The organism is Chloroflexus sp. (assembly GCF_056331925.1).
On sequence record NZ_JBWGQH010000028.1, the window covers coordinates 1 to 41900 of the forward strand.

Here is a 41900-nt window from a genome sequence, read left to right on the forward strand (position 1 = left end):
CCAACTCACCCACGACTCGCCGCTGGTTGCGATTGTTGATGAGCTACGCCCGCAAGCCGGTGAACTGGTGATCGAAAAGAAATATGCCAGTGCCTTCTTCGGTACCCACCTTGCCGCTACGCTGACCGCCCTACGGATCGACACAGTGATCATGGTGGGTTGCTCAACCAGCGGCTGTATCCGCGCCAGCGCAGTCGATGGGATGCAACACGGCTTTCGGGTCATTGTCCCACATGAATGTGTCGGTGATCGAGCGCCTGAACCACACCTCGCCAACCTCTTTGATATTGACGGAAAATACGGCGACGTCGTAAGCGTCAACGACGTATTAGCGTATCTGCACCGACGCTCAATGAATGCGCCGTCCTCACCAATCAATACCGATGCGGTCGAATAGCGCCAACCACCGCCAGACCGTCCGGTTGATAGCATATTTCCTTCCCCTCCCTGGATTTGGGGAAGGAAATTCACATCTTGACTCTTCTGATGCAGAGCAGTAAAATGAAATATGAGTCACTAAATATGGTATCCTAATTTTTAGATAGTATAGTATAGATTGGTCAGCAGCGATGCGCCACCAATATCGCTGGATCCTTCTGGCAGGTGTGGTCGTCGCACTCAGCGGTTGTCTGTCAACACTACCTACAACTGTAGATGTGAACGGGCCATTGCCGGCTACACTCCCACCACTTGCGCAAACTCTGCGCGCCACTATTGTGCCGACAGACTTTCCGTCAGCACAAAGCATTTCTATACCTTCGACAAGCAGCCCAACGAGTGCTGCAATTATTGTTGCTACTCCCGTACCTGAACCACCAACACCAACGCTTGTACCGATACCAACCATCACGTTACCTACACTACCATCGCTTTCAAATGAAGAACGATGGCGTCGCCAACAACTTGACCGTCAAATCTTTTCCGAGCTTCGTTCGTATACCACAAAACGCAGTGAACTATACTGGTACGATCCGGTTAATGAGCAAAAAGTTCTTATTGGTATTATCAATGGTGAGTTTATGGCGCAGGCACGCTTTATATTCCGAAAAGAAAATAGATTAGCATTGGAGGTACCATACCAGATTAATCAATCGTATGGTCTTTCCGCCCTCTCACCTGCCCTGGTCGAACGGATACACGCCGCCGGATACTCCGATTGGATTGAAACATTTGTCTATATTACACCGGATATCCAACCGCAATCGTAAGGCTGTCGTTATGTCGTTGCAGTACAGTTACAGGTTGGTTGTATAATTGTTCTCGCTTTTTGTATCTTCATTGTTGGCTACACGCTCGCTTAGGAAAGGAACCGCCGTGAGTAGTCGATATCTCGAAATGGTGCGTGGACAACGCCGCCGGAGTGGATGGCAATTTACTTCAAAGTCACTCCTCGCCATTCTTGCTTTCATCGCCATGATCGGCTCGGCGGTTTACTGGTGGGGAGTCCAGAGTCAACTGACCGGTAATTGGATTATTGCTGCAGCGTATACCGCCATTCTCGTCTTAGCGCCACCAAGTTTAATGTCATTCCTCATCCCGTGGTCACCGGGTGGTATGCTCTTACAACGGATCAATGCCCGCACATGGGGATACGTTGCGGTCATGATCGCTGCCCTCTACCTCGTCTACTATTCCTTTGAAATCCAATGGACATGGTGGGCATCTCAACCGGTCGTACAAAGTACTGGGCTGGTGATCCAACAAGTCCTTATTGGTATCATCGGTTTTATCATTATTCCGGCACTCTTGTGGACACCGGTAACTTCCGAAGAACTCGTTGAGCAAATTCGCCAAGCCCATCTTGTTCGTCGCTACGAATTACAAACCCAGGCGGATATTGCCATCCTTCGGGCGACCTTGTTGCGCGCTCAAGAGAAAGCGTTGATCGGTTTTGCAAATCTGACGGTGCAAGAGCGAGAAGAATTGGCAGCCGTGATGCGCGGCTTGGTGAAGGGGATCGATGCAACCCTCCGCGACATCGGTGAAAGTGTGAAAACGGTGAGTGGGGCTACTATTCCATTTAATAGTCTCGAAGATAATGAAGATATTCGCCAATATCTTGATTTTGTTGCTGAAACATTAACTGAGAACTCGCTCATTCCCCGCCGCTCATCGGCCAATGGTCAACACGAAACTACTAGTCGCCATCTCGCTCAATCCGAAGGAGAAGAATACTACGAGGATGATCGACGCACACGTGCTCTCCGTCAACGATAGGTAGGTGGACTGATGCGCGGCTATCGTTTTACCACCGATGATCGGCTACCCGAATCCGATCTCCAAGAGTTAGCCGATGAATTAGCCATCCAGTTGCATTATGCGCTAGGTGAACGAGTGTTCCTCTTGCCGCGGAGCGATGTCGCAGAGCTGATCTGGCCATATATCGATGACCTTCACCCCGACGACCAGAACGATGTGGTTTGGCTCGTTTGGCATCTGTTCCAAGAAGCGTATGAGCTGCAAGAGGCATGAGCCGCCTCACGTATGACTACCATTCGTCGGCTGGGCATCTATGGAGGGACATTCGATCCGATTCACTTTGGGCATTTGGCAATCGTCGAGGAGGCACGTTGGTATTGCAACCTCGATCGGGTTTTGATCGTTCCTGCCGCAGCCCAACCGCTCAAAGCCGGTCATCTCGCTGCTGCTCATCATCGGTTAGCGATGGTGCAGTTGGCCTGCGCCGATAATCCGGCACTGTCGCCTTCGACTATCGAACTCGACCGTCCACCGCCGTCGTATACGGTTGATACATTGCGCATTTGCCGAGAACAGTACGGCACAGATACCGAACTCTATCTGATTATCGGCGCCGATGCTGCGGCGGAACTGCCTGCCTGGCGTGAACCTCACCAGATTGCCCGGCTCGCTCAGCTCGTGGTGGTGAAGCGACCCGGCTATACCCTAGACCTACCGGCATTATTGGCCGCCGTTCCTCCGTTGCATAACCGTATCACCATGATCGATGGGCCACAACTCGCCATTTCGAGTACCGATTTACGCCAACGACTGGCAACCGGACGACCGGTCCGCTACCAGTTGCCCGACGCCGTCTATACGTACATTCAACACCATCATTTGTATCAAACCGAGGACAGCCATACATGACCGGCAACAGCGAACGGTTGCTAATTGAAACGACCACTGCGTGGGGTATTCCGCTCTCCGAACACCAATATGCTCAGTTTCAGCGCTATCTCGATGAGCTGATCATCTGGAATGACCGTTTCAACCTAACGGCAATACGTGACCGTTCGGCGATGATCCGACGGCACTTGCTCGACTCACTCTATTTAGCCCGCGATTGGCGAACAGCACCGGCAAATCTGATCGATATTGGCAGTGGCGCCGGATTTCCGGCCTTACCCCTTAAAATCGCCTATCCGACCCTGCCGGTCACCTTGGTTGAAGCTACCGGCAAGAAGGCCGCATTCCTGCGCCACGTGATTGAATGCCTTGAGCTAACCGACGTGCGGGTGCTAAATGAGCGGATCGAAATAGTCGGACGTAATCCGGCCGAACGTGAGCAGTACGAGGTAGTCACTGCCCGCGCAGTAGCCGAGTTGCGCGTATTGGTCGAATATGCGCTTCCATTGTTACGGATGGGTGGTCGCTTGCTGGCACCCAAAGGCCACGACCCGGCCGACGAAATTGCAGCAGCACAGCACGCCTTGCACGCACTTGGCGGTGAAGTGAGTGCATATGAGCCGGTGCATATCCCCGGCGAGGAGCCGCGTAGTCTCGTTATCATCACCAAAATTGCCCCCACACCATCACGCTTCCCACGCGCAATCGGCATCCCGGCCCGTCGACCATTGTAACCTTGTAAAGCAGGGTCAAAACGGCGCTGCAACGTTCGTGCAATCGGTATCCCGGCCTGTCGGCCATTATAACCCTCACGTACCCGAAAGAATCGGCACTACCTCCTGAAACTTCTTCCGCCGATGTTTCGTACAGATCAATGGTTGTGAAGGAAGAAGTGGCGTGTTACAATACAGCTATCATTTCATCGCCACCATTCCGCGACCATCAGTACCGGCCTAGGCATCTAAAGGAGGAGTGTCCATGTCCATTCTCGGCCGCATCAAAGATTTGATAGGTGCCAATATCAATGCCATGCTTGATAAGGCAGAGGATCCGGAGAAGATGGCAAACGAATATCTACGCCAACTGACCAACGAGCTCTACGAAGCGCGTACTGGAGTTGCCCAGGCGATGGCCGATGAAACTCGGCTCGAGCAGCGTCGGATAGCCGCCGAAGCCGAAGCCGAGCAGTGGCAGATCAAGGCCGAACGCGCGCTGCGAGCCGGCGACGAGAACTTAGCCAAAGCAGCTCTTGCCCGTAAAGTGCAAGCCCAAAAGTTGGCCGAGCAGTATCGCGCGCAAGAAAAGGCCCAGGAAGAGCAAGTGGAAGCTTTGCAACAAGCATTGATCGATCTCGAAACCCGTATTGCCGAGGTCAAGGCCCGCAAAGAGCTGATCATTGCCAAGAAGAACCGCGCCCAGACCCAAGAAGCATTGCAGCGCACAGCCGCTTCGATTGGTCGGGTCAGTGCCCTCGATAAGCTCGATCAGCTTGAAGAGAAGGTTGACGACCGCTTGGCCCGTGCTGAGGCAATGGCAAAACTCGAAGGCGATTCACTGGAGGCCCGTTTCCGTAATCTTGAGAAAGAGACTGAAGTGGATGCCGAACTGGCCGAGCTGAAGCGCAAGTTAGGGATGGCTTGATCTAAGTAAGCTGCCGTTACGCGCACGAGTACGGGCAGGTCGCCGACCTGCCCGTGTTGTTATCGTACCATTACAGCGCCGGTTCGTAGCAAGCCCGGCAACGCGCTTCGTACATATCGAGACCGCCGACAACGATAGTCGGTGCGTTAGCCGGCGCCGGCTTGCCGTCGATCAGTCGCTGTGAGCGGGTGGCGTATGCACCACACTTGACGCAGATGGCGTACAGTTTATCGACCTGTTCGGCAAGAGCCAAGAGGTGCATCATTGCCGGAAACGGTTCGGCGCGATAGTTGAGGTCAAGACCGGCTACAATCACCCGCGCGCCACGGTCGGCCAATACCTGACAACCACGCACCATCTCGGCCGGATCGTCATCGAACAGGTGCAGCTCGTCAATCGCTACGACCTGCACATCTTGGGCATAGGCCAGAATCTCGCGCATCGTCGCAACCGTGATCGCCTCAAGCCGACTACCGCTATGGCTTGCTACGTGTCCTTCGGCATACCGCGTATCCATTCGCGGCGTAAAGATCCGGTACGATTGACGTGCAATTCGTACCTGTCGCATGCGTCGGATCAACTCTTCGGTCTTGCCGCTGTACATACAGCCGCAAATCACCTCGATGCGGCCGCCATCACTTGGACGAGTCATTGTTTTTCCCTCAACTTGTAGTATGCTAGTGACGACATCGCACATTAACTTGCGGAGTATAGCATATATGCCGTACACATCACGCCAAACCGAAGATGAACGTCTGCTGCGTACCGATCCGTACCGCCAACCACACGATTTTATTCATACTGACACGTGGCGCGTGCTACGGATTATGGGCGAGTTTGTTGAAGGGTTCGAGAATATGGCCGGCCTGGGGCCAGCCGTCTCGATCTTCGGCTCGGCTCGGATTCCACCTGACTCACCGATCTACGCCGCAGCTACCGAAACTGCACGACTATTAGCAGAGGCCGGCTTCACGATTATTACCGGTGGTGGCCCCGGCCTGATGGAGGCGGCCAATAAAGGTGCGCGCGCCGGTGGTGGCCGATCGGTAGGCTGTACCATTGAATTACCGTTTGAAACCGGTGCAAATCCGTTTGTCGATCTTGAAGTCCGTTTTCGCTATTTCTTTGTGCGCAAGATTATGTTTGTCAAATACGCGCACGCATTTGTGATTTTTCCAGGCGGCTTCGGTACGTTAGATGAGCTATTTGAGGCATTAACTCTTATTCAAACCGGTAAGATTCACGATTTTCCCATTGTGTTGTACGGTTCTGAATTCTGGAAAGGAATGATCGATTGGGCACGTACTACGTTGTTGGCAAATGGCACCATCGATCAAGCCGATGTTAACCGCCTACAAGTCTGTGATGACCCACAACAGATTTGTACGTTGATTGTCGAATCGTACCGACAACATGTCGCACGGAAAGGCGGCGATCCGTGGACACGCTGATATGGCAAGCCGATCCGGAGCTATGTGCCTTGCTCCGCAGTTATTACCAAGGCGAGGCCGGTCTCTGGCCGACAATTATCGCTCGTGTTGAGCAAGAGTTACGCGCCCGTCAACTGCCACCGGCCCCGCGCTATGTCCGATTTCGCCGCACGAACGACGGGTATCTCGTTGAGATTCGCCCGGCACAATGAACCACAGACAGTACATAAAGCCAAATAGGAGAGAGGCGAGAGCATATCCAACTCGTAACGTGTGCCATTGCACACCTTTTCAGTTGGTCCTCCAAGTGGTAGGGATGGGCAGTAAACCCAACCCCTACCGAACAATTGATACACCCCCATCGCCGACGGCCCACTAACCAACACCTATTCTACACCACCGGATACCCACTGCGTTCAAAATACTGGCGACGGTAGTATTCCATATACTCACCTGACTTGATCGGGCGCCACCACGCTTCATTTTCAACAAACCAGCGTACCGTCTTTTCCAGCGCTTCATCGAAGGTATGGCGTGAACGCCACCCAAGCGCGCGCAGTTTCGAGCAATCGAGGGCATAGCGGCGATCATGACCGGCACGGTCGGCAACGTGCTGAATGAGAGTATGCGGCTTGCCGAGAATATCGAGAATCTTGCGCGCCATCTCGATATTTGGCGTCTCGACCTCAGTCCCAACGTTGTAGACCTCACCGATCTGGCCTTTGTGCAGTACGACATCGATGGCTTCACAATGATCGAGCACATACTGATAATCGCGCACCTGGAGACCATCACCGTAGATCGGCAAGGGTAGATTATCGATGGCGTTGGTGGTAAAGAGGGGGACCGCCTTTTCGGGATAATGATAAGGGCCGATGTTATTCGAGCCGCGAGTAATCGTGATTGGTACACCGTAGGTGATGTAGTAAGCGTAGACGAGATGTTCGGCTCCGGCCTTGCTGGCCGAATAGGGACTGCGTGGTTCGAGCGGATCACCCTCACGCGAACGGCGCGGGGCCGGAATAGCGCCGTACACTTCGTCGGTACTAATCTGGTGAAAACGTTCGAGTTTCAGTTCACGTGCCACTTCCAGTAATGCCCACGTACCGTTTACATTGGTGCGCACTACGGCATCGGGCGCCATAATTGAGCGATCGACGTGTGTCTCGGCGGCAAAATTGATGATGGTATCGATATCATACGTGCGCACTGTTTCCCGCACTGCATCGATATCACAGATATCGCCACACACAAAGATAAACCGCGGATCGTTAGCAACCGGTGCCAGATTAGCAAGATTACCGGCATACGTCAGCTTATCGTACACGACGATGCGATAATCGTCGTATTTGCCGAGCATATAATGCACGAAGTTGCTACCAATAAAGCCGGCTCCACCGGTCACGAGAAGATTTCGCATAGGTTGGTCGAATCCTTTCACGAAAACTTACAGGTTAGCTTTCTAGATACAAATGGGCAAGCAACAGTCTAACCTGTATCCTAACATACGAATATGATCGCTTGGGGAAAACAGGTGATTCGAGATAGTCGAATCCTAAAATCTCACGCTCCTGCCTGAGTAGACTCATCGGTGAAGATCCGATTCTTTGCCCGCGACTCGGCCGCCAAGCGCTCTTTGTAGACTTGCACACGGGCCAACAGTGTCGGATCGGCGCTGGCGAGAATTTGGACGGCCAACAAACCGGCGTTACGTCCATTCCCGATTGCGACGGTTGCGACCGGCACACCGGCCGGCATCTGTACAATCGAGAGCAGCGAGTCGAGACCGTTCAGTGCTTTACTCGGTACCGGTACACCGATCACCGGCAATGGTGAATGGGCAGCGATCATACCGGGTAAATGCGCTGCACCGCCGGCCCCGGCGATGATTACACGAATACCGCGTTGATGAGCGGTCATACCGTACTCGGCCATATCCAACGGCGTGCGATGAGCCGAGACAACGCGCGCTTCGTAAGGGATGGCAAATTCGCGACAGACATCAATCGCACCTTGCATGGTCGGCAGATCGCTATCACTACCCATAATAATACCGACGAGAGGATGCTCGGACATAGACATTCCTCATCTCACATACTTATACCGGCATCGCCACCAATCCGGCAGCACGGCGGGCAATCGCCTCTGCGTCACGTAATGTCGCGCCTAGGGCGGTAATATGGCCCATTTTGCGACCAACTCGTTCGTCGCGCTTGCCGTAAAAGTGCATATGCGCACCGGGCACATCCAGTGCTGCAACGATAGCATCGGTATTGATCGGACCATTCCGCTGCCCAAGTAGGTTGACCATCACTGCTGCCGGCGCGCGCATGGTTGTCGCACCCAGCGGCCAGCCGAGCACAGCGCGCAAATGCTGTTCAAATTGCGAGGTGACGCAGGCTTCAATCGTATAGTGGCCGGAATTGTGGGGCCGCGGGGCCAACTCATTAATCAGCACATGGCCGTCGGCGAGGGCAAATAATTCGACACCAAAAATGCCCACACCGTCAACTGCCTGTATGGCAGCGACTGCCAACTCAGTCGCAGTAATTGCGGTATCCGGCGCGATGGCTGCCGGGGCATAGACAACGTGGCAAATGTGGTTTTGCTGCACCGTCTCAACCACCGGGTAGACTGTCGTTGTACCATCACGGCGACGGGCCACCATAACCGCCAATTCACGGGTAAACGGTACCCACGCCTCAACCAGCAATGGGCTGCCGCTGCGAGTCAATCGTTCCCACGCCGGAACGACATCGGCCGGCCCGCGCAACGTGGCATTGCCATAGCCATCGTAACCGTTACGGCGCGTCTTGAGCACCAAAGGCCAGCCAAACGCCTGCGCAGCTGCAAGGACATCATCGGGTCCGTCTACGGCCCGAAACGGGGGCACCGCAAGCCCTGCCGCTACTAGGCGCTCCTTCTGTGACAACTTATCTTGTACTACAGCGACAGTTGCCGGCGACGGCCACACCGGTGTACCTAACTCCTCAACCCGCCTAAGTAACCGGGCATCGATAAACTCATTCTCGAGCGTGACGACATCACACTGACGAGCAAAGGCAGCCAGTACCGCTTCGTCTTCCCCTGGCCCGACCACCGTATACTGTGTATACCGTGCCGCCGGGCTATCCGGCACCCGCTCGCAGATGACAATCTCAATCCCCAGACTTATTGCGGCTTGCACAAGCATCTGGGCTAATTGTCCACCGCCAAAGATTCCTACCCGCATACTGCACCAATGCACGAACAACTGCCACGCTAGATATAGTACCGTCAGAATAAGGGATGTGCAAGCTGCGCTATAATACAGCAGATATGACCAACTAACGCAAGGAGCATTTCAATATGTCCACTTCATCACGTGCTACTCGTCGCCGACCAACCCAACGGCCTAACCCAGCTCGCCGTCCGGTAGCTCGTTCACTTGAACCACCAGATTACCGTCGCGAATATGCTGATGTCCGACAAGATCTGTTTTGGATTGCCGTCTGGGGTGGTCTCTTAACAGTTGTGATGATCGTTGCGTCATTTGTGATCTAGGTCATGGTCGTTAGCTACCGTTTACGCAGCAAAGCCGCACGGTTGCGGAACCTTGAACACAAGCTCTACAACGCGCCACCGCAAGGCTGGAGCGTTGTAGAGCTAGCCAAACAATGCGGTGTCAATCGCCGCACTATCTACCGCGACCTTGAGGCGCTCAGCGAAGCGGGAGTACCGATCTGGGAGCACAACGGTAAGTACGGTATTGACCGCAACACCTATCTCGCCACCGTTCGGCTCAACCTGCACGAAGCAGTCGCACTCTTTTTCGCGGCACGACTGCTCAGTCACCATAGCGACGAGCACAACCCGCATATTGTCACAGCGCTTGATCAACTCGCTGCCGGTCTTCCCGATCAAACCATTGCCGGTCATATGGCGCGGCTGGCAAGCATTGTTCGGGAACGACCACCCAATCCACACTACGTTCACACCCTCGAACTGCTTACCCGCGCATGGGCCGACCGGCAGATGGTGCGTATCCGCTACCGTTCCCCCAACCGACCACTCACCGAACGCGACATTGCCCCCTACTTTCTCGAAGTAGCACGGACAACACCGGGAGTTTACGTGATCGCGTATGACCGGCTACGCAACGATCTGCGCACCTTCAAACTTGAACGGATCGAGCACGCCCAACTCCTTGACGAACGGTTTGACATCCCGGCAGCATTCGACCCGTATGAGCGATTGGCACAGTCGTGGGAAGTCATGCACGAGACCGCAGTTACCATCCACTTACGCTTCAGCCCGGCTGTCGCCCCGCGTATCCGTGAGACACGCTGGCACCATAGTCAGCGCCTGATTGACAATGCCGATGGTAGCTGTGACCTGCATCTCACCGTTGCCGGCATCCGTGAAATTCTGAGCTGGGTGTTAAGCTGGGGACCTGATGTGAAAGTGTTGGCTCCACGCGAGTTGCAAGACACTGTGATCGACTACGCCCGCCGTCTCTTAGCACGGTACCAACAGGAGCGGTAGCGGCAACAAACTGGGTCGCGACAGCGACCCACAAACACGAACCGAGGCCAGCGCTAGCCGACCTCGGAACAACGACTACGAGCACTATTCCCTTACTCAGTCTCTTCGCCGTAGATCTCCTTAAGCAAGCTCTTCTTTGCCGGCTGCGTGCGGCTAGAGCGCCGCGCCTCCAACTCACTCTGTCGCTCTTGGGCGACATTCAGACGGCGCATGAAGCGATCAACTTGCCCGGCGGTATCAACGATACGCTGCTCACCGGTGTAGAACGGGTGGCAATTGGCACAAATTTCGACCCGTAGATTAGGACGGGTTGAACCGATCTTCCACACCGTACCGCACGTCGCACAGACAATACCATCGGTATAGTACTTAGGATGAATACCAGGTTTCACGACGCATCCTCTCTAAATTAATTAGCCGTTGTGTCGGCGGCAACTGGGATCACGCTCACCTTCTTTTGGGTGCGCGAATAGTGACTGAACTGCACAACGCCATCAACGAGGGCGTACAGCGTCCAATCGCGACCAACACCGACATTCGCACCTGGCTTAATTTTGGTGCCACACTGGCGGACGATGATATTACCGGCGCGCACAAGCTCGCCGCCGAAGCGCTTGACTCCGCGCATTTTCGGATTGCTATCACGCCCGTTGCGCGAGCTACCTACTCCTTTTTTGTGTGCCATGGTTCAAGCTCCTCTAGGCGACGATCTCGCTAATACGAATCTGCGTATAGCGCTGGCGATGGCCAGTGCGGCGGCGGTAGCGCGTCTTATTGCGGTAGCGGAAGACAACGATCTTCTCACCCTTCTGTTCACCAAGCACCTCTGCCCGCACGACAGCGCCTTCAACCAGCGGCGAGCCGATCTTGACCTGTTCCCCATTGCCGACTAACAGCACTTCACCCAGCTCAATGTGGCTACCGGGTTCGGCTTTGAGCAGGTCAATGGTCAACACTTGGCCCGGCTCAACACGGTATTGCATGCCTCGGTCACGAATAATCGCATACACGGTCTTCTTCTCCTTGAGGCGACGCACGTATAGCGTCGAGACAACATGAAAACAGAGCGGTTACACCGCCCTTCGCCTTGCGTAGTATAGCAAAGGCTCGGTACAGTGTCAAACCGGCTATTCGCTCCGCGCAATCCGCGCCATCTCTTCACAGGCGCGTAGCGTCGCGATCCTGGCCCATCCCAGTGAAGCGTTTGCCCCAATCGCCAACAGCAGGATCAAATCATCGATCGAAGCCATAATAATATTCTGGTCTTGGCCTTCGTGAATAACGAGATGGCCGGGTTGTTGTTGACCAAGATGGCGACCAATTTCGGCCAATGCTAAGGTATTACCGGCAGCCAAAGCCGCTACCACCGTCACATTGATATCGCGCCGTCGGCTCCAGTGGCTGAGCACGAGGCCGCTCATGTCGGCCAGAATAGCACACTGCACCTCTGGGGCAAGCGCTAGATCCTTCAGCGACTGCCGCATCCGTTCCAGTTGGGCTTCCGAATAGCTCCGCCCACCACGCCCGCTCTGGTTCGGCGTGAGACGCATCGCCACCGCCGATGTAACCGGCGGCTGGACAGACTGACGTGAGCGCAACGCGGCCAACCGTTGACTAAATCGGCTGCCGGTCACCGCCTCTGCTGATGGCGGTTCGGTCCGGCCGGTGACCGGCTTGATCGGATCGAGCAATGTCGTCGCCGCGAGCCGTAACTGTTCGGCAGTAGCCGGTTTGGAGAGCACGTAGTCAATTTGCAATTCGGCTTGGAGTTGCGGCGATAAGCCTTCTGGGCTAATGGTGAACACGACAATCGCCGTGTTCGGATCGAGTTGGCGCACGCGCTGAATAAGCTCGATCCCACTCATACCGGGCATCAGCAGATCGGTTACCAACAGATCGACCGGTTGACGCGAGATGTGCAACAAGGCAGCTTCTGCCGACGAAACATCACTTACCTCATACGATGTTTCATCGGTAAGAGCCAATGTCACCAATCGGCGAATTTGCGGATCATCATCAACGATCAGAATGCGCTTGGGCATAACTGCTCCGGCGAACACCACGCCGCGCCAGTATGGGCGCGGCGGCGGCATGGACGTCGTGCATAGTATAGTATACCGGTTTTGCTCGTGATTGTCGCCGGGTTAGTAGTACCAATTTTAGGTCAATTATGGTTGCCGTTAATCCTCAACGATCCGAATATGGAGTTCTTTCAATTGCCGTTCATCAACCGGTGATGGCGCATTTGTCATGAGATCGACCGCTTGTTGCGTCTTGGGGAAGGCCATCACTTCGCGAATCGTCGGTTCATCGGCCAAGATCATCACCAACCGATCGATGCCGGGCGCAATTCCACCGTGGGGCGGTGCGCCATACTCAAAGGCTTCGAGCATATGACCAAATTGAGCTTGGGCCTTTTCCTCACTGATTCCGAGCAAAGAGAAGACCTGTTGCTGTACATCACGCCGATGGATACGAATACTACCACCACCGGCTTCATACCCATTGAGAATCAGATCGTAAGCCTTGGCCCGTACCTTACCGGGATCGGTCGCCAGCAGGTGAAGGTCTTCGTCTTTGGGGGACGTGAAGGGATGATGAACGGCATCCCAACGCTGCTCCTCTTCATTCCACTCAACCAGCGGAAAATCAACGACCCACGCAAAGCAGAGGGTATCGGGATCGGCCAATTGGAGCAATTCGGCCAGTTTTCGGCGCAGTTTATCAAGCGAGGCCGCCACAACCGCCGGCTGATCGGCAACGATCAACAGTAAATCGCCCGGTTGTGCCCCCATCCGTTGTGCCAGTGCGTCAAACTCGCCGGGTGCAAGATTCTTCGCAAAACTCGACCGCACGTCACCACCATCGGTAGGCACCACCGCCCATGCCAACCCTTTTGCTCCCCCAGACCGTGCCACCTCGGTCAATTCATCGATCTGCTTACGCGAGAAGTGACCACACCCCGGCGCCCGAATTCCCTTCACCTGACCACCCGCGGCCAAGACACTGCGGAAGACTTGAAATGGGGTCTCAGCTAACACATCACTTAGATTGACAAGTTTGAGATCGTACCGTAAATCGGGTTTATCCGAACCGTAGCGTTCTATCGCTTCCGCATATGTCAGACGGCGAAACGGCGTAAGCAAGCGTTTATGCGGTGTCACAGTCCGGCACAATTCGGTGAAGAGCCGTTCGATCAGATTGATGACATCCTCTTGATCGACAAAGCTCATCTCCATATCAAGTTGGGTAAATTCGGGCTGGCGGTCGGCTCGTTGATCTTCATCACGAAAACAGCGGGCAATCTGAAAGTATTTATCGTAGCCGGCAACCATCAGCAACTGCTTGAGTTGCTGTGGACTTTGTGGCAAGGCGTAGAACTTACCCGGATGCAACCGTGACGGCACTAAATAGTCACGCGCACCTTCAGGGGTTGATTTGATCAAAATCGGTGTTTCGATCTCGATAAAACCCTCGGCATCGAGAAAATCGCGAATAAACTTGACCACGCGATGGCGTAAGATCAAGTTACGCTGCATCCGTTCACGGCGGAGATCGAGATAGCGATACTTCAAGCGCACCGATTCATCTTCACCAGCCTCTTTCGCAATATAAATGGGTGGTGTCCGTGCCGGATTCAACACCTGCGCCGCAAATGCGTCTACTTCAATCTCGCCGGTAGCAATTTCGGGATTAACCGCTTCGGCAGGGCGAATCCGCACCTTTCCTCGCACCTGCAACACGTACTCCGAGCGCACTGTTTCGGCGACTGCGTGGGCAGCAGCATTGGCGCTATTAAAGACCACTTGCGTAATCCCATAGCGGTCGCGCAAATCGATGAATATCAGATCGCCATGATCGCGCCGGCGATGTACCCAGCCGGCCAGAGTCACCTCTTGGCCGGCGTGAGCGGGGCGCAACTCACCACAAGTATGTGAACGGTACATAATCTCTCCTGCCGGATCGAAGGCGGTAATGTTCGTATAGCCGTCGCATTATAACATACGCATAGGAATGAGCTTATTCACCGCTCTGCTCGATGAGGGTAGCCAACCACGGGGTCGTACTACCGACCGGCAATTCGCTCAGGGCTTGGTGGGCGGCACGTTGTTGCGCTGCCAATGACTCACGGGCCAATGGTAAACCATGGGTGCGAATAATAGGTAAGGCTGCAGCGACCGTTTCAGGCGTAGGATGGGCAAACACCGCTTGAATTTCGTCTGGTGGTGCTGCACCGGCTGCCAAGATGAGCGCCAATGGCGCTTGACCACTTTGGATGAAGCTGCCCTGAGATTCGAGATCGCGAATTTCGGCGGCCAGTTGCCGGGCTAAACCAAGATGCTTGCCCAGTCGGGCGGCCGGCGCCAGGAATGTATCAGGGAGGTTGCTACACAGAATACCGGCCTGTGCTGCGGCAGCGGGAAGCGCACCGGCCAATGCCTCAGCGCGTTGCCAATAGGTTGCTAACGCCGTTTCATGTGGTATCAGATTGGTCACCGTCGTAAGCTGCCCTTCGCAGATCTGCATCACTGCGTGTGAATAGAGACCAATGATGCGTGGATCAGGACTAAGCGCCATCTCTCCGGATGCCAGTGCAAACAGATAGTCGCCCACCATCAATGCCACACCGTGATCCCATGCACCATTCTTCACCCGACCAAGACGACGTGCTTGTTCGTCGATTAAATCGTTGTGGGCACGAGTGGCAGCTTCAATCAGCTCCACCGCCGCCGCAGCATGGGCAACATACTCACCGGTAGCACCACCGAGACGGGCAACTGCCAGGACGAGCAACGCCCGCAAACGATCGGTTGGGTTGGCGATCAGATGAGGATTCACCATCGAGATAACGGTCGCACGCGCACGAGTCCGTTCATGGAGCAAGTACTCGACCAACAGCAAATCATGGTGCAATTCTGGCGGTACGGTGAGGGTCATGGTGTTCACTTTGCCTAAGAATGTTCATCCATCGTTTTGAAAGATACGCTATCAGTGCCCCACTGTCAACATTACGGTTGACACAATAGCATTCGCGTTTGACAATACAGGTATGTACCTGCATAGACACGAACGGAGGTGGAGTGTGACATTCAACCCCTCTCGCATCGGACGGGCCATTGGCATTACCGTTGGCGCCGTAGCAGCGCTGGCCGGTGTTGGTGCTGTGGCAGCCCTACGCCGACCTTTACCCCGCACGAGTGGTCGTGTGAGCCTACCTGGATTACGGGCAGCGGTGGAAATACGTCGTGACCGGTGGGGTATTCCCCACATTTACGCCGAACACAACGAAGATCTATTCTGTGCGCTCGGTTATGTACATGCCCAAGACCGCCTCTGGCAAATGGAACTGCACCGCCGGATCGGCCATGGTCGGTTGGCCGAAATCGTTGGTTCGATAGCTATTGATTCTGACCGCTTCATTCGTACACTCGGCTTTAGCCGGATCGCACATCGAGAAGTTGCGTTGCTTGACGATGAAACGGCAACGCTTATGAGTGCATACATCCGCGGCGTTAATGCCTGCATCGAGCAGGTTAGTCATCGGTTACCACTTGAGTTTACTATTCTCGGATTCCAACCTCAACCGTGGGAATTGGTCGATTTACTCGTGTGGCCAAAGATGATGGCCCTGAATCTCTCAACCAATTGGATGCAAGAGCTGCTGCAGGCCCAGATCGTGGCCGTCGTCGGAGCCAAGCGGGCAGTCACCCTCCGTCCGCGCTATCCTGAAGACGGGCCACTCACCGTGCCGGCAGAGGCTCACTATACCCCCGATCTCGGTACAGGGGCACTGCAACTGGCCGGTGATGCCTCACTCTTTACCGGTGAAACCGAAACGCCCCAAGGTTCAAACGCATGGGTGGTAAGCGGTACGCGCACAACCAGCGGCCGTCCACTCCTGGCAAATGATCCCCACCTGAACGTTGCCATCCCCAACCTCTGGTACCACGTCCATCTGGAGGGTGGCGATTTTCACGTCACCGGCGCCACTATTCCGGCTACCTGCGGTGTCGTGATCGGTCACAACCAACGTATCGCATGGGGCATAACCAATGCGCGTACCGACAACCAAGACCTGTTTATCGAACAATTCGACCCCGCCGACCCCCGACGGTACCGGTGGCGTGATGAATGGCGAACTGCCGATGTCGTCCGGGAAACGATTAAGGTCAAAGGTCAAACTGAACCGGTGGTGATCGATGTTCGCATTACCCATCACGGCCCCATTATCGATCCGGTTGCCGGGGAACTCCACAGCCAATCTACCGACGAATCGGCTCAAACCGCGCTGGCTTTACGTTGGACCGCCCTCGATCCCTCACCAACGCTGACTCGCGCTGTTCTAAAACTCAACCGGGCCCGTAATTGGACGGAGTTTCGTGCTGCTTTAACCGATTGGGACACCCCACCACAAAACTTCGTCTACGCCGACATTGAAGGCCACATCGGGTATTGTCTGGCCGGACGACTACCCCTTCGACGACAAGGCGATGGGATGCTGCCGGTCCCGGGTTGGAATGGCGAGTATGAATGGGAAGGTATGATCCCGTTTGACGAATTACCGAGCCAACTCGATCCGGCGAACGGTACGATTGTGAGTGCCAATCATCGAATCGCACCGAGCACATCACGCAACGCCCCTATTCAGGGCTTTTGGCTGAACCCATACCGTGCTCAGCGTATTCAAGCCCTGCTCGACGAGACCAAACAACACGATGTGCGCAGCTTTGCTCGTATTCAGAATGATGTACTATCGCTCCCTGGTAAAGCGCTGGTCGAACAAGTGGCTCGGCTCCAACTGGAAACAAGCATCGAGCAGCGCGTGCGTGATCTGTTCGTCACGTGGGACGGGCAACTGCGGGCTGATAGTATTGGTGGGGCCATCTATGACGAACTTCGCTACCGTCTTTTGCGCATCGTCTACCAGGAATTAGCCGATCTATTTAAACGGCCGGTTGCACTAGGATCGTTTAGCGTATTACCGGCAAATCTCTATCTCGAATGTGCCTTACCGATGATATTAGCCCGAATGGCTGAACGTCCTCTCGATCAGGTTGATGACTGGCTTAGTGGTGGGCGTAGTTGGGGCGGTGTGCTACGGGCTGCATTATCACAAGCCATCGCCGAACTTAGCGCACGCCTCGGTCCCGATCCGACGCGCTGGCAGTACGGACGGTTCCATACACTTACGTTACGACACCCGCTCGGTAGCATTCCGGCGCTCACACCACTGTTCAACCGGGGGCCGTGGCCAATGGGCGGCGATATTGATACGGTTAATCACTGCTATATTCCGCGCGATATTGCCGGAATGACCATCTACAATGCCCCGTCCCTACGCTTTATTTTTGATCTAAGTGATTGGGACAACGCACGGGCAATCTTACCCGCCGGTCAGAGTGGTCATCCGGCCAGTTCACACTATGCCGATATGACCGATGCTTGGCGTGTCGGTGCGTATCATCCGCTGGTATGGAGCCGAGCAGCTGTCGAGCGGTATACTGCTGATGTGTTAGTATTGACAGCAGATGGCTAAAACGGGAACTCATACAGCGATGTATCCGAGCGAACTGCCAACAACCGATCTCTTCCAGTTCATCGCCATGCACAGTGACCAACCGGTGTGGCTGGTAGGCGGTTCGGTGCGCGAATTGCTGGCCGGCCGCCAGCCAGCCGATATTGATCTTGCCGTCGCCGGGAGCGGGCTGGGCTTGGCGAAAACGTTAGCGACAGCCGGGGGTGGGACTTTCGTTGTTCTCGACGACGAGCGTGACACCGGTCGGGCCGTATTACCCGGTGGGGTGACTATCGATTGTGCAAGATTGCGTGCAGTCGACATCATGAGTGATCTCCACCTACGCGACTTTACGATCAATGCGTTGGCGCTCCCGCTAGCGGCAGCCATTCGAGGTGACTGGCATGATCTCATCGATCCGCTTGGCGGACAAGCCGATCTGGCGGCCGGTCGTTTGCGTCTCTGTCTGCTAACCGGTTTGCACGAAGATCCATTACGTATCGTGCGAGCCGGACGTTTTCGGTCTACCTACCATCTCACACCCGATTCCGAGCTCATCACGATGGCGCGACAGGCAGCACATGCGCTCGATACGGTAGCTGTAGAACGGATTCGCGACGAGATACTTAAATTGTGTGATGGTTCGGCAGCAGCAGCCGGCTTACGCTTCCTCGACGAAGTCAGGGCGCTTACCGTCATCTTCCCCGAACTCGAAGCAGCGCGCGACTGTGAACAACCGTATGTGCATTTTCTCCCGGTATTGGCGCACGTCTTGGAAACGGTGGCTGCCCTTGATTGGCTGATCGACAATGGTGAGTCACCGATCGCAGTACAAACCAACCCGCACCTAAGCCGTCGGTTACCCTTTGCCGAGCGGTATCACGAGCACCTTCACCAGCGGCGAGGAATAGTACGACGGGCAGCGCTACTCAAACTCGCGGCCCTACTTCACGACAACGCCAAACCGCAGACAAAGGTTCATCACCCTGACGGTACGGTTACCTTCTACGGCCACCAAAGCCTAGGCGCCGAAACGGCTGCTCAGATCGGTAAGCGACTCCGCCTCAGTCGCACCGACACCGTCTATATCGTGACGATTGTCCGTGAACACATGCGACCGGGGCAGATGCGGAGCGGTGGGCAACTGACCGAACGCGGGATCAACCGCTTCTTTCGCGATACCGGCGATGCCGGTCCGGATGTGTTGTTACATGAACTAGCCGATCATTTAGCGACCCGCGGCCCATGGCTTGATCCGAGCGCATGGCACGACCATCTTGCGTGGGTTGGCGCGCTGCTAGACCGTTATTGGAATGCTCCAACGCCACCGCCACCACCCCTGCTACGTGGCGACGAGCTGATGACAAGCTTGGGGATCGGACCGGGGCCGGAAGTGGGCCGATTGCTGCGATTGATTCATGAGGCACAACAGGCTGGTGAAATTCACAATCTCGAAGAAGCGCTCACTCTAGCGCGAACGCTCCATCGTGCAGAGCGCTCGTAACCGTCTCAGCGCGGTCGGCGTGGCAATCGGATGCGATCGGTCGGCTGACGTTCGGTAGCCGACGAACTCTCGTCCTCAAGCAACGGTAAGAGAACGAGCGTCAGCACGATCATGACAAACAGCAGGATCGTCGGTAGCAACGACAGCAAATCAGACATCTGATGCCTCCCGTAACGATGCAATCTACAGCAATAGGCGATTGTATCGTACCGGAAAGCAGTGGTTAAAGGAATGAAAATGATCTGATGTTTCGCTGACTTTGGGGGAAAAAGATTAGCCCCCCTCAGAACTGGCAGTAAGAGTAACAACATGACACCAAGAAGCTGTTGCCGTGTAACCGGTGTCATATCTGAGAGGGAGAAACTGGCGAAGAGCCAACCGTGTTCCAACCAGCTTTCAGGGGGCTACTGCTGGAGGACGTCGCGGATAATTTGTTCAAGGCGGTCGAGTGAGAATGGCTTGGGTAAATAGTAGTCAACCCGCTGTTCACGAGCGCGTTTCTCGAGTTCGGGGGTTGCGTAGGCAGTGATCATGACTACGCTCGTATCAGGTGACGTCTCTTTCACAGCGGCGGCCAACTGCAAGCCATTCATGCCGGGCATATTGTAGTCGGTAATCACCAACGGCACCCGACGCAGCGCTATTTGGGCTAGCGCATCAGCTCCGCTATTCACGGTAATAATATCGTACCCCCCGGTCAAATCACGCATCAAGCGATGCAAAATAATGAGAATATCAGGCTCATCTTCGACCAGAATGATTGCCGGATTGCGACCGGAAAAGTCGGCCATAAAAACGCTCCTTAACTGCCAGCGTCTGCTGCCGCCCTGCCACTTCCTATCAGCTAGGGTAGCGGTATTGTAGCACAGCCCTGAATGACGGGCAAGCAAAGAATGGTATTATTACGAATAAGGATCCCGACTTCCCTTGCTTTGACCACATGATAGTGGGTCTGTAAAGAAGACACAACCCGTATGAACCAACTACCCGGCATTTTTCTCAACGTCCTTGCCCCTGTCTTTTTACTCGTCTTGCTCGGTTACCTGACCGGCCCACGGCTACAACTAGAAGCACGAACGCTATCACGGTTCGCCTATTTTATCCTCACCCCGGCATTTGTGTTTTACGTACTTAGCCAGACCCAAATTGAAGCTGGTCTGGCCGGGCGTATGATCGGCTTCATCACGGTGGTGTACCTCGGTTCGATCCTGGTCGCCTTGCTCATCGCCCGTCTCTTGAAGCGCGGTCCGGCAATGACCGCAGCATACGTTATGCTGGCTGCATTCGGCAATGTTGGCAATTTTGGCCTACCGATCATTCAGTTTGCCGAAGGGCCAGGGGCATTAGGTGTTGCGACGGTCTACTTCTTAGCCAATCTTGTGCTTGCGTTCATCGTCTGCGTAGGCGCAGCCAACTTCAGCCGTGGCTTCAGCGTCGGTATGGTCATTCAAGTCTTTCGCACACCGGCATTGCTGGCATTACCACCGGCTCTACTTTTCAACTGGTTCGAGATAACGCTCCCACCGGTTGTTATGCGCCCGCTCGAACTCCTGTCAGGCGCGCTCATTCCTACGATGTTGATCGTCTTGGGCGCACAACTCGCTGCTGCCGGTATTCCTCGCCTCAACGCTGATCTCTTCGTTGCCAGCGCAATTCGGCTAATTAGCGGTCCGGCGTTAGCATTTGGGATCGTCGAGTGGTTTGCCCTGCCACAACTCGAACGCAACGTTGGCATCTTGCAAGCCAGTATGCCGACTGCGGTATTAGTCAGCATTATTGCAATGGAAAACGATCTCTTACCCGAATTTGTTACTGCCACCGTACTCTTCTCGAATCTTGCCAGCATTGTCACACTCGCAATAGTACTTGTCTTCCTTTAACATAACAACGAAAACAATGAAACTACCGATCGAGTAATCGTTTTATCTGCCATAAAAGCAACGTTTGCGCAATTTTATCAGATCAGGTATAATTAAGAGTACTGATCTCTAATTCACAGATTGCCTAGGAGCACAGCATGAAACGACGAGAGTTTCTTCGTGGCGCCGCCGCAGGCATTTTTGGCGGTCTTGGTCTAACCTTGGCTGCTTGTGGTCAGCCTCCGGCTGTTACCAATCCACCCACTGCTGCCCCGGCTCAGCCGACCACTGCCGGTGGCGAAGCACCAACCGCCGCAGCAACGACAGCCGCTCCGACTGCCCAAGCCCCGGCCCAAGGTTCGTCGATGCCGGCCATCGAGTGGCGCATGGGTACAAGCTGGCCGATCTCGCTCGACACCATCTACGGCGGTGCGACGGTGCTGGCCGAGCGAGTGGCCGAGCTGTCCAACGGCATGTTCAAGATCACAACCTTCCCCGCCGGCGAACTCTTCCCCGGTCTTGAAGTGTTGCAGAACGTGTCGCAAGCCACCGTCGAAGCAGGTCACACTGCACTGTACTACTACGTCGGTCTTGATCCGGCGTGGGCTTTTGCTACCTCACTACCCTTTGGTTTGACGGCGCAACAACAGAACGCTTGGCTCTACCACGGTGGCGGTGAGCAGGCGATCAATAAGTTGGGTGAGAACTTCGGTGTGATCTGCTTTGCCGCCGGCAACACCGGCACACAAATGGGTGGCTGGTTCCGCCGCGAGATTAACACTGTCGCCGATTTGCAAGGCCTCAAGATGCGTATCCCCGGTCTCGGCGCACAAGTCATGGGGCGCATTGGCGTGGTCACGCAGACCTTGCCCGGTGGTGAGATTTTCCAAGCCCTTTCGACCGGGGCAATCGACGCTGCCGAGTGGGTTGGTCCGTATGATGACGAAAAGTTGGGCCTACCCGATGCTACTGAATACTACTACACTCCTGGTTGGTGGGAGCCAGGACCTTCGCTCCACGCAGTGTTTAACCTCGATGCATGGAATAAGCTGCCGAAAGAGTATCAGAACTTCATTCGCGTCGCGGCATGGGAATCGAATATGAACATGCTCGCGAAATACGATGCGTTGAACAATGACGCCCTTGAACGGATTGTCGCGAAGGGCAAGAAATTGCGCCCATACAGCGACGAGATTCTCAGCGCAGCGCGGAAAGCAGCTTTTGAGCTGTTTGCTGAGTACGAGGGCAAATCGGCGGCATTTAAGGAAATCTTCCCTGGTTGGAACACTTTCCGCCAGAAGATTCAGCGCTGGCACCAGACCAACGAGCTGCCGTTCAATATGTTCGTTAAGAATAACCCATACTAATTCTTAGCCAGGAGAGTACAGCAGTAAGAATCTGCTGTATCTCTCCATAACGAACCGGAGGGGGTGTAATCCTTTCCGGTTTTTTGTTGCTCAGTTTGCTCGGTAAATAACAGTGCTTGGTACTAGATTGGCAAAACCGGAGGGGGTGTCGTCCCCTTCCGGTTTTTGTTGAGCAATGAAGTGAAATCGTGATAGCAACCCTACTGACCAAACGAGATAGCCGGCAGATAGAGCGCCAACTGGGGAAAGAAGATTAAGATTACGACAATTGCCAACTGAATCGCGATAAACGGAACTACACCACGATAAATATCAGCGGTCGTGACTCCAGGTGGAGCTACCCCACGCAGATAGAAGAGTGCGAAACCAAACGGCGGTGTGAGGAATGATGTCTGCAAGTTAGCACCAAGCAGTACACCAAACCAAACCAGATCGAAGCCCAACGTTTTCGCCACCGGTACAAAAAGCGGGATGACGATAAAGCAAATCTCAAAGAAATCGATAAAGAAACCGAGGAAAAAGACAATTAGCATGCTCACGATCAAAAAACCCCATGCACCACCAGGCAGATTGGTCATCAGATCAAAGACAAACTTATCACCACTGAGTGCACGGAAGACCAGAGCAAATGCGGTTGAACCGATGAGAATAAAAATCACCATGGTGGTAGCACGCATGGTGGAATCGCAGACTGCGATAAAATTCTTCCATGTTAGACGACGATTTACCAGCGCCAGCAACGTTGCCCCTAACGCACCCACTGCACCGGCCTCGGTCGCAGTGGCAATACCAAAGAAGATCGAACCAAGCACAGCCACGATCAGCAACAGCGGCGGGATCATGACCTGCACTACCCGCTTCGCCAGCGCCGCACCGGTCATCGAGCGGGCCGACAACGGCAGGGCCGGGGCCATTTCTGGTTTCAGCAGCGCAACGACCCAGCAGTAGAAGGCGAGCGCCGCCGACAGCAACAAGCCGGGGATTAGCGAACCAAGGAAGAGGCGGCCCACTGAGACGCCGATCTGGTCGCCGAGCACCACCAACACCACCGACGGCGGAATAATCTGGCCGAGGGTACCGGCAGCGCAGATCACGCCGCACGCCAGCTCTTTGTTGTAGCCGTAGCGCAGCATGATCGGCAGCGAAATCAGGCCCATCGCCACCACTGTTGCCGCCACCACGCCGGTGGTAGCGGCCAACAATGCGCCGACAACCACCACTGAGATCGCCAAACCACCCCGAATTGGCCCGAAGAGCACTCCCATCGTATCGAGCAAATCTTCGGCCAAACCGGATTTTTCGAGCATAGAGCCGAGAAAGATAAAGTAGGGAATAGCGAGAAGGGTATAATTCGACATCACGTTAAAGATACGCGACGGCATCGCCCGAATAATAATCGGGTCAAAAATACCCAGAGATACACCGATAATACCGAATACGATCGCCGTAGCACCGAGCGAGAAGGCCACCGGATAACCGATACCAAGTATCACCAGTGCGCCAAGAAACATCGTGGGACCGAGCCAATCGTACATGGATCCTCCAGAAACTACAATCGCGTTTCGTGTTCTTCTTCAACTTGGCTTGGGTCAAGCAACCCGCGATACGCAGCGAAATACTTGATTACCTCTGATATACCTTGGATAATCAGAAGCATAGGGCTGATCAATAGGAAGGTCTTAATAAGATAACGTGGTAAACCACCCGGATCAGATGAGTTTTCGCGAATACGCCACGATTGTTCAACATACGGCCAACTAAAATAGAGGAGAAGCCCACAAAATGGGATCAAAAAGAAGATAGTGCCAAGCAAATTTACAAGAGCCTTGCGCTTAGGGGAAAAATTACTGTAGAACACATCAACCCGCACATGCTCATTATGCTTCAACGCATAGGCTGCACCAAGTAAGAAAATGAGCGAAAAGATATACCATTGGGCTTCAATGTAGAAGTTAGATCCGAGAGTACGACCTATTGCACGACCAACATAGCGATTCGCAACATTCCATACCCCAACAGCCACCACGATCGGCACCAAAATGTACGCTAAGCGCCCAACCCATTCAGTGAAGGTGTCGATGATCCGTGAAAGGCGCAATAAAGCTTGCACGGCAATCCTTCCTTCCCAGTCCACAGCCTATGTCCAATACAAAAATTTGCCAAAGCCTAACAAAGCGAATGCCGAAATAGACATTCGCAGAGGGAAGTTTGAAACCTCAAAGTGGAAACAAGCAACTTTATAGGTTTATGGTACACGGAGTCAGCGATCTTGTCAAAAAGCGAAGGTGGTCATGCTACGACCACCCCCTTCGCTTCATATATGTGGACGACAGCTATTCGTGCGTAGCTCCCCACTTCTCCGGCATCCGCCAGAGGCTCGACAGGATGAGATCGCGCACCGACAAAAGCTCTTTGGGCAGCCGGTCGTAGAGCTTGATGAACAACTCTTCGTGGAGCAACACCTCTTGCTGCCACTCAGCGACATTACACTCCATTACCTGCTCGAACTGTTCGGGGGTAAACTGAAGACCACGCCAATCGATATCTTCGTAGCGTGGTACCCAGCCAATGGGAGTCTCAACACTGACTGCTTGCCCATGAGCACGCTCAACAATCCACTTCAACACCCGTAAATTTTCACCAAAACCCGGCCAGATGAACTTACCGTTTTCATCTTTGCGGAACCAGTTGACGCCAAAGATGCGCGGGGGGTTCTTCAAACGTCGCCCAAAGCTCAGCCAGTGGTTAAAGTAATCACCCATGTGGTAGCCAATGAAGGGTAGCATGGCGAATGGATCGCGCCGTACAATTCCCTGCTGACCCATAGCCGCAGCCGTCGTTTCCGAACCCATCGTCGCTGCCAGATACACGCCATACGTCCAGTTGAAGGCCTGATACACCAGCGGAACGGTGCGACTACGTCGCCCACCGAAGATGAAGGCTTCAATCGGCACGCCATTCGGATTTTCCCACTCAGGATCGATAGCCGGGTTTTGGCGAGCCGGGGCCGTGAAACGAGCATTAGGATGGGCGGCCAACCGACCACAATCCGGCGTCCAATCACGACCTTGCCAGTCGATCAGATGGGCCGGTGGCTCATCGGTCATTCCTTCCCACCAGACATCACCATCATCGGTTAAGGCTACGTTGGTAAAGATACTATTGGCCCGGCAACTCTCCATCGCATTAGGGTTCGTCTTGTATGATGTACCCGGCGCCACACCGAAATAGCCGGCTTCAGGATTAATTGCATAGAGCTTGCCATCTGGGCCGGGTTTGATCCATGCAATATCATCGCCAACTGTGGTCACTTCCCACCCTGCCCGCTTGAACTCCTTCGGTGGGATTAACATAGCGAAATTGGTCTTACCACACGCCGAGGGGAACGCAGCAGCCACATACGTCTTTCGCCCACTTGGCTCCTTGACCCCTAAGATCAACATATGTTCGGCCAGCCAACCCTCTTGGCGAGCCATCACCGAGGCAATCCGTAAGGCAAAACACTTCTTTCCGAGCAGTGCATTGCCTCCATAGCCGGATCCAAAACTCCAAATCGAGCGCTCCTCAGGGAAGTGAACAATGTACTTGGTTGGATTACACGGCCACGGTACATCAGGCTGGCCCACCTCAAGCGGCATCCCTACGCTATGTAGGCATGGAATGTAGTCACCGTTCTCGCCCAAGACATCGTAAATCTTGGTCGAAACACGAGTCATAATATGCATATTGACGACGACGTAAGGCGAGTCGGTCAACTGGATACCGATATGGGCAATTGGTGAACCAAGCGGTCCCATACTAAACGGGATGACATACATTGTCCGCCCACGCATGCTGCCCTTGAACAGCTTCAGCAAGATTTCTTTCATCTCTTTCGGTGCCATCCAGTTGTTCGTTGGACCGGCATCATCCTTTGAGATGCTGCAAATAAACGTGCGATCTTCGACACGGGCAACATCTGAAGGATCAGAGCGAGCAAGAAAACTATTAGGGCGAAGCTTCGGATTGAGGCGGATGAAGGTACCTGTTTCAACCATCTGGTTGCAGAGCATATCGTACTCGGCCTGCGTTCCATCACAGAAGTGAATGTGCGCCGGCTCACAGAGTTCGACGATCTCTTTAATCCACTCGCGGAGCCGATGGTGCCTAATGTATGTAGGGAACTGCATACTCTCCTCCCTTTTTTCAAGGCTACAACCGGAGAATGAAAGCTGTGACAACTTGCACAGTCGCAATCATAGCACGAATTGTTACCTATATGCAGGTAGGAAGCAGTAGACTCTCGGCAACAATTACGCAACCAACTACTTGAGCGCGACATGTCACCTGCCACTCTGTGGTATACTGTTGTGCCTGCATCATGCAGTAGACCCATAAGGAGCGAGATAACGATGGAAACTGCGTTGTACATTGCTATTCTGGTGATTAGCGCTGTCATGAGTGTGCTGGTGATTTTGCAGTCGCGAGGCGGTGGCATCAACCGTGATACCAGCTCGATCTACCATACGCGGCGTGGAGTCGAGAAGACGTTGTATCAAGCCACGATTGCGCTGGGAGTGAGTTTTTTACTGCTGGCGCTGATTACGAGTCTGCCGATCTTCGATTAGATTATGGCCCGCCGTATCCGTTGGCAAATTACCATTGCCCTGTTCGGTATTAGCGTTATCGTCGGTTTGTTTGGGCGTTTGGCTGCCCTGAGTGCCTCAACCGATAATCCAGCTATCGGTGGTACCTACCGTGAGGCAGTGGTCGGTTCGCCCATTATGCCGATCCCGCTGCTCAACGATCCGATTACCGATCCGACCGGTCGCGTGTTGATCAGTCTGCTCTTCGACGGTCTCACTCGCATTGGGATCGATGGGTTGATTGAACCGGCGCTTGCGGAAGGGTATACGGTTGATGCAACCGGTGAGATGTACACCTTTACGCTACGCTCGGGATTACGCTGGCACGATGGGACGCCGATTACCACCAATGATGTTATCTTTACCGTCCGCACCTTGCAAGAGCTGGAGACACCCGGCGAGCCGGCACTTGCCAATTTTTGGCGCACAACTCTCGTCGAACGGGTAGATAATCGAACAATGCGGTTTATTCTATCCGGCCCTTTTGCACCTTTTCCGGCATTGGCACGTATGCCGATCTTGCCGGCGCATCTCTTGCGTGGTATTGCGCCTTCCGAATGGCCAACCGGTGACTTTGCTCGGCGACTGATCGGGAGTGGCCCCTTCCGTTTGGCCGAATTGCGGGCTGATGCCGCCATCCTCACTGCCAACCCAACTTATTACAATGGGCGGCCATTCCTCGATCAGATTGAGTTGCGCTTTATGGCTACGCCCGAAGCAGCGGTTGCTGCGCTCTTGCGGGGTGAAGTGATGGGTTTTGCCGAGCGATGGGGAACTAATCTCAAAACTGTTGATGTACCCGGTGAAGAACGCCGCATCGTTTTACCGATAGATGAATATACGACGCTAACGTTTAATCTGCGCCTACCTTTATTTCAAGAGATTCCCCTGCGACGAGCACTGGCCCTCGGCCTCAACCGTGATGCTCTGATTGAGACGGTACTCAACGGACTAGCCCAACCGATTGATACACCGCTCTTGCCCGGTACATGGGCCGATGATCCGACGATACGTCGTGTACCTGCCGATCCGACGGTTGCAGCCGAACGACTGGCCGAACTTGACTTCGAGCCGGGTAGTGATGGAATCCGCCAGCGCGGTGCCCAGCGCCTGAGCTTTCGTTTGCTGGTTGATCAAGATGAACGACGGTTGGCAGTTGCTACGGCCATTGCTGAACAATGGCATGCGATTGGGGTAGAGGTAACGGTTGAATCGGTTGAGAGTACTACCCTCGTCGAACGATTGCGCAAGGGCGATTTCATGGCAGCAATCCATACGTGGACGCGCATCGGCCCTGATCCCGACGTGTACAGCCTCTGGCATTCTAGCCAAGCCAAGGGTGGTCTGAATTATGCCGGTCTGAACGATGGACGGATCGACACCTTGCTCGAACAAGCCCGATCGGAACCAGAATTGGCTGCACGGGCAGAACTCTACCACGAGTTTCAACGCCGATGGCTGGAGTTGTCGCCGGCAATAACCCTCTACCAACCGCAGTACCTCATCGTCAGTAGTGCAAATGTGCAAGGCCGAGCCTTTGCCAGTCCTGATTTTGCCAATCAAACCCTCTTCGGCGCCGAAGATCGGTTCCGCGATGTGCAGCGTTGGTTTGTCAATAGCTTTCGCCGCCTCGAAGGTGATCTGCCGTAGAACGCTTATTCTATAGTCCCGGCAAGCGCAGATCACGCAGATCGAACACCGGTCCCTCGATGCAGCATCGCTGCCAACCATGGCGTGTCTCGATCTGGCAAACGCGACAAATACCTAGACCACAGGGCAACGGCCCGGCTACGATGACTTGCGCAAATCCGCGTTCCCACCGTAATCGCATGGTACGGATGGCATCCACTGCTATACCAAAAAGCTGCGGTGGCAAGGCAAAGATGATTTGATCGGCCCACCGTAGGGGATTGTCCACCGGAGAAGCCGTGAGGAGATTGAACAATGCCGCCGCACCGCCGGTACTCGTCTGCACTTCAACCGTTGCTGGCAAGAGAAACGGCGGTGGGAGATATCCCTCATCACCGGTGAGCCAAAGGGAAATACTCAGGCGGGCAGCGTACTGACGAGCCGTAAACAGGAGGGCCGGCAACGTCGGGCCAACTCCGGCCAGCAACAAGGTTTGAGTCGTCGGGTTTGGCGTTACCGCCGGAACAACCGGCATACACACGTCGAGTTGCGTCCCCACCGGGTATCCGGCCAACCTCCCTCCTGCCGAATCACGTGGATCGATCAGTAATTCGACGGTACCACTATGGTGATCGACGCCGGCCAAAAAGAATACCGACCACAAGAGCGGATCAAAGCTGGGTGAAACGCACACAAGCACAAACTGGCCGGGCCGAGCGGTACGCGCAATCTCCGGTGCGATAAGAGACAGCCATACGAGATGGCCAAATTGGCGACGTTCGCGAATCGTCGCAGTATAATAGAGTGGCATGCAGGTTACCCTTGTTCTATCAACCGGCCATCAACCCCACTGAGCGAGTGGTTAGACGCTCTATGAACGATGCTGTCGTCGTCAACTCATCCAACTGGTGGAACCAACCACTCACGGCAACAGGCTGGCTAAGCCATCTCCGCCGCTACGAAGCGGTGTTGCTATTCGCAAGCCTCGCACTCTACCTCTACACCCGTTTCACCGATCTGAGTGTATTCCCGATCTATTTCTTCTGTGATGAAGCGATTCATGGCGTGTTAGCGCGTGATCTGATTGCCAACGGGTTCCGGGATAGCAATGGGGTTTGGTTACCACCGTATTTTCGCAACGCTGAAAAGTGGAGCCTTAGCCTAAGTGTTTATGTTCATGCAGTAAGTATACTTCTCTTTGGGTTTAACCATTCGGTCTGGATGACCCGTGCCACATCAGTTATCGTCGGTCTGCTGGTCCCGATCGGCATTGCCGCACTCCTTCGCTTCGGCTACCACAACCGGTATTGGTGGCTTGGTATTCTCGCCCTCTGTGGTATGCCGGCGTGGTTTCTCCATTCACGCACTGCGTTCGAAACGGCGCTGATGGTTGCGTTCTATGCCTGCTTTCTCGCAGCATACGTGGCCTATTGCCATTACGACGACCGCTGGATTGTGGCGGTGATTTTGTTTGGAGCGGCTACCTTCTACAGTTACACCAACGGCCAGGGCGTGATGTTGATCAGTAGCCTGCTGCTGTTGATCAGCGATGCTCGGTACCATGTTAGCCGACCACCAGTACGCCTATGGATGGCGCTTGCGCTGTTCGTCGTTGTACTGATACCACTGGTCCGTTTTCGCCAACTCGAACCTGACGCCACAGTCGAACATCTCCGTACCCTCAATTCGTACTGGCTCCAACCGATGCCGCTTGGCGAAAAGATCCAACGTTTTCTTACGTTGTACGGTCAAGGACTCGATCCACGCTATTGGTTTTGGCCCAATACTATCGATCTCGACCGGCATCGCTTTCCTGATCGCGGCCATATACCGCTGCTGTTGTTGCCGTTCATCACCATCGGACTAGGAGTGTGTCTGTGGCGATGGCACGATTCACGCTACCGGCTGCTCATTATTGCCGTACTTGCGGCACCCTTCAGTAGTGCGCTGGTCGGTATTGCGGTAACCCGAACCTTGGCAATGGTGGTACCGGCGGCTCTGCTGAGTGTCATCGGACTGAACGCAGTGATCGAACGCCTCGTACCGCATCGGCAACGACTTGTGGCGCTCACATTGGGGCTTGTTCTCGCCCTCGACAGTCTCATCCTGCTGCGTACCGCCGTGCTCGGTGGACCACTTTGGTTCCGCGACTACGGCTTGTACGGTATGCAATACGGCGCACCTCAGATCTTCGGCGAGACGGTGCCAATGCTGTTGGCGCGTGACCCCCAAGCCATAGTACGGGTATCACCGGTGTGGGCAAACAATCCGAACAGTTTCGTTGATTTTTTTCTCGATCCGGCACAACGCCAACGTGTTAGCTTGACTAGCATTGATGCCTATCTGTACTATCGCGGTGATCTTGATCGACAACGCGATATTTTTATTATGACCGCCACCGAGTATCAGCAAGCACAAGAAAGCGGCAAGTTTATTATTGAACCGCCTGAACAGATCATTCCATACCCTGATGACCAACCCGGTTTTTACGTGGTTCGGCTCAGCTATGTCGCGAACATCGACGAACTACTAGCAGCCGAACGCGCGACACGCGCCGCGTTGATTGAGGAGCCGTTCGTCATTGCCGGAAAAGAGTTGGTGGTCGCGCACTCCCACTTTGATATAGGGAGCGTCGCCGATCTCTTCGATGGCAATCCGGCTACGTTGGCCCGCGGGTTTGAGGCAAACCCTCTGGTGATTGAGTTGCGCTTTACCAATCCCCAACCGGTAAACGAGATCGAATTGACCCTAGGGACGATGGATCTCGATTTGACCGTCACCATCACAACACCAGAGGGAGCAACAACAACTATCAGCCAACCGTATCGCAACTTACCACCCGACCCGACAGTATCCCTCGCCCTACCTCAAACGGTAATGGCAGCACACGTGCGTTTCGCTATCTTGCAAGTGGGGATCGGCGAGCCAGCTCACATCCACGTGCGTGAAGTGCGCTGGCGGTAAGGCGGTTCATCAGTCACTTGCACCCACTGCATCGGCAATCACCTTAGCCCGACGCAGATCGGTTACTAACGCGCTCGCCAACGCTACCGCCCGTGCTCCGACCTGCAACATCGCCCGCGCATGATCGGGAGCCGCGATACCACCCATTCCGATCACTGGTGCTGACACTGCCGCGGCAACGGCCGCAACCATGCTGAGAGCAATAGGAAAAATAGCCGGCCCGCCTAGCCGTCCATATACAAGCTGGCCGTCTGCCAGTGGCATACAGGCTGGCAACCCACCGATTAAGGCAATTGCATCAGCACCGGCAGCAATACTGGCTTGGGCCACGGCCACCGGATCGGGTAATTCACCGGGCAGACGGACAATCAGCGGCAAGAGAGTCGCACGTCGTACAGCCGCGACTCGCTGCGCAGCTTCGGCGGCGGTGAGCGCCGGCAAAGCCACCTCGAAGCCGGCAACACCGGCGACACCATCGAGGGCAGCGGCAACATCGGCTGCCTCTGCGCCGGCGATACTCACCAACACCGGTATGTGGTAGCCGGCCCAACGTGGAGCTAGCCGATCACGCACCTGCTTGACACTCAGGCTGGTATTACCGTGGTGATAAAGGACGCCGGCCGGCGTGGCGAGTATCTGCGGTTGACCGCGCCGACCGGCTACGGTAACGGTCGAGCTAATAATCGCGCCGAGACCGTGGTCGGAATGTGGTTGGGTGAGGCCAAGCCACCGCACCACCCCAACGACATCACCGAGACTACCGGCAGCGGCAATCACCGGTGTCGTGATGGTCAGGGTGTGTGGGTTATGGGGAGCAAGATCGATCATGCTTGCTCTTTAGCATGATAGCCTAATTCGGCCAGCGCCCGTCGCGCTTCACCTTCTTCGTCCCACGGCAACGTATGATCGGCGTAGATGATACTACCTTCGTGGCCTTTGCCTAACAGCAACACCATATCACCGGGCCGAGCGGCAGCGATTGCCGTCCGTATCGCTTGTGCCCGGTCGGGAATACACAGGTAGCCACTACCGGGTCGTTTACCGGCTCGTTCGGCGCCGGTAGCGATCTGGGCAATGATCGCCTCACGATCTTCGCCACGCGGGTCTTCATCGGTCAACACGAGCAAATCACACATCCGACCGGCAATCTCGCCTTGAATGGTGCGTTTGCTCACATCGCGTTCACCAGCGCTGCCAAACACAGCGATCATCCGACCTGTCACCTGTGGGCGGAGCATTGTAAAGATTTGCTCAAATGAATCGGGATTGTGTGCGTAATCGACGATTACGGTAAACGGCTGACCAGCATTGATCGACACCATCCGCCCACGTGGGGCACGAACATGAGCGACAGCGGCAGCAGCACGTTCGAGCGGTACACCTTGCGTAAGGGCAACAGTGAGTGCGGCCAGTACGTTACTAGCATTGAAACGTCCGGGAAGCGGCACGGTCACTTCAATTTCACCCCACGGTGAATGGACCCGCATGTGGCTACTTGCCGGCCCGCTGTGAACAATCTGACCTTGCACGTCGGCAGGAGCATGCAATGCATAGCGTAATCGCATCGTTTGCGACGGTGCGGCAGCCAGGAACGTACCGTGATGCGGATCATCGGCGTTCACAATAGCCCACGTCGGGCCATTGCGTTCAGCAAGCAGGGCAAAGAGTTGGGCTTTGTCGGCACGGTATTGCTCAAAGGTACCGTGAAAGTCGAGATGTTCGTGACCGATGTTAAGCATCACCGCCACAGCAAACGCGCAACCCACCAATCGCCCCCAACGCGGTGAGAGAGCATGAGAAGTGGACTCAATCACAGCAGTGTCGCACCCAGATACAACCATTTCGCGCAAGAGGGCCTGTACTTCTGGCGCTTCCGGCGTACTCTGACGGGTGTCATTCGGCCAGCGCCGCGTACCGATCTGAAAATCAACCGTACTGATCATACCTACAGTACGCCCGGCAGCAGCCAAGAGCTGAGCCGTCAGGTCGGTGGTCGTACTCTTCCCTTTGGTGCCGGTAATCCCGATGGTCGTCAACTGTTGCCCTGGATGCTCGTAAAAGGCGGCAGCCAAAGGCGCTAGCGCCACCCGACTGTCGGCAACAACCACGACCGGCACTTCGGCCGACACCGCACCACGCCAGTACCGTTGATCGACGACCACCGCTGCCGCTCCGGCAGCAATTGCTTGTGGGATAAAGTCATGGCCATCGCTATGCTGCCCACGAATCGCGACAAACAGACTCCCCGGCGTCACCCGGCGCGAGTCGTAGACAAGAGCACTGATCGGTGTAGCAAGGTCACCGATCAGATGGTACACGGATACATCAGACAACAAATCAGCGAGTGTTTTCGGCATAGCACATCTTTCTGCGACGCGAAACAGCGGATTAGCCTCCCAATGCACGCCGCGCAAGCGCATACAGTGGTGGCATCAACACGACATCGAATGCCGGGACGAAACGCACAATTCGGCCACCAAATCCCTTCTTAAAGCGATAGACACCGATTAGAGGATCATGGTGGGCTGCTTGTTCGAGGGCCAGACGGGTCTGTTCATCAGGCGCATAGGCGGCTTGACCAAGGGCATCGGGGATGCCCCACAGATCGTAACCGATACAGCCCAATGCACGCGCCCAACGCATTGCATGCCACTCAAGGAGATGATTAGCGCCACTGCGCAAACCCACGTCCGTTGCCCCACTGTAGAGATAACGCCCATAACGAGCATCGGCGAAAACCAGATGAGCAGCGACCGGCCCGCCATCGTGTTCGGCGATCAGCAACCGAGCACGCGGCCGGTGCAGTCGCCACGCAGCGGTGTAATACTCAGGACTATGAATAGCAAATGACGCTCGACTACCGGTAGCCTGCATAATAGTATAAAACGTCGTAAGATCGGTTTCATCGCCTACCCGCACGGTCACGCCAAGCCGCTCGGCGCGGCGAATATCGGCGCGATGACCCTTCGAGCAAGCAGCGAAGAGCGCCTCTTCGGTCGGTTGGAGGTCGACCAAAATGGTACTACGGGGTTGGATCGTCTCGGCTATTGGCCAGCGATGACGGTGTACCCAATCCATCAGGGTCGTTGCGTGGGGTTCATCAAGCAATACATTCGGTTCCAATCTGATCAGTACCGCAGCCATCCGCCAACCCAACCATCGCAACGCCCGTATCAACCGATCATCAATGGCCGGATCGCCAGCCAACAACGGGCCACGTGGCACATAGCCGAATGCCAAACCATAAGCTCGGCGAAACAACACCTGGCAACCGGCGACAGGGGTCCCCATCGAATCGAACACCGCCAACCGGCGGCAATGCCAGCCAAATTGTTCTTTCAGCCTACCCCACGGACTCGCCTGCAACAAATTACCGTGCGGATGAGCAGCGACGAAGGCATCCCACTGCACCTGATCGGGAATGCCGATGAACCACCTCATACCCGTACCCATTGTCGCTCGGCATAGCGCATATTCTGCGGTGCAACGCGCATTGCGTATTCGGTAACGGCCGCCGGCATCGCCGCCGTACCGCCGAAGAGCACACCCAATTGACTGGCATACGCCGAGATCGCGGTTATCTTGCGCGTAAGCAATACCTCATCGAGCGGAACATAGCGCGGTGCATAACGTTCACGCCCGATCATCGTCATGCGTTGCTCGACGGCTGCTTCCTGCCGCGCATAAGGAAAATCCTCGTAATAAGCATAGGAGACACCTGTTTCAAGCAACGCAGCAGTTGCCGCGCTAAAGACCAGTTGATGATCGACATGGAGGCCAACACCTAAGGGAAGATAAAAACTGGCCCGCGCGTAGCGTTCGGTTAAGCTAGCGATGAGTGTACGAACCACATCGGCCAGATCATCATCAGGGGCCGGAACGGCAAACAGCTTCGTCTCATCGGCATAGACATCGGGTCGGCGATAAATCGCATCCAGTGCGGGGACAAGCAAGGCATCGACGCCAAGTACACCCAGCGCCGCAGCATCTTCAACTCGTCGGTGAGCAACGACCGTGGCCGGTGGCAAACCCCAGCGGGCATGCAACGATTGGGCAAACGGACTAAACTCGGTATCCGGTGGTGGGCTACCACTACAGATATTTACCACTAAGACCGGTTCACCGAGAGTGGTAGCGCGGGCAATAAAGCCTCCACAGGAAAGCGCCGCATCATCAAGATGCGGCGACAACACGATATGACGATAGCCGTCGGGCAATGTCGCGGCCTGTTCGGTAACAAACGGCATACATCCTCAGAGGGTATCAAAATCGAGTTCGGCAAGCGCATCTTGGGCCGCCTGCGCCCGGGTTTCATCCCGTGAACGAGACAGCCGTTGCAAAATCCGGCGTGCATCTGGGCCACCCACCTGACCGAGCGCCCAAATCGCCGCAAGGGCTACTTCAGTATCTTCCTCTTCCACCAACGGCAAGAGTAACGGCAGCAAATCACGCCCATCTTCACCAAATTCACCGACCGCACGTGCCGCTTCGTAGCGTAACGCCGGCGACGGGCTTTGCAACTCGCGTTTGATATACGGCATCCAGGTCGGTAGCATTGAGCGGCCCATCGCCAAGACAGCACTCTCACGCATGAGAATGTCATCTGCAGAGTACGCCCGCCCGATAGCATCTTGGGCAGCGTGCGACGTGGCAAAGTAACCGAGGGCCTCAATAGCCCGCCGCCGCACCTCAAGCGGCTGAGCCTCATCATTAGCAGCCGCAAGTAATGCTGCATGCAAGCGTTCACAGGCACTTGCCGCCAACTCACCGATCTCGGCACGATAGGCAAAACGAGCGAGGCTGAGCAATGCCGCAGCTCGCACCTCACCCGCCGGGTCGTGGATCATCTGAATCAGTCGATCCATCATCTGTTCGTGGTCATCTTCCCACAACCCTTCAATGGCCAGCACCCGGATTTCGGGGTCTTGATCGGCTAGACAGGCGCGGAACACCGGACGGTAATCAAGCTGGATCTGCTCTTCTGCCATCTCGGCAAGCAGACGCATGATGTGGCGTCGCCGTTCGAGACTAAATGTACGCCACTGTTCCCAAAAAATGTAGACACTTTCGGGACCAAGGTTCGCCAGCAATTTCAGATCGAGGCGAGTTGGCGCTTTGTCACTCGTTTCAAGCTGAGCAACACGTTCAGCAAACGTTGGTTTGATCATAATGATATACGTAGGTGATTATCCAACCGGGTACATATACACTATCGTCGTAGGAAAGAGAGGGCAGCTCTCAGAAGCTGCCCCTCTTCATCGATATTGGCTTGGATAAGAGAACCTCACCTGAAACTCGTATACTCACCGATTGCAGATCAACAGCCGCCAGCGCTACTCATCGTCTTCGATATAGCGACCACTGCGCCGGCGCAAAGTCGGCTGAATCGGCAAATTTTCCTCATCCTCAGCTTCATCAGCTCCCCTCTCCACCGATGGCGGGGTGAAGAGGAAACTCCCCGGTGCAGCCGGATCGGCAGCGATAGAGGGGTGATTATTGATGAGTGCTTGTAGAAATGAGCGTGACGCCGGACGCAGCACATTGTACGCAATAAATACATCATCGAACGTCACACGGTACATGGGCTGGTCACGGCTCCCACTCCGTTCCCCCATCGTTTCGCACACGTGTTCGAGGATCATCTCTGCCTTACGCCGTTCACCCATCGCAAACGCCTTCAGATTGCGCAGCTTGCCGTAGTGATTCTGCTCAGGCAGCAGATCGTCATCAACCATGCAATAGAAGGTCATATTCGCGAAGGAGAACTTATTCTTCTTTTCATCGAACGTCAGCAAGCGTGCCATCGTTTCATCAGCCTCTTCATAGCTGATCGAAAAGACATTCACAGCATCGGTACGACTAATCGTGATCAGCGCACCGGGCACAAGATGCTCGTGGAAGAAGTCCTCTAGCCCTTGCAACCACCCACCGCGGTTACCGGTCGGATAACGGACTTCTACCAAATACGAGCTAAAGTGCTGTGGCGAATTGAAGCGCAGAACGGCACTGCGTTGATCGGCGAAGACCGGTTTCGGCAACAGCGCAGTCATCGCCGCATCGAGCGGCAGCACGCCGTACTCCCATTCAAAGAAGGTCAGGAAGCGTGTCACACTTCCACTTGCGGCAATCGACGCAGCACTCTGATCGGCGAGACTATCGTCAAAGCCCTCGATGAGATAGGATGTCAACTGCCCCATCTCTGCCGCTTTCACGCGCTTCGAGCCAATCGAGGGCAAGCCCTTCGTTGACCAGATGTTTGCCCCTTCAACCCCAACAAACTCAAAATCCTTCTCGCGCGACAAGCGATAGTTGAGCGAGAAACGGAAGACTTCGTAATCGGGTTGACGCGGGTTATGATAGTAGAGGTCAGCGATGATCTCGGTATCGAGAAGCGGCTCGTTCCGTTCGATAATGTAGTCGCGAATCTTGCGGAGATCGTTTTTACCAAAGCTGACAAGGTTCGCCTCAGGATAATGCAAGCGACCAAAGCTCACGATGCGCCGCAATGGGTCTTGCTCAAGCCGCTCGGTCAGAACACGCTCAAGCAGCGAACCGTGTTCAGCAACTATCTCGGCTGGCGAGCGACGTAGATCAATCGCGACCCCCTCGACAACGATCACCGTGCTCGGCTTGGCAGGTTCGGATGGCAGCGTCACCTCGGTAGCTACCGGCTCAGCTACAGCCGGCTCAGACGACCCAACCACCTCAGCCGTCGTCTCGCCTTCTACCGGCGGTGTCGTCACCTCGGCCACAGCCGGTGATGGCTTCAATTCAGTGACCGGTTGCTCAACCACAACCGGCTCTCCTACAGCCGGTGCAGGCACTTCTACCGGCGACACTTGTTCGGCGGCTTTGGCAGCCGCTACCAACCGTGCCTGCTCAATCCAATAATCGGAGATATACACCGGCTCTACCGTCGTTAATGCCGGACGTGATGTCGACACCACAACGCTCAGATCGTCAACCGGTAGTGGTTTCTCCGGATCGTAGAGACGCTGTTTAAATGTATGGGTATCAGTTGTGTCGGGCGAAACGTAATGCCCTTGCCGAGAGGTAACAAATACGACCTGACCGTTTATCTCCTCTCGAGTAAACCGCGCATCGGCGGCAAGAGCAGCTTCGAGTTCAGCACGCACACTATCAGGATCGCGTTGGAGCCGGGCAGCAAAAAACTCAACCAGATTGCTGAGGGTCTGGCGGATAGGGGCATCAACGGCGAAGAGGATACCTTGCGCGGTCATTAGTCGCCATACTTCATCGGCCAATGTTCCAGTTGTGGCGGTCATTCGCTCTCCTCCGTCACCAACTTGTGTAAGATTTCGAGATATTGAAGCAACACTTCGCGCACGTCCTTCGGTTCACCGCTTGCACGCAACCATTGGAGCAAACGGTCGATAGCAGTATCGCCAAAGATGATCGTCTTCGCGTCCATTTTGCCCCCAACTATACTTACAGACAACAGGAAACAGAGAGGCGGACGATGCCTCCCTGCTATCCGTAGGGCTACGATATAGCTTATTGCATTGTAACATTGCTCGGCGCTCCGTGCAAACAGCGCTGAGCATCAATCCGATAAACTATCGAGTGCCATCGCCACTGCCCCGATCGCTACACTATCGGGACCAAGAATCGAGGCAACGACCGGCACCGGACGGGTAAATTGTGGCGCAATAAAATTGTTCACCTTCGACGCAATCGCCTCAACGAAGCGATCGCCGCCAATCCGAACGACAATTCCACCCAGCACGACCATTTCAGGATCAAGGAGTGCAATGACCTGGGCAATCCGGGTAGCCATCAAATCGACGGTATGCTGCACAACTCGATGCGCCACCGGGTGATCGCTAAAGATGTCTTCCAACCGATCGGTAGTGAGTCCCCCAGCAGCAGCTCGCCGTAACAACCCCCCAATCGAAACTAACTCTTCGAGCGTCTCCGGACGACCATCACCATCCCATCCGTGCCCGACGACCGCGTGCCCGATTTCGCCGGCCATTGAGTGTGCGCCGTGATAAAGACGACCGTTCAACACCGCACCACCACCGACACCGGTACTGAGGTGGAAGTAGAAGAGATGTTGGCATCCCTTCCCAACCCCAAACGTCGCCTCACCGAGTGCGATCAAGTTCGCATCATTATCGATCAGGGTGACGGTATCAAACGCCTGCTCAAACCGTTCCTGGAGAGGGTAATTTTCCCAACCGGGCCGCCGGAGTGCTAAGCGCACTGTACCATAGCGTAGATCGACCGGTCCACTAAAACCGACACCAACCCGTACCAACCGATCGATGGTTGCGCCGGTATGAGCCATTAGGCCTCGTGCCAGTTCAACGACACGCTTAACTGTGGCGTCGGGATCTTCGTGCTCGACCGATTCGATCGCTGCGTTGTGATAGGTATGATGCTGGAGATCGACCAACGCTACCCGCAAACCGTAACTACCGAGATCGATCCCCAGAATATAACCTTGATTACCGAGAACGCCCCACAGGTTCTGCGTCAACCGTTCACCGATCAGGGTAGGCAGATCTTTCATAGGGGGTTCCTCTCTGAATTATCTTTTCAGGTTATCGGCTACACCGGTGTTGTGAGATTATAGCATATCCTGATCGCGTTGCGCAGTTTTCACCGATGTTGGTTCGGCAACAAAGAGTAGGAGGGCAAGAACACCCAAAATGGCAGCAGCAATACGTGATAAAGACCAGTTTGGTTGTACACACGTGGTACATTCACTCGTTACGACCGGCAACGACGTGACTGCTGGAGCAGTAGACAACATGGTGGGTAGAGCACCAGAAACCGGTACACGGGGTAACAATGAGGCAGGCCGACGATTGGTGGGGACGATAACTACCGTCACAGCCAATTCCGCCGAAGCCTGTATTGCCGGCGGTATGGACATCGGTACATTGGTAGCAACCAGCACTGCCACCCCAGATGCTGACAAAGCCGGCTGTCGCCGGATAACACTACCAACCGTTGCGGTTGAATAACGAAACGTGTCAATCACCGTGCCCGACGGGTCGTGTAATTGAACACTATCGCCACTGTTGTTCAGCAAAGCCCGCGAAAGTGAAATCCGCACTGTTGCCCCTGCCATCAATTCCTGTTCAGAGAGCAACCGACGCTGACCGCTAGCATCGGTGATAAACCAACCACCGAGCTGAATCGGTGTCGTCAGTTGATTGGCAAGTTCAATCCATTCACTCTGCCCACTCTCTGGGATCGGCAACAACGCACCGATCACCACACTTCCTGCCGGCCAAGCAGTCGGGATGGCGCTTACCATTGACGCCGTTGTCCTCGTCACCGTCGGTGTTTTTGTAGCCGTCGGCGTTTTTGTAGCCGTTGGTGTTTTTGTAGCCGTCGGCGTTTTTGTAGCCGTCGGTGTTTTTGTAGCCGTTGGTGTTTTTGTAGCGGTGGGGGTCTTCGTCATAGTCGGTGTTTTTGTGTACGTCGGGGTATTGGAAGCAGTAGGAGTCTTGGTTACTGTGGGCGTGTTAGTCACCACTGCGCTAGACGGAACCGTTGCCGTCGCAGGCGCTGTCGGAGTGGGAAAGATATTCGCCGCGCCCGGCGTCGCCACCGTACTGATCACCCACGCATTGGCGTCAACCTCACGCCGCGCATAGACCGTCGTGGCGGTCAGCGCCGGGTACGTCACCACCGTACTCATCGCCCGCTCTCCCCACCACAACCGCAGCGCACCGCCGCTATCGGGGAGCGTCCCGCGCGGCACCTCGACCACGACATA

General features: G+C 54.9%; 43 protein-coding genes. 18 read left to right on the forward strand and 25 right to left on the reverse strand.

Going from position 1 to position 41900, the window contains the following annotated elements; genetic code table 11:
* The 7 genes from AC01ZF_RS13940 to AC01ZF_RS13970 form a co-directional block, all read left to right on the forward strand.
* A partial coding sequence (locus AC01ZF_RS13940) for an isochorismatase family protein (protein WP_476575442.1) occupies positions 1 to 397 on the forward strand: 397 nt, incomplete at its 5' end.
* Positions 398 to 569: 172 nt separating this feature from the next.
* Complete coding sequence (locus AC01ZF_RS13945) at positions 570 to 1208, forward strand: hypothetical protein (RefSeq protein WP_424675186.1); 639 nt, start codon at positions 570 to 572, stop codon at positions 1206 to 1208.
* 106 nt (positions 1209 to 1314) lie between these two features.
* On the forward strand, positions 1315 to 2217 hold the full coding sequence (locus AC01ZF_RS13950) for a hypothetical protein (RefSeq protein ID WP_424675187.1): 903 nt from the start codon (positions 1315 to 1317) through the stop codon (positions 2215 to 2217).
* 12 nt (positions 2218 to 2229) lie between these two features.
* A complete protein-coding gene (locus tag AC01ZF_RS13955) occupies positions 2230 to 2472 on the forward strand; it encodes a hypothetical protein (protein WP_424675188.1) in 243 nt (80 codons plus the stop codon).
* 12 nt (positions 2473 to 2484) lie between these two features.
* A complete protein-coding gene (gene nadD, locus AC01ZF_RS13960; protein WP_424675189.1) occupies positions 2485 to 3108 on the forward strand; it encodes a nicotinate-nucleotide adenylyltransferase in 624 nt (207 codons plus the stop codon).
* Positions 3105 to 3821 carry a 16S rRNA (guanine(527)-N(7))-methyltransferase RsmG gene (gene rsmG / locus AC01ZF_RS13965; RefSeq protein ID WP_424675190.1) on the forward strand — a complete coding sequence of 239 codons (717 nt, stop codon included), beginning with the start codon at positions 3105 to 3107 and terminating at the stop codon, positions 3819 to 3821. The genes nadD and rsmG overlap by 4 nt, the downstream gene beginning before the upstream one ends.
* 244 nt (positions 3822 to 4065) lie before the next feature.
* Positions 4066 to 4728, forward strand: coding sequence for a PspA/IM30 family protein (locus AC01ZF_RS13970; RefSeq protein WP_424675191.1), 663 nt, complete (start codon positions 4066 to 4068; stop codon positions 4726 to 4728).
* Positions 4729 to 4798: 70 nt separating this feature from the next.
* Here AC01ZF_RS13970 and AC01ZF_RS13975 read toward each other — a convergent pair whose 3' ends face one another.
* A complete protein-coding gene (locus AC01ZF_RS13975) occupies positions 4799 to 5380 on the reverse strand; it encodes a thymidine kinase (protein WP_424675192.1) in 582 nt (193 codons plus the stop codon).
* Positions 5381 to 5447: 67 nt separating this feature from the next.
* Between AC01ZF_RS13975 and AC01ZF_RS13980 the strand changes: the two genes are divergently transcribed.
* Both AC01ZF_RS13980 and AC01ZF_RS13985 read left to right on the forward strand, forming a co-directional pair.
* Complete coding sequence (locus tag AC01ZF_RS13980) at positions 5448 to 6179, forward strand: LOG family protein (RefSeq protein ID WP_015941791.1); 732 nt, start codon at positions 5448 to 5450, stop codon at positions 6177 to 6179.
* Complete coding sequence (locus AC01ZF_RS13985) at positions 6167 to 6370, forward strand: hypothetical protein (protein ID WP_424675193.1); 204 nt, start codon at positions 6167 to 6169, stop codon at positions 6368 to 6370. The genes AC01ZF_RS13980 and AC01ZF_RS13985 overlap by 13 nt, the downstream gene beginning before the upstream one ends.
* 179 nt (positions 6371 to 6549) lie before the next feature.
* Here the strand turns inward: AC01ZF_RS13985 and rfbB are convergent, their stop codons facing one another.
* The 3 genes from rfbB to AC01ZF_RS14000 all read right to left on the reverse strand — a co-directional run bounded on the left by rfbB (position 6550) and on the right by AC01ZF_RS14000 (position 9390).
* Complete coding sequence (gene rfbB / locus AC01ZF_RS13990) at positions 6550 to 7578, reverse strand: dTDP-glucose 4,6-dehydratase (RefSeq protein WP_424675194.1); 1029 nt, start codon at positions 7576 to 7578, stop codon at positions 6550 to 6552.
* 143 nt (positions 7579 to 7721) lie between these two features.
* A complete protein-coding gene (gene purE / locus AC01ZF_RS13995; RefSeq protein WP_424675195.1) occupies positions 7722 to 8234 on the reverse strand; it encodes a 5-(carboxyamino)imidazole ribonucleotide mutase in 513 nt (170 codons plus the stop codon).
* Positions 8235 to 8256: 22 nt separating this feature from the next.
* A complete protein-coding gene (locus AC01ZF_RS14000; protein ID WP_424675196.1) occupies positions 8257 to 9390 on the reverse strand; it encodes a 5-(carboxyamino)imidazole ribonucleotide synthase in 1134 nt (377 codons plus the stop codon).
* Between the two features lie 116 nt (positions 9391 to 9506).
* Here AC01ZF_RS14000 and AC01ZF_RS14005 point away from each other — a divergent pair, with 116 nt between their 5' ends.
* A complete protein-coding gene (locus tag AC01ZF_RS14005) occupies positions 9507 to 9701 on the forward strand; it encodes a hypothetical protein (protein WP_424675197.1) in 195 nt (64 codons plus the stop codon).
* Between the two features lie 3 nt (positions 9702 to 9704).
* Positions 9705 to 10682 (forward strand): helix-turn-helix transcriptional regulator, encoded by a 978-nt coding sequence (locus AC01ZF_RS14010; RefSeq protein ID WP_424675198.1) that lies wholly within the window; start codon positions 9705 to 9707, stop codon positions 10680 to 10682.
* A gap of 92 nt (positions 10683 to 10774) precedes the next feature.
* On the opposite strand, the gene rpmE is transcribed toward AC01ZF_RS14010, so the two are convergent.
* The 6 genes from rpmE to AC01ZF_RS14040 all read right to left on the reverse strand — a co-directional run bounded on the left by rpmE (position 10775) and on the right by AC01ZF_RS14040 (position 15620).
* Positions 10775 to 11074: a 50S ribosomal protein L31 gene (gene rpmE, locus AC01ZF_RS14015; RefSeq protein WP_424675199.1), complete on the reverse strand. Its 300-nt coding sequence runs from the start codon at positions 11072 to 11074 to the stop codon at positions 10775 to 10777.
* 17 nt (positions 11075 to 11091) lie between these two features.
* Positions 11092 to 11367: a 50S ribosomal protein L27 gene (gene rpmA / locus AC01ZF_RS14020; protein WP_424675200.1), complete on the reverse strand. Its 276-nt coding sequence runs from the start codon at positions 11365 to 11367 to the stop codon at positions 11092 to 11094.
* Between the two features lie 13 nt (positions 11368 to 11380).
* Entirely contained in the window at positions 11381 to 11692 is a 312-nt protein-coding gene (gene rplU / locus AC01ZF_RS14025) for a 50S ribosomal protein L21 (protein WP_424675201.1), read from the reverse strand.
* A 117-nt stretch (positions 11693 to 11809) separates the two neighbouring features.
* Positions 11810 to 12724: a roadblock/LC7 domain-containing protein gene (locus AC01ZF_RS14030; RefSeq protein ID WP_424675202.1), complete on the reverse strand. Its 915-nt coding sequence runs from the start codon at positions 12722 to 12724 to the stop codon at positions 11810 to 11812.
* Positions 12725 to 12862: 138 nt separating this feature from the next.
* A complete protein-coding gene (aspS, locus tag AC01ZF_RS14035; protein WP_424675203.1) occupies positions 12863 to 14629 on the reverse strand; it encodes an aspartate--tRNA ligase in 1767 nt (588 codons plus the stop codon).
* A 73-nt stretch (positions 14630 to 14702) separates the two neighbouring features.
* Positions 14703 to 15620, reverse strand: a complete 918-nt coding sequence (locus tag AC01ZF_RS14040; protein ID WP_424675204.1) for a polyprenyl synthetase family protein — start codon at positions 15618 to 15620, stop codon at positions 14703 to 14705.
* A gap of 145 nt (positions 15621 to 15765) precedes the next feature.
* Between AC01ZF_RS14040 and AC01ZF_RS14045 the strand changes: the two genes are divergently transcribed.
* A complete protein-coding gene (locus AC01ZF_RS14045; protein ID WP_424675205.1) occupies positions 15766 to 18219 on the forward strand; it encodes a penicillin acylase family protein in 2454 nt (817 codons plus the stop codon).
* A gap of 19 nt (positions 18220 to 18238) precedes the next feature.
* Positions 18239 to 19702 carry a tRNA nucleotidyltransferase/poly(A) polymerase-related protein gene (locus AC01ZF_RS14050; protein ID WP_476575443.1) on the forward strand — a complete coding sequence of 488 codons (1464 nt, stop codon included), beginning with the start codon at positions 18239 to 18241 and terminating at the stop codon, positions 19700 to 19702.
* Between the two features lie 5 nt (positions 19703 to 19707).
* Here the strand turns inward: AC01ZF_RS14050 and AC01ZF_RS14055 are convergent, their stop codons facing one another.
* Together AC01ZF_RS14055 and AC01ZF_RS14060 are read right to left on the reverse strand one after the other, a co-directional pair.
* Complete coding sequence (locus AC01ZF_RS14055; RefSeq protein WP_424675207.1) at positions 19708 to 19860, reverse strand: hypothetical protein; 153 nt, start codon at positions 19858 to 19860, stop codon at positions 19708 to 19710.
* A 246-nt stretch (positions 19861 to 20106) separates the two neighbouring features.
* Positions 20107 to 20493: a response regulator gene (locus AC01ZF_RS14060; RefSeq protein WP_015941775.1), complete on the reverse strand. Its 387-nt coding sequence runs from the start codon at positions 20491 to 20493 to the stop codon at positions 20107 to 20109.
* 183 nt (positions 20494 to 20676) lie between these two features.
* Between AC01ZF_RS14060 and AC01ZF_RS14065 the strand changes: the two genes are divergently transcribed.
* Both AC01ZF_RS14065 and AC01ZF_RS14070 read left to right on the forward strand, forming a co-directional pair.
* Entirely contained in the window at positions 20677 to 21582 is a 906-nt protein-coding gene (locus tag AC01ZF_RS14065) for an AEC family transporter (protein ID WP_424675208.1), read from the forward strand.
* 137 nt (positions 21583 to 21719) lie between these two features.
* On the forward strand, positions 21720 to 22928 hold the full coding sequence (locus AC01ZF_RS14070) for a TRAP transporter substrate-binding protein (RefSeq protein WP_424675209.1): 1209 nt from the start codon (positions 21720 to 21722) through the stop codon (positions 22926 to 22928).
* A 200-nt stretch (positions 22929 to 23128) separates the two neighbouring features.
* Here the strand turns inward: AC01ZF_RS14070 and AC01ZF_RS14075 are convergent, their stop codons facing one another.
* The 3 genes from AC01ZF_RS14075 to AC01ZF_RS14085 all read right to left on the reverse strand — a co-directional run bounded on the left by AC01ZF_RS14075 (position 23129) and on the right by AC01ZF_RS14085 (position 27097).
* Positions 23129 to 24463, reverse strand: a complete 1335-nt coding sequence (locus tag AC01ZF_RS14075; RefSeq protein WP_424675210.1) for a TRAP transporter large permease — start codon at positions 24461 to 24463, stop codon at positions 23129 to 23131.
* Between the two features lie 14 nt (positions 24464 to 24477).
* Positions 24478 to 25038, reverse strand: a complete 561-nt coding sequence (locus AC01ZF_RS14080) for a TRAP transporter small permease subunit (protein WP_424675211.1) — start codon at positions 25036 to 25038, stop codon at positions 24478 to 24480.
* Between the two features lie 223 nt (positions 25039 to 25261).
* Complete coding sequence (locus AC01ZF_RS14085; protein ID WP_424675212.1) at positions 25262 to 27097, reverse strand: phosphoenolpyruvate carboxykinase (GTP); 1836 nt, start codon at positions 27095 to 27097, stop codon at positions 25262 to 25264.
* 222 nt (positions 27098 to 27319) lie between these two features.
* Here AC01ZF_RS14085 and secG point away from each other — a divergent pair, with 222 nt between their 5' ends.
* Entirely contained in the window at positions 27320 to 27535 is a 216-nt protein-coding gene (gene secG / locus AC01ZF_RS14090; RefSeq protein WP_424675213.1) for a preprotein translocase subunit SecG, read from the forward strand.
* Between the two features lie 3 nt (positions 27536 to 27538).
* A complete protein-coding gene (locus AC01ZF_RS14095; protein WP_424675214.1) occupies positions 27539 to 29203 on the forward strand; it encodes a peptide ABC transporter substrate-binding protein in 1665 nt (554 codons plus the stop codon).
* A 10-nt stretch (positions 29204 to 29213) separates the two neighbouring features.
* Here the strand turns inward: AC01ZF_RS14095 and AC01ZF_RS14100 are convergent, their stop codons facing one another.
* Positions 29214 to 29993, reverse strand: coding sequence for an iron-sulfur cluster-binding protein (locus AC01ZF_RS14100; RefSeq protein ID WP_424675215.1), 780 nt, complete (start codon positions 29991 to 29993; stop codon positions 29214 to 29216).
* A 62-nt stretch (positions 29994 to 30055) separates the two neighbouring features.
* Here AC01ZF_RS14100 and AC01ZF_RS14105 point away from each other — a divergent pair, with 62 nt between their 5' ends.
* The gene (locus AC01ZF_RS14105; RefSeq protein ID WP_476575444.1) at positions 30056 to 32146 is read left to right on the forward strand and encodes a hypothetical protein; all 2091 of its coding nucleotides are present in this window, start codon (positions 30056 to 30058) and stop codon (positions 32144 to 32146) included.
* A 9-nt stretch (positions 32147 to 32155) separates the two neighbouring features.
* On the opposite strand, the gene AC01ZF_RS14110 is transcribed toward AC01ZF_RS14105, so the two are convergent.
* From AC01ZF_RS14110 to AC01ZF_RS14150, 9 genes are all read right to left on the reverse strand, one after another.
* Positions 32156 to 32974 (reverse strand): beta/alpha barrel domain-containing protein, encoded by an 819-nt coding sequence (locus AC01ZF_RS14110; protein ID WP_424675217.1) that lies wholly within the window; start codon positions 32972 to 32974, stop codon positions 32156 to 32158.
* Positions 32971 to 34503, reverse strand: coding sequence for a UDP-N-acetylmuramoyl-L-alanyl-D-glutamate--2,6-diaminopimelate ligase (locus tag AC01ZF_RS14115; protein ID WP_424675218.1), 1533 nt, complete (start codon positions 34501 to 34503; stop codon positions 32971 to 32973). The genes AC01ZF_RS14110 and AC01ZF_RS14115 overlap by 4 nt, the downstream gene beginning before the upstream one ends.
* Positions 34504 to 34534: 31 nt before the next feature.
* A complete protein-coding gene (locus tag AC01ZF_RS14120; protein WP_424675219.1) occupies positions 34535 to 35587 on the reverse strand; it encodes a lipid II:glycine glycyltransferase FemX in 1053 nt (350 codons plus the stop codon).
* Positions 35584 to 36393, reverse strand: a complete 810-nt coding sequence (locus AC01ZF_RS14125; RefSeq protein ID WP_424675220.1) for a PIG-L deacetylase family protein — start codon at positions 36391 to 36393, stop codon at positions 35584 to 35586. Before AC01ZF_RS14125 ends, AC01ZF_RS14120 begins: the two co-directional genes overlap by 4 nt.
* Before the next feature lie 6 nt (positions 36394 to 36399).
* A complete protein-coding gene (locus tag AC01ZF_RS14130) occupies positions 36400 to 37314 on the reverse strand; it encodes a HEAT repeat domain-containing protein (protein ID WP_424675221.1) in 915 nt (304 codons plus the stop codon).
* A 165-nt stretch (positions 37315 to 37479) separates the two neighbouring features.
* On the reverse strand, positions 37480 to 39432 hold the full coding sequence (locus AC01ZF_RS14135) for a hypothetical protein (protein ID WP_476575445.1): 1953 nt from the start codon (positions 39430 to 39432) through the stop codon (positions 37480 to 37482).
* A complete protein-coding gene (locus tag AC01ZF_RS14140; protein WP_015941759.1) occupies positions 39429 to 39578 on the reverse strand; it encodes a hypothetical protein in 150 nt (49 codons plus the stop codon). Before AC01ZF_RS14140 ends, AC01ZF_RS14135 begins: the two co-directional genes overlap by 4 nt.
* Before the next feature lie 132 nt (positions 39579 to 39710).
* Positions 39711 to 40682, reverse strand: a complete 972-nt coding sequence (locus AC01ZF_RS14145; protein WP_424675223.1) for an ROK family protein — start codon at positions 40680 to 40682, stop codon at positions 39711 to 39713.
* Between the two features lie 57 nt (positions 40683 to 40739).
* Positions 40740 to 41900: lamin tail domain-containing protein (locus AC01ZF_RS14150; RefSeq protein WP_476575446.1), on the reverse strand; the 1161-nt coding region annotated here is incomplete at its 5' end.

Bases quoted from the DNA above. Each gene is read 5' to 3' on its own strand.
- AC01ZF_RS13945 (WP_424675186.1), top strand. From the start codon at position 570: ATGCGCCACCAATATCGCTGGATCCTTCTGGCAGGTGTGGTCGTCGCA.
- AC01ZF_RS13955 (WP_424675188.1), top strand. From the start codon at position 2,230: ATGCGCGGCTATCGTTTTACCACCGATGATCGGCTACCCGAATCCGAT.
- nadD (WP_424675189.1), top strand. From the start codon at position 2,485: ATGACTACCATTCGTCGGCTGGGCATCTATGGAGGGACATTCGATCCG.
- rsmG (WP_424675190.1), top strand. From the start codon at position 3,105: ATGACCGGCAACAGCGAACGGTTGCTAATTGAAACGACCACTGCGTGG.
- AC01ZF_RS13970 (WP_424675191.1), top strand. From the start codon at position 4,066: ATGTCCATTCTCGGCCGCATCAAAGATTTGATAGGTGCCAATATCAAT.
- AC01ZF_RS13975 (WP_424675192.1), bottom strand. From the start codon at position 5,380: ATGACTCGTCCAAGTGATGGCGGCCGCATCGAGGTGATTTGCGGCTGT.
- AC01ZF_RS13980 (WP_015941791.1), top strand. From the start codon at position 5,448: ATGCCGTACACATCACGCCAAACCGAAGATGAACGTCTGCTGCGTACC.
- rfbB (WP_424675194.1), bottom strand. From the start codon at position 7,578: ATGCGAAATCTTCTCGTGACCGGTGGAGCCGGCTTTATTGGTAGCAAC.
- purE (WP_424675195.1), bottom strand. From the start codon at position 8,234: ATGTCCGAGCATCCTCTCGTCGGTATTATTATGGGTAGTGATAGCGAT.
- AC01ZF_RS14000 (WP_424675196.1), bottom strand. From the start codon at position 9,390: ATGCGGGTAGGAATCTTTGGCGGTGGACAATTAGCCCAGATGCTTGTG.
- AC01ZF_RS14005 (WP_424675197.1), top strand. From the start codon at position 9,507: ATGTCCACTTCATCACGTGCTACTCGTCGCCGACCAACCCAACGGCCT.
- AC01ZF_RS14010 (WP_424675198.1), top strand. From the start codon at position 9,705: ATGGTCGTTAGCTACCGTTTACGCAGCAAAGCCGCACGGTTGCGGAAC.
- rpmA (WP_424675200.1), bottom strand. From the start codon at position 11,367: ATGGCACACAAAAAAGGAGTAGGTAGCTCGCGCAACGGGCGTGATAGC.
- AC01ZF_RS14030 (WP_424675202.1), bottom strand. From the start codon at position 12,724: ATGCCCAAGCGCATTCTGATCGTTGATGATGATCCGCAAATTCGCCGA.
- aspS (WP_424675203.1), bottom strand. From the start codon at position 14,629: ATGTACCGTTCACATACTTGTGGTGAGTTGCGCCCCGCTCACGCCGGC.
- AC01ZF_RS14040 (WP_424675204.1), bottom strand. From the start codon at position 15,620: ATGACCCTCACCGTACCGCCAGAATTGCACCATGATTTGCTGTTGGTC.
- AC01ZF_RS14050 (WP_476575443.1), top strand. From the start codon at position 18,239: ATGTATCCGAGCGAACTGCCAACAACCGATCTCTTCCAGTTCATCGCC.
- AC01ZF_RS14055 (WP_424675207.1), bottom strand. From the start codon at position 19,860: ATGTCTGATTTGCTGTCGTTGCTACCGACGATCCTGCTGTTTGTCATG.
- AC01ZF_RS14060 (WP_015941775.1), bottom strand. From the start codon at position 20,493: ATGGCCGACTTTTCCGGTCGCAATCCGGCAATCATTCTGGTCGAAGAT.
- AC01ZF_RS14065 (WP_424675208.1), top strand. From the start codon at position 20,677: ATGAACCAACTACCCGGCATTTTTCTCAACGTCCTTGCCCCTGTCTTT.
- AC01ZF_RS14070 (WP_424675209.1), top strand. From the start codon at position 21,720: ATGAAACGACGAGAGTTTCTTCGTGGCGCCGCCGCAGGCATTTTTGGC.
- AC01ZF_RS14075 (WP_424675210.1), bottom strand. From the start codon at position 24,463: ATGTACGATTGGCTCGGTCCCACGATGTTTCTTGGCGCACTGGTGATA.
- AC01ZF_RS14085 (WP_424675212.1), bottom strand. From the start codon at position 27,097: ATGCAGTTCCCTACATACATTAGGCACCATCGGCTCCGCGAGTGGATT.
- secG (WP_424675213.1), top strand. From the start codon at position 27,320: ATGGAAACTGCGTTGTACATTGCTATTCTGGTGATTAGCGCTGTCATG.
- AC01ZF_RS14095 (WP_424675214.1), top strand. From the start codon at position 27,539: ATGGCCCGCCGTATCCGTTGGCAAATTACCATTGCCCTGTTCGGTATT.
- AC01ZF_RS14100 (WP_424675215.1), bottom strand. From the start codon at position 29,993: ATGCCACTCTATTATACTGCGACGATTCGCGAACGTCGCCAATTTGGC.
- AC01ZF_RS14105 (WP_476575444.1), top strand. From the start codon at position 30,056: ATGAACGATGCTGTCGTCGTCAACTCATCCAACTGGTGGAACCAACCA.
- AC01ZF_RS14110 (WP_424675217.1), bottom strand. From the start codon at position 32,974: ATGATCGATCTTGCTCCCCATAACCCACACACCCTGACCATCACGACA.
- AC01ZF_RS14115 (WP_424675218.1), bottom strand. From the start codon at position 34,503: ATGCCGAAAACACTCGCTGATTTGTTGTCTGATGTATCCGTGTACCAT.
- AC01ZF_RS14120 (WP_424675219.1), bottom strand. From the start codon at position 35,587: ATGAGGTGGTTCATCGGCATTCCCGATCAGGTGCAGTGGGATGCCTTC.
- AC01ZF_RS14125 (WP_424675220.1), bottom strand. From the start codon at position 36,393: ATGCCGTTTGTTACCGAACAGGCCGCGACATTGCCCGACGGCTATCGT.
- AC01ZF_RS14130 (WP_424675221.1), bottom strand. From the start codon at position 37,314: ATGATCAAACCAACGTTTGCTGAACGTGTTGCTCAGCTTGAAACGAGT.
- AC01ZF_RS14135 (WP_476575445.1), bottom strand. From the start codon at position 39,432: ATGACCGCCACAACTGGAACATTGGCCGATGAAGTATGGCGACTAATG.
- AC01ZF_RS14140 (WP_015941759.1), bottom strand. From the start codon at position 39,578: ATGGACGCGAAGACGATCATCTTTGGCGATACTGCTATCGACCGTTTG.
- AC01ZF_RS14145 (WP_424675223.1), bottom strand. From the start codon at position 40,682: ATGAAAGATCTGCCTACCCTGATCGGTGAACGGTTGACGCAGAACCTG.